Consider the following 44,385-nt stretch of genomic DNA (forward strand, 5'->3'; position numbering starts at 1 on the left):
TTCGCATTCTGTCGGCCTCAATTTGAAGTGCCAGTTCGATTTTATCGCTAGGAAGCGTTTCAAAATAATTGGTTCTGTCATACCAGGTTGTTGCATTCAGCTGCGCTCCAGTATTCTGAAGAACGTCCGTAATCGTGTTTCCGTTCTTTTTATTGAAAGTCGGCGTTCCTTTAAACATTAAATGTTCCAAAAGATGCGTCGATCCCGTATTTCCTAAAACCTCATGTTTAGACCCCACGCGATATACAATCTGTACGGTTGCAACTGGCGAAGCGTTGTCCTTCAAAAGCAGAACACTCATGCCGTTTGGCTGGTAAAGATATTCCTCTATTCCGCCTAATTCTTTTATTTTCTTAAAGTTAACCGATTTATTCTGCGCTGAAATAAGGGTGCAGAAAGCTAGTGAGCAATAGCCCAGAAGGATGTGTTTTTTCATGTTTTTATGATATTTTTTTAGTTTCCAGTCTCAGTCACTCCCGATAACTATCGGGATCAGTTTTCGCTGAGACTTGAAAACTGAGACTGAATACTAATCTATGATTTACTGAAAATTTCTTTCAATTTAGATTGAAGCTCAGCTTCTCTAAGATTTTTAGCAACGATTTTTCCGTCAGGTCCAATTAAGTAGTTTGTTGGCACCATTTTTACGCCGTATAAAACAGCAGCTTCATTCTGCCATCCTTTTAAGTCTGAAACATGAGTCCAAGTTAGACCATCTTTTTCGATTGCTTTTTCCCAAAGGTTCTTTTTATCATCTAAAGAAACTCCCAAAACATCAAAACCTTTATCATGGTACGTTTTGTAAGCCACAACCACATTCGGATTTTCTTTACGGCATGGTCCGCACCAGCTTGCCCAGAAATCCACTAAAACATATTTGCCTTTGTAATCTGATAATTTTACCACTTTTCCATTTACATCTGTTTGAGAGAATTGAGGCGCAACTACACCAACAGCAGTTTTATCATTAAGATCAATAGCCGTTTTTAATCTTTTTCCGTAGAATGATTTTTGAATTTCTGGAGATAAAATTGTGTAATATTCTTTTACTTTCTCTGGAGTTCCGTAAGAAACAATTCGGTCCTCAATTACTAATGCTCCTCCTAAATTATCTTTATTTTTTTTAATGAATTTATCTGTTAGATCATCCGCTAAAGCGCCTAGATCTTTCCATTTTTTATCCATCATCGCTTGCTGCTCAGTTGTCAATTTTACTTTTCCGCTTTGAGTTAACGAATCAGATAATTTGTAAATTGGACCCGCAACTGCTTGTATTTTTTTAAATTCATTATCATAATACGATTTATAAAAATCATTTTGAGGAGAGCCCGTTACTTTTGCTTTAAAAACAGAATCTTTTTTAGCCTCAATTTTAATATCTTCATTATCTAAAAGAAAATAAGCGCCATATTCCTGTCCTTTAATTTTAAGCGTATGAAATAAAGGTTCTGCTGTTTTTCCTGTAAAAGAAAATGCACCTTCTTTTACCTCAGCAGAATCGATGATTTTTTTATCGCCTTTTTCATCTGCATATTCCAGATAAACAGTTCCTTTATCTAAACCAGCAATAGTACCGTTGATTGTGTAACCTTCTTTTTTTGCACAAGAAGTAAATGCCGTTGCCATCGCCAATGCGAATAAACTAGATTTTAAAATTGTACTCTTCATGTTGATATTTTTTTATTATTATATTATTCGCTTTTCAGTTTACGTTTTCAGTGCTAATTTTCGACTGTGACTGAAAACCGCGACTGAAAAATTAATTACGATTTCATAAGCTCTTTTAATTTCGCTTCCAATTCTGCACCTCTTAAATTGTCGCCGATAATTACACCTTTACTATCCACTAAATACGTTGCTGGAATTGCTTTTACATTAAATGATTTACTTACTTTGTCATCATCTAAAAGATTGTGCCATTGCATATTTTCTTGACCTAAAGCTTTTTGCCAAGCTTTTTCATCTTTATCAATTGAGATACTCAAAATTTCAAAACCTTTACCTGCATATTCTGCATAAGCCGTTTTCAGATTTGGAATTTCTTTACGGCAAGGTCCGCACCAAGAAGCCCAGAAATCTACCAGAATATATTTTTTTCCTGCTACAATATCTTTTGCATTATAAGGTTTTCCGTCTTTATCTTTCAAATTGAAATTAGCAATGCTTGTTCCAATTAAAGATTTCGGGTTCAAATCTTTATCTAAAACTTGTCCGTAATAGCTTTTCTTTGCCACTTCTGAAAACTGATCGAACATTGGTTTTTGGTCCGGTGTGAAATAGCTGTAATTTGTCATCATGAAAAATGGTCCCCACCAAGTTGCTTTGTGCTTAGCAATCAGATCTTTTGTTGTTTTTTCAACTTTTGTAAAAAATGCCTTTTCCGCTGCTTCAAAAGTTTTCCATTGTTCCGTAGCGTAAAGAGAATCTAGCACTTTTTTGTTTCCTTCTTTTCTGGCTTTACCTACTTTATTGCTTAATTCGTCAATTCCCACGTGATAAGCTGTATAATCTTTGTCTAACTCCTCTTTAAAAGCAGTTTCTTTTTTATAGTAATCATGCGATTTTGAACCTGTAACCACTACATCTTTAAATACAATCCATTGTCCTTCGTCTGTTGAAACAGTTCCAGCTGCTGTAACTTTAATTTTTGCATTTTCAGCCATTACGGGTATCATTCCTTTGCTTTTCCCAAACGTTATGTAGAAGTATCTTGGTTCATTTGATTTTCCTGTAAAAGTAAATTTACCATCTTTTAAAGTTGTTTCTGCAACTGGCGACTCTGAAGAATGCGTTGCGCCAGGAATTAATTTTACAGCTGTTCCATCTTCAAGACCCGTTACATTTCCTTCAATTGTATAAGAAGATGCTGGAGGCGCTGTTGCTTTTTTCTTTTGTGCAGTACTGCTGTTTGAAATCGTAAACAAACAGATACACAACCCTATTATTTTATATTTAATTGTATTCATTTTTGATTGATATTTTAAAAAAGCTTCCCTTTCGGGGAATCCTAATTAGGAAGCTTTTGAGTTGTTATTTTGATACGTTTTGTGTAATTGTACCGTTTCCTGGATTTTGCGTTGCTCCTTGCGGGAAAGGCATTGTCCATAAATGAGAATCTGATTTTAATGTATAAGTTGTTCCGTTTGCTGTTTTAGTGAAACTTACTTTGTAGATACCTTCTGCATTTAAACGTCTTGCATCTGCAAATGGAATCAGCGTTAAAATAAGTTCGTTGTTTTTAGTTCTAAAAATAGCATTCAAAGCTGTCGTCTTATCAGTCGTTGCAATATCCTGATACGAAGCCGGCTGAATACGTGTTTTACGAACGGTATTTAAAACTGTTAATGCTTGACTAATTTGTCCTGCACGAGCAAGGCATTCTGCTTTAATCAAATATACCTCAACAGTTGTAATTCCACCATAATTGAACATACCAGATAAAGTTCTTCTGTAATAGGTATCTGCACCAACAGTTCTAAGTTTCCAACGTGATTTGAAACGGACATCTCCAACTTCAAAACTTTGCGCACGTTCTACAGGTATACTATATTCTGTAGATAAATAAGTTGTTGCACCATGACGGAAAGTATAATTCTCGACATAAGTGTATCCCATTGGAGATGGTGTATTGGTGTATGAATTTGCAACATCAATTACAGCTTTATTAGCAATGTAATAAGCATTCCAATCGTATAATTTATTATTTTCGACCAAAGCCAAATCTGCATATTTAAGAGCTTCTGTATAATTATTCATTTGCAAGTAAACACGTGCATAAAATGCATAACCAGCTCCTAAATTTGGATGCAAAGCAGTTTGCGAAACCTTTGGCAAATAAGGCAATGCATCTTTTACATCTGCTAAAATAAAATCGTACATTTCTTGAATGCTTACTTGTTTACTCGGCGCATTTATATCTGCACTTGTAATCAATGGCACAGATAATTTTGTAGTAGCAGTTGAAGCTACGTAAGTTTCTGCATAAAAATTAGCAAGATTATAATATGACATAGCACGCAAAATTTTTGCTTGAGCCCAAAGTATACGTTTTTGATCTTCAGTTGCTTCAGTTGTATTTAAGGCATTTGAAATAATCAAATTAAAAGTAGCAATACCCATATAACTTCTGTAATACGTACTTTCGTCTGCCTGATTTAACTGAATACGATCTGCAGTTTCGTCCCACATATAATTAGCTTTCGTCAAGCGCTGAGCTGCTAGAGTGGCAATATCAATAAATTTATCATTCATCAAGTTTAATGCCTGATCAACGTTTACGCTTTGATTGGTATACTCATCTCGAATAAAAGCCTCATAATCAGCTAATGTTGTTGGTATTTTAGATCCTTTTGGTGCATCATCCAAATAATCATTGCAAGATGCAAAAGTTAAACCTAATGTTAATACGCAAAGTATCTTTATATATATATTTTTCATAGTGTAGTCTTTTTTAGATTAGAAATTAATGTTAACACCAAAAACTAAACTTGGAGATTGAAAGCCATTTAAAAGATATTTAGCATCTCTGCTTTTGGCTACTGTAAATACATTTTCAGCATTCAAATTAAAACGAATATCTTGTAATTTTACTCTTTTTACAATAGCTGAAGGCATTTGATAGGCTAGCGAAACATTGCTTAATCTTATGTTTGATGCATCCAAAATATTAATATCTGCATAACGATAAATATCACGAGAATCTGATGTAAAATCTGCTTCATATTCGTATACCGCACGTGGTATATTGGTAAAAGCTTCGTCACCTGGATTTTGCCAACGATTTACAATATCTTTATTTACAGTTGTAATATTAGTAACATAACTTCCTAAAGCTCCATTATAATCATTCTGCAACATTGGTAAAAATGTATTTCTAATTTTATGCCCTAACTCGTAAATGAAAAGCGCAGAAAGAGAGAAATTTTTATAGTTTACTGAAGTATGAAATGAACCACTGTGTGTTGGTACAGTTGAGCCATAATCATGAACAGCATCTAAATCGGCTGGATTGTATATTACTTTTTCGCCTGCTGCATTATAAACCTGTGGCAATCCTTTTTCATTTAAACCTGCCCATTTGTAACCGTAAATAGTATTGTAGTTATTACCAACTCTAGGATATGCAGAAGGATAGTCTAACTGTAGATAGTATACTGGAGCTTTTACTTTTACAAAGTCAACTTTATTTTTGTTGTAAGCATATAAAACAGACGCATCCCAAGAGAATGAAGGAGTTTTTACAATAGTTCCTCTTAAAGTTGTTTCAATACCTTTGTTGGTCATTTCTCCATTATTAATTTTATAGGTAGAATATCCAAATCCTTCAGTCGGGATTCCGTTACTATTTGCTAATAAATCCTGTCCTTTTTTGTTGTAAAGATCAAAAGTTCCGCTTAATCTATTTTTAAAGAATGCAAAATCAATACCTACGTTAGTTGTTGTAGTTTTTTCCCAAGACAATTCTGGGTTTGGTCTCTGATTAACATATCCCTGATTTCCTCCGACATTTGGATTAGCATAATAACTAGCTGTTAAGTAAGGTGCAGAATCTTTGGCTACATTTCCTCCAATACCATATGATGCACGAATCTTAAGTCCATCAATCCAATCTACATTAAAAAATGATTCTTTATCAATATTCCAGCCAGCTCCTGCAGACCAAGTTGGTTTATTTTGATATTTATTATCAGTACCCCAAAGATTAGAACGGTCCCAACGCAAACTTCCGGTTACAGAGTATTTTCTATTATAAGTATACCCTCCTGTACCGTAAAAAGATACATAGCGGTTTACTAACTCACGTTCTGCAGAGAACTCATTCAGGTTCATATAACCTCCAAAAACAGAGCCATAAACTTTAAGCAAATCTGCTTGATTTACTGGTGCAAATGACAACGTTTGCTCATCCCAACCATAACGAGTGTTATCGCCATATTCTATTTTTGAATGACGAATTTCCATACCTGCAATTGCAGTTACGTCGTGTACATTATTGAAAGTCTGATCAAAATTTAATTGCTGACGGAAGTTGTAAGCATTAGAAAATTGATTGGTTTCTTTTAAGATATCACCATAAGGCAAATTATAAACCGCTTTGTTATTGCTATCAATAGTAACTAAACCATTTACCTTACTTCTCACTTCAAATGATTCTTTATCTTTTAATAAACTACCGCGATCTACACCATATTCATATTGAAACATTGCATTATAAGTAAAAGCATTACTAAACTTTACATTAAATTTTGCAAAAGTTCTGTTTAAGAAGTTTTTAGTTTTATTTATATTTCTTCCCAATTCATCTATTGGCGTAATATCCATGTTATAAAGACCATAAGTCTGCATGGATTGCAATGTGAAATTATTATATCGAGACGCCGCTGTAGAAGTAAAATTAGAACCATCGTTATTTACTAATTGATTGTACATCTGATATTTAAATTGTGGAGAAAAAGCATCATAAGTTTGAGTATCGCTCTCACCATAATTAATATAAGTCCCCAAATCTAACGACAACCAGCTTGTAATATCTGTTGAATTCTTCAAATTAATTCCCACAGATTGATTATCAGAATATCTATCTTCAAATTTATTTCCTTTATACGTTAAAGAAGCATTAAAAGCGTTAGATTCTGTTGCTTTACCTAGACTTATGTTATGCTGAATAAAATATTGATCACGTTTGGCATATTTAGCAATATCATCATAATATTTGTATCCTTGCGCTCCAAGTGCATCAAGACGGCTGTTCATTTCTGTCATTGAAGTTTTACCAGCGTAACCATTTAATATTGTCTGCATTCCTAAACTAGTAAATACAGCATTGTTTAATAAAGATTGCGCATAAGTTCCAGCATTTGCTCCTTGTAAATTAGGATTTCCAGTTGCCCAACCTCTTTCTAAACTAATAATATCACCAGCATCTGTTAGATTTCCTGTATAATTTCTGTAAGGAGTAACAGTCATATTACTTGAAAAAGAAATATTTATTTTTCCTGCTTTTGCTTTTTTTGTTGTAATTACCACTACACCATTTGCTGCACGAGCTCCATAAATAGAGGAAGCTGCTGCATCTTTAAGGACAGTAATGGTTTCAATATCTTCTAAGTTTAGGCTCGGAAGGTTTTCTTCTAAACTAAAATATTGATTAAATTTTGTATTTTCTATAGGAAAGCCATCAATTACGTATAATGGAGTAGTTAAACCATTCATAGAAGTGGTTCCACGAATTTTGCCATTTTGGTATCCAACGATACGTCCTTCTAAAATTTTATCTAAACTGCTTAAACGCTGTTCTTGAAAATCTTTAGCTTTTAAACTAGAAAAAGATCCTGTAGCTTGTTCGGAAGAAATATCCTGATAACCAGTTTTTAAAACTACTCCTTCTAATTCCTGTATATCTTCTTTTAAGACAACGTTAATAACGCTTCTGCCACCAACTTTAATCTCTTGTCTAACATATCCTAAATAAGCAAACGCTAAAGTTGTTTCACCACTAACTGTAATGATCTGATATTCACCATTAAAATCAGTTTGAACACCTCTTCCTGAACCATTATCAGAAATTGCTGCGCCTACTAGAGGATTTCCTTTTTCGTCTGTTACTCTACCTTTTACAATAAAATCTGCCTCAGGTTTTTTAACTTCAGATGTTTTATCAGCTGCAAGTTTTTTGGGCATCAAAATAATATGGTTTCCAGATACTTTAAAATCGGTACTGGTATTATTAAAAATTTTACTCAAAATTACGTCAATCGAAGTTTCACTTGCATTTACGTCGATTACTCTATTCAAATCGACAGATCTTACATTGTAAACAAATCTATAATCTGTAGTATACTCAAGTCTTTCAATAACTTTTGCAACGGTCATATTATTGACATTAAAAGAAATCTTATTTTTTTGAGAATAACTAGTTCCAGCATGCATTACACTTAATGCCGTTAGAAGAAATAATGTGGTCAATTTCATTTTCAAATCAAATTTCAAAAAAGGCTTATCAAACCTGATTCTGTTCAAGAGTTTTTTCATACTTTTAAAATGTTTTTTTTAATGTTGGTTGGTTAATTAACTGACCGCATATACTCTACCGGGAAATGTTGGCGCATTTTCCGGTTTTTTTATAACGATCCTTTTCATTTTTGGATTTTTCTTACATAGGCTTTTATTTATTTTAGATTTCTGAATTTATATTTTAGATTTAGAATATTAACGTCCAAACTAATAACTTATTTAATAGTAATTTTATCTCTGTCTATTTGATAATCAATCTTATAACTATCACTAAAATATTTCAAGACCACTTCAATCGGTTCATTATCAAAACTGGCATTAAAAATCTCTTTCCCTAAAGTTTTGTTTTTATTAATGAAGGTCACATTATATTGGCGTTCGAGTTTTTTGATGATCTGAGCAAACGAAGCATTCTTAAATACTAGACTTCCTTTTACCCAAGCGGTGTAATAATCGGTATTAACTTGTTCTGTTTTAATAGCATTTTCACCTTTTAAATTAGATCCCTTAAATCCTGGAGACAGATAGACCTGATTTGTTTTCTGCTGTTTATAAAGTGAAACTTTACCTTCAACTAAAACAACATCAGTACTTTCACTGTTATTATATGAATCAACATTGAACTTAGTTCCCAAAACCTCAACGTTAACTTCCTGTGCATTAACAGTAAACGGATGCGCTTTATCTTTACTTACTTCAAAATATGCTTCGCCAGTCAAATAAACCTGTCTGTTTTTGTTTCTCACAAACTGCACTGGATAACGTAAGGATGTTCCTGCATTCAAATGCACTACCGTTCCATCAGATAATTGAACTTCAAATTTTTTCCCGTAAGGAATTTTCAAAGTATTATAAACCAACTCCCCTTCGGCTAAAGCTTTGGTATAAATCAATCGGTTTTTTTCTTGTTTTCCAATGATATTTCCATCTTTATCTGTCACATTTTTATTTTCCGACGTATCAATTGTTTCAGAGGATCCGTTACCTAATTGTAAAACAATTTCGTCTACTCTCGGAATAATAACATTTTGTTTAACTTGAGCTGCACCAGAATTTTTATAAAAATAAAATCCTCCTAAAGCGATAATTAAAATCGCCGCATACTTATAATAAGATGAAAATCTTCTTTTTGTAAAAACATTATTTTCTTTTTGAATTCTCTCTGAAAGTTGTTTTCTGACTTCAGTAGAATCAAAAGAATTCAAAGCCGTATCTATTGCGTAATTGGTTTTTACAAAATCCTTAAACACAATTTGATTTTCGTCTTCTTTTAGCCACTCAGTCAGTTGCTCAATTTCGTCTGTTGAAGCCTGATTTGTGATAAATTTAACGATTAATCGCTCTGATTTTTTTTCTGTCATTTGGGTTATTTTTAATATTATTACGAAGCCAAAAAACAAAACCCTAACAATTTGATAAAGTTTTTTTCATTTTAATGCTTTTTCTATTTTTGACAAGTCTTTTCTCTCAATTAAACTATATTAATTCTATAGAATTTATAAATTAAATAAATTACATTTGCATTTTAATTCCCCTTTTTATTTGTAATAAATTTCGAATAGAAAATGAATAAAATGAGCATTTTTAAGAAAATCAGCTCGTTTTTGACGCATAAAATTTATAAATTAATATATTTGTTTCTATGAAGATTGATGATTACAGCGATAATACCACCTTAATTGATTCTCTTAAAAATGGAGATGAAACCGCTTACACCTATCTCATCGATACTTATCACCATAAACTTTGCGTTTACGCTAATAGTCTGGTAAAGAATGTTTACAGCGCAGAAGATATTGTTCAAAACGTTTTTATTAAAGTTTGGGAACAGCGCACGAGATTAAAAACAGATCATTCTTTAAAAAGTTTTCTTTATAAATTGGTTTACAATGAGTTCATTGATTTGTATCGAAAAAATCAATCTTTGTTTTCTCTAGAAAAATCATATTATGATGCTTTGAATGGAATTGTTCAAGAAGACGATTCTGAAGCCTTTCAACGTGTTTTAAATGCTGTCAACAAAGAAATTCAAAATCTGCCTCCAAAGTGCAAAGAGGTTTTTATTTTAAGTAAAAAAGAAGGATTGACCAATATTGAAATTGCCGAACATTTGGATGTTTCGATCAAAACCGTTGAAGCACAAATTACTAAGGCGTTTTCTATTTTACGCAGTTCTTTGGAAGAAAAAGTAAAAAGCGTTTTGTTTCTTTTATTTTCTGCAAAAAAAAAATTCAGACTAAATAATTAATCTGAATTTTCCTTTATTGTTTTAAAGCATAAATATATCCTATTCCTATTTCTCCGCTCTGTAATTGATATTCCGTCTGAATTCGAACATAACCATCACCTTCAAATTCGTCAAGATAATCCCAATTTGTTGTGAGATCTTCAGAGAAAAGTACATAACATTTTATAGTTTCGGCTTCTTCAAGATTTACAGAAACAAAACCATTATAACCTAAAGATGACCCCCAGCCGCCTTCTTGGAGTTTTCCTTTAATAATTGCTTTTTTCCATTCGCCTTTAATCGGATTCATAACCGAATGGTTAGATTCTCCTGGCGCCAAAGAACCATATATAATTAAGGCTGGTATTAATTGTAAATCTTTCATCTATTCTCAATTTCCATTTTCTCTTCAAAAAATTCAAAAACTGGTATTTTCATATCGTGATAAAAAAGTACTTTCCAATTTTCATCTTTTGCTTGTTGTTCCCATTTCTTGCGTGATTCTCTTGCACGTTTTCCGTCAAAATCAGTTTTGTAAGCAACATGCATGGACCAATATATTTTTTGTGGTAAATCATCTGCGCCATAAAAAACAATTTCATCATCGGCTTTTATCCAGAAAACTTGATGAAATTTGGTATGTCCAGCCGAAACTTCATAAAAGATTTCATTGGTTATATTTCCGTTGTCAGAATTTAATAACTCAACATTTGGAAGTTTTTTTAATTGACTTAATAACTCAAAAACGTACGACGGATTATTGATTTGTTCTAAAGCAAAATCTATTTCTCGTTCCTGAATGTAAATCTTTGCATTCGGAAAATTTTGAACAAAATTGCCGTTCTCAAAATAACCAATTCCTTCTATATGATCTTTATGCAGATGCGAAACCAAAACTTTTGTTATTTCATTAGAACTAATATTATTCTTTTGAAGCATCTCGTGAATAAACGGAATTCCATTATTTACGAATCCTAAACCAAAATCTAATAAAATGACATCATTATCGGTAATAATGAGAAAAGGCTGAATTGCCATTTTCAAACCAGAATCTGATGTCTTTTCATTTAGAAGTTTAAATTCCTTTTGAGCATTTGCCACGTAATTTCCTTCTTGTAAAGCTATGATTTTCATTTTTCTTTCGTCTGTAATTTTACAACAGTACAAAGTTCTTAAGATTTTCTATATTTGTAAAACCTTATTTTTCGATATAATCAATCGATAAAACCGATTTAGGAATGGAACTTCGACAGCTTAAATATTTTCTCAAAGCAAAAGAATTACTAAATTTTACAGAAGCTGCGGCAGCGCTTTATATTAGCCAAAGCACATTATCACAACAAATTAAACAGTTGGAAGACGAATTACAAGTTCCACTTTTTAATAGAATCGGAAAAAGAATTACACTAACCGAAGCTGGAAATTTATTTGCTCTTTATGCACAGCAATCGGTAAATAAAGCTTCTGACGGACTCCAATTTATTAAAGACCTGAATAATCTTGAAACTGGAAAAATTGCTATCGGCGTGACCTATGCATTGCGCCACGTGGTTACCAAAGCGCTGATTTTATTTAGTTCAGAATATCCAAAAATTCAATTTGAAATTGTTTTTGGAACTTCTCAGGAATTAATTCATAAATTGAATCATTTTGAACTTGATGTTATTCTGACTTTCGAAGAAATTGCCTCAGAAGCCCATTTCAAATACAGAGAATTATTTACCTCTCCAATGGCATTGGTTACTTCGTCTGAAACGTCTTTAATCCATAAAAAAAGCATTTCTCTAAAAGAAGTGAGTTCTTTGCCACTGGCACTTCCTTCGAGTGGTTTTAGTACGACGCTGTTTATCAATAAAGCTTTTGAAAAAGACAATCTCAATCCGAAAGTTACGATTGAAATCAATGATATTCCGACTTTATTAGAATTAATTAAAACCGGAAAATGGCATACAATATTAACCAAAACGACAATTGAAAATGAAAAAGATCTGCACGCGATTCCAATAAAAGGGCAAAACATGACCCGAACTGCGATGTTGATTTCCTTGAAAGAAGTGTATGAGAAAAAAGCAGTTAAAGCCTTTTTGAATATGTTAATGGAGAATTTGAAGTAATTTTTTAACGCTAAAGTTTGTCAATTTAGACGAAGGAGAAATCACACGCGCAATTCCGCAAAGAAAAAGCGCAAATCTTTGTCGATCTTCTATTGTGATTTCTCGTTCCTCGAAATGACAAAATTGGGCTAAAATATCTACAGATTTGATTTTATGTCTGTTTATCGTAGAGACGCACCGCAGTGCGTCTAATACAATGTTTGTCGATATACTAGATGTAGACGCACTGCGGTGCGTCTCTACAGAAAATCTTTGTAACTACTTCAATTCTGCCTCAAAAGGCGAAGCAGGCAAATTTTCTTTATTATACAAATTAGCAACATCAGGATTGTCTGCCCAAGCGTAACGCACTTTTACTGGATTTTGAACTTCATTATTCCAAACAATAATTTTATTGCCTTCAATAATTGCTTTCGCCCAGACAAATTTTCCATCTGAACCCGCAACTGCAAAACCGTTTAAAATATTTCCTCCTTTGCTTATTAATCCAGTTCCAATTTCATTAAAACTCAAAATAAGCTGATCTTCTTTCTTTTCCATTGATTTAAAAATTGGGCCAGAAGCGATTATTTTTTTCTCGCCATAAACCAATTTTCTTGCCTGAAGAGCCAGTCTTTTTCCAACATCATATTTGTTTAAAGGATGAATATCATTCCATTCGCCCAAATCTATTGTAACTGCCAATCCTGTATTTTCAACTTTTAATAAATTGGATTGCTGTTGTCTCAAAGCCGCCCAACTGCTTTCTACAGGCTCCGATTTTGGATCCAAATAATTAGTTAGCTGCACGATTAAAAATGGTAATTTTTCTTGATTGAATTGCCTACGCCATGTGTCAATTAGAATTTCCATTAAAGAAAAATATTCTGATGGCTTTTTCGTATTTGATTCGCCTTGATACCATAAAACTCCTTTTAACGGATAATTTTTTAAAGGTGCAATCATGGCGTTATAAAGTCCAACGGGTTTCCATCTTACAAAAGTCTGTCCTGGAAGCGGATCCATTTTTGAACCTAATTTATAATTCCAATTTCCTTTTAAATCGATTGTTTTACTGCCAATAATTAACTCATAAGGTTTATCGGTTACTAAACCGCCTCTTCCAGAATTGTTAATGACGCGAACAGTAATTTCGTTTTTTCCTTCTTTTAAAAAACTAGCATTGAAAGAATAAATTCTCGGCGGATATTGATATGAAGTTGTTCCCACAAAATTTCCGTTTACAAAAACAGAATCGGCATCTACAATTCGTCCTAAAATTAATTTTGCTTGATTTTCTTTTACTTTTTCTAAAACAAACTCTTTTTTAAACCAAACTGAACCGTTTACATTTCCAAGTTCTCCATCAGCCCAATAACCTGGAATATTCATTGTTTTCCAATCTGAAATATCGGTTGTGTTTTTCCATTTATTTTGTAAACCCAAATCGGTTTGATTTACTAATTTATACCAATCTGAACTTACTTTACGATCATTTTCATCGATTTGTTTTTCGAGTTTCCCGTCTTTAAATTTCAAATATTCCTGATAATAGTCTGGAAACTTTTTAATTCCCTCTTCGTTAATCCAAGATTCAGCTGGAGATCCACCTAAAGCGCTATTAATTAATCCGATTGGAATTTTATACTTTTCATAAATTTCTGCAGCAAAAAAATAACCAACGCCCGTAAATTGCAAAACGCTGTTTGGATTTGCTGAAACCCATTCGCCAGACGAAAAATCATTTCTTTCTTTTTCAAAATAATATTCATCTGGCACTATAAATTGCCTAATATTTGAATTTTCAGATTTCGCAATTACTTCTTTGTATTTGTCTTTCAATCTATCCATCGGAAGTTCCATGTTAGATTGTCCAGAACACAGCCAAACGTCACCGAAAAGAATATTTTTCAGCACAATTGTATTGGTTGCTTTTATAGTCATTTCATAAGGTCCGCCCGCTTTTTGTGACGGAATCTGAATCGACCATTTCCCATCTTCTGATGTTGTTGTATTGTATTTTTTTCCTTTAAAATCAAGTTCTATACTTTCGTTTGGTGACGCCCAACCCCAAATATTGACTTTGGTATCGCGCTGCAAAATCATTCCGTCGCTTATTAATCTCGGCAATTTTATTTGCGCACTGACGCTAAAGGTTATTAGAAATGCTAGTATTATTTCTTTCATTGCAATTTATTTTTTTGCCACGTTTTTTTTCGCCACGAATTTCACAAATTAACACTAATTCATATTTTGTCTATAATATTACAATCTCACGAATTTTTTAATTTATGAAATTAATGACAACTGCAAAAAAATTAGTGCCAATTCGTGAAATTCGTGGCGAAAAAACTACTCGTAACTATATAATTTTATTTTTTGGATTTCGTAATCGCCAACAGAAATTCTCAAATGTCTACCTTGGTGCGTTTGATCTCCGTTAAAATGTCTTATTGTTTTAAAAACTTCATTTTCAAATCTACCTTGATCGGTTTTTAAAATTCCAGCATTTAAATTTTCTTTTAAAGTTTTAAAAGTCACCACAATTCCAGAACCTGCAATATAAAATTCATTTTTAGCAATTTCAATAATAATCGCGCTCGACATTGGCCAAACCTCAGCTTTTGCTCCATCCGACCAATTTAAAGTATAATCATGTTTGAAAGTGAATTCGTAATCTCCCATTTTAATGATTTGAGTATTATTTTCTTTATCTAAAAGAACGCCGTCAATTTTTCCTTGTCCTTTTTGAGCTTCAATAGTTGGTGTTAATTGCTTTACTAAATCGTAAATTTTTCCGAGCGGTTCTTTTTTGGCATCGACAATCGATTCGATAGAAAATGGCGAAAAACCAATTGCTTCATAATGACCAATTGCATACAAACCTTTAAATGGCGCGGTTTCATCAAAACGATGTTCGGGAATAAATAATGGATCGCCTTGACGCGTGAACAAATCATTCCATTGTTTGAATGACGGGTTGTAAAAATCTGGTGCTAAAAAATCTATAGTATTTCCAGCGGCTTTCCAAACATCCATAAGATGCGGCAACGGACCTGCGCTAGGATATTGTCCAGGTTTTTTTTCTGGTGCATTTAATGCTGCATTTACAAACATCGGAATTGGATAAATATCTTTTCCTGCTTTTGCGACTATATTGGTGAATTTTGAAAAATACCAAGCCATGAAAATTTCGTCTGTATGAAGTCCTTTTCCGAAAATTTCTTCCCAGTTTCCTGAAGTTTTAAATCCGTTTTTCTTCCAGATTTCTAAAAATTCAGGAACCAATTTTTCTTTATTTTTTTGAACATATTGCAACAATTCTTTTGGAACTTCTTTTTTAAAAGCTTCATTTGCTAACGGATGATAATCTCGTGCAGTTGGCAGCATTCCGATTTCATTTTCAACTTGAATCATAATAACCGTTTGCTCTTTTTGATCAAATTCTTTAATATGACTCATCAATTTTTTGAAAGCATTCAAATCGGCTTGAAGGTTATTTTCGCTGAAAGGCGTTACAATTTCATGACTTTTATTTTTATCGTCTTTTACTCTCGGATATTTTTTCTGGTTTAATTTTACCCAAGCCGGTGCATGACTGGACATACTATTTTTCCAAGATCCAAACCAAAGAAAAATCAATTTTAAATTTTCTTTTCTCGCACGAAGAATCAAATCGTCTACTAATTGAAAGTCAAATTTTCCTTCTTCAGGTTCTATCAATTCCCAATAAATTGGCGTTAATACGGTATTGAGATTCATATCAACCAATTTTTGCCAAATGGCTTCCATGCTTTCCATACTTGTTGCTGATGAATTTCCTAATTCGCCGCCGCATATCAAAAATGGTTTTTGGTTTACAATTAGTTGTGTTTTATTTCCCTTTTTTTGAAGATAAGGTATGTTTTGAGAAAACCCAAAATGCATTAAAAATAAAGCTGTTAGAAGAAAACTTTTTTTGAGATTATGAAACATACTTTTTGTTTTAATAGTAAAAATAAACAAAGGAGCTTTGTCAAAATTTAGAACTTTGACAAAGCTTTTTTGCTACTCAACAGATTTTAATTTATTAAGGTTTTACTAACTCTCCCGAAAATCCTAAACTTACATCTTTTCCAGCAAGTCCGTCTGCTGTACCTTTGTATGCATGTTTACGAACATAGTTTGCGTCCCAAAGATTTGGAGATTCATTCGGAAGCCAGTATTCATGTTCTTTTGCATTATCAGAAACACCCCAAATTGTAATTCCATACTGTTGCGGAACAGGAATGTATTTTTTGTACATATCGATTACGTATTGATACATTTCTGCTTGCGAAGCTTGTTGTGCTACTGTTGGCGTTGCAGTTCCTAATCTAATATCTAACTCAGAGATTTTAATTAATTTTCCTGAGGCCGCCAGTTTTTGGAACATTTGAACAATTTTGTCTTTATCTGTTGTTAGACCAATGTGCATTTGCGTTCCAATTCCGTCAACAGTTGCTCCTTTACTCTCTATATATTTCACATATTCGATTATTCCGTCGCATTTGTCTAATCTCGACTCTAAATTGTAATCATTGATGAACAGTTTATCTGTTGCATTTCCGTATTGACGAGCTAATTTGAAAGCTGTAACTGCGTAATCTTTTCCTAAGTATTTTACCCAAGAGAAATAATCTGTAGCGGTATCGCCTTCAGTTCCGTTTCTTAAAGTTCCGTCTTCCTTCATTGGTTCATTTACAACATCCCAAGCAAAAACTCCAGTTTTGTAATGTGTCATCATTTTAGAAATCCAATCGGTCATTGCATCACCGATAATTTTGGTTTTCTCAGCATCTGTTTTTTCAATTGTAATTGGTGCTGTTGGTCCTCCGCCAGATGATGTTCCGTCGGTTACTAAAACATTGTCGATATAATATGTTCCAGCAGCTCCTCCTAAATCGAAACCAAAACCAGTTTCTCCACCTTTTGCTGTAATTTTCCATTCTACTTGTTTCCAAGTAGTCGTTGTAGTTTGATCTCCTTGATAACTTGCCACAGTTCCTGGTGTAGTTGAACATCTTACAGAACCATTAGCTTCAGAACGAATCATATACGAAATGGTATAACTTTTTCCTGCTACTAAAGCAGAAGTAAAAGTAGTCTGAATTTGAGTTCTCCATTGTTCTGTTGCAGTACTTGTAGCGTTTACCACTTTCATTGACCCGGTTCCTTCGTAAACATTTGCAGCTCCAGTTCCTGCGCTTAAAGCATCTGCAGCACCATTTGCTCTACTCCATCCTGTTATTCCTGAATTAAATGTTCCGTTAGAAACTAAATTAACTGGTCCTGTTGCAGCATCAAGATCTACAACAGCTAAGGTATTTGCATCAATTAAATAGGTTACGTTTGGAAGATATCCTAGATCTAAATTAAACTGAAACGTTGTACTTCCCGTTTTAAAATCGCCGGGAGCCAATTTAATTTTAACTTGCTGCCAAGAAGAAGTTGTTGTAAAAGCTTCAGTTCCAGTTCCAGTATTCATCCAATCTTTGTATGGATATTGACTGTTTAATGAGGCATTGAATGAAATACGTCCTTTACCTGCAACATCCGATTTGATATAGAATGAAACTTCATAATTATGTCCTGTCACAATTGGCACATTTGGCGAAGTTAACTGAAGATTGTAAGCTGCTGAAGAAGTAGCACTAGAAGCCAACTGAATTGCCGAAGAAGTACTTGTTAATCCTGAATTGGCGACAGTTGTAATTCCTTTTCCTGGGTTGTTTCTTGCCCAACCTGTAAATGTTCCGCTTTTAATAGGCGTTAAATCTAAAACATTTGTTCCACTGGAACCTGGAATTACAGTTGGTGCAATTATTCCGTTTAAATAACTTGCATTTTGATTGGAATGCCAGATTAAAGTGTGTCCGAAAACTTTTAGTCCAGCGCTTTTTGTCGCTGCGATAAAAGCGTCTACATTGGTAAAATTAATTTCTCCTTTAGCATTTACCATTGCTCCGTGTTTCATTTCGTAACCTGGTGTAACCTCATCAAAATTTTCGTTTACAATTTTTCTATAAGCAGCATCGCTCATATACAAACTGATTCCGATTCCGTTTCCTAAAGAAAAATCAGAATATACTTTTAATGGCTCATAACGGCTGATTTTTTCTACTAAAGCTAATGGAAGCTCTGCTCCTGTTATTTCTCCATGTTCTGGGTCTTTTCCCCACTCCATCAAATTATCATCGCATGATGACAAAATCATTAATGATGTAGCAATTATTGGTATGATATATTTGTATTTCATTTTGTGGCTATGTTAGTTAAAATCGTTGTAAACTGGCGTATCTAATGGTACAATTCTCCAGTTGTCTGTATACACTTTTACAGAAGTTGCTTTTGAAGGGAATTCTACTGCGCTTTCTGTTCCTAGAACGTCTTTCATTTTTACATCGGCATTTTCAAACCAAATTCCAAAATTTTGATACGTTGCTGCTTCACGATAAGCCAAAACAGTTTCGAAAGTAGCTGCTTCTTTAGACCACTGATAAAATTTATTTAACGGAATGGTTACAGTTATCCATCCTGTAGTCTGAAAAGCGACTGATTTTCCATCAACTAGCCACGGAATATAATTGTAAACTCCTCCTGCCCATGTACCTGCATTAAAATTATTGACTGTACATATTTTTAAGTAACCAGAATCTTTCCACGCATCTGGCACATAGATATCAAACTGAAACGCTACTTTATCAAGAGGTGTATTAGCTGGAATAAAAGGAGTTAATTGTGTTCTCCAGTTATCTACCCCTGTTCCAGCTGTCCAAGCTTCTGTTGCTCTTCCAGTTGCTGGGGCGATAGAAGCAAGTCGTGCAGGACGATGTGGTACATATTTACCATGTGAAGCATTTCCTGTACCAACTGCCGCTGATTCAAGATCTGCTGGTGCAATCATGCCCGGAATTGTAGCAGTACTCCAAGATCCTTGAGTTCCTCTTCCATCAAAATCTAAAATAATTCCTCTTTTGCAGTTAAAATATGCTGGAGAATAAACACCTCCGTTTGAAGTTTGAACAAATAATGAACCTCCATTATCTGAAACGCCATTTGGAACTGTAACTATAAAGAATTCGCCATCTTCATCAGAGGTAATTCCTGTTGTTACTTCAACATTTCCTGGAAAAACTACTTTACTGACTTCTGTTAAGCCACTTCCTGACACGGTAATCGTTTCGCCTGGATTTGGCATTGTATTCGAAATGTTTGAAATAGCAGGTTTTCCTGAACGAATTTCAAATTTAAATGTGGTTTCGCTATTGTCATTTACAAAGCGAATTGTATTTCTAACTGATGGATCTGCTTCTAAAATTGGAGTATCAGCTGAAACGCTTACCAACATCGAATTATTAGATACAAAAACGACATTAAAATAGGTCGAATATCCGTTGATGTATACTTTCTTTAAACCTGTAAATCCTGAGCCCTCAATACGCAATAGCTGTCCTAAACGGGCAAAAGTAACTTCTCTATCAGGTACAGTCGAATTTACATCTTCTAAAAATACCTTTGTAATCGTAATTGTTCCTCCTTCTGAATCGTTGTTATCGCAAGAAGTAAACAACATACCGAAAACCATCATGCTTAGTAATGCAATTGGTGCCCAATACTTTTTATTTAAAATATATTTCATATTTATGTCTTTTAGTTTTTTATTTATGAAACTAGAATAAGTCTTTTATTTTCTCTTCTGTAAACTGATACGGAACAGGATTTTCTCTTAATAATGGATTCTGAACTAATTCAGATTCAGGGTAAGGAAGAAGGAAAATTGTCGCATCGATAACTCCAATTGCATGCGGACTACTACTTCTTGCCGGGTCTATAGAAACAGTATTAGTAGCAGCATCATAAAGAATAGGTTGAATTACTCCTCTGTTTTGTCCCGTTACATAGTTAATTACTTCCTGCTGTTTGTAATAAGCTCTTCGTACCAAATCATACCAATATTGCCCTTCCATAGCCAATTCTACTCTTCTTTCATGTATAATATCTGCATAAGTTAAAGATGTTTTTGGAGTAAGACCTGCACGTGTACGCAATTTGTTTATGCCCTCTAAAGCTAAAGCATCTGAAGTGGAAGTATTGTTTCCTAAAGCGGCTTCTGCATAATTTAAATAAACTTCAGCCAAGCGTAGCATATTGGTATTCAAGGCAGAATTCATACGGGTAATTTTTGAATTGTCTTTTGTAGATCCTACAACTCCTTTTTTTACGTTTACAAATTCTTTACTATGATTAACCGTATACCCACCATTTGACTTATTAATTTCTGGATAAAAATCATCATCAGCCATCCATGTCGCTCTTCGGCGAAGATCTTTTGATTCGTATTCTTTTAAAACATCATACGACGCTCTTGTCCAATATCCCCAAGCTGCATCATCTCCAGTAATATCAGAACCTAATGCAAAATAAGCTTGTTGTGTATTATTTACTCCAAAATCTCCATTTGGAACCCATTGCAGTGCAAACATCGATTCTGGGTTGTTGTTATTGTCAATCATAAATAAATCTTCATAATTAGCCATCAAACTGTATGGTCCAGAAGACATTACTTTTTCTGCCGCTTTTTTTGCTAAATCAAGATATTGCTGATTTCTAGTTCCGCTGTTTGGATTGTCGCTGATTCCTGAAAATGATAAATAAACACGAGACAACATTCCGAATGCGCTGTATCTTGTTAAACGCCCAGCTTGTCCAGCAGATTCTGGAAGATATTTAGCTGCAAATTCTAAGTCACGGATAGAAAATTCGTAAACGTCTTTTAGCGGATTTTTATTCACAATCGGATTTTTAACCAATTCTCTCGGATCTGTCGAGATAATTACGTCTCCCCATAATGAAGCCAAATACCAATAGGCAGTTCCTCTCATAAAACGAGCTTCGGCAATGTATTTGTTTTTAACTGCGTCACTTAACGAACTACCAGAAATTCCGATAATAACGTTATTCGATTGCTGTACAACATTATACAATGATCCCCAAGCCGAAACTAAAGGTCCTGTTAATCCTGTTTCTGTTAAATCGGTAAAAGGATAAACGTAATCTGAGAAAGGCGCATACATATTTGCCGCTCGGCCGTCTCCCAAACCGTAATAAAATTTATCATTAAAATCGAACCAAACTTTATTGTATAATGGTCCTGTTGCAGCCTGAAAATCAGATTCTGTTTTATAAAAATTTTCTTTTGTAATGACATCATTTGGTTCAACCTCTAAAATATCGCTGCAACTCGTCCAAACAAATGGCAATGCAATAATTAGAGCCGTGTAAAATATTTTCTTTGTTTTCATTGTGCGTTTTTTAGAAATTAACAGTTAATCCAAGTGTAGTTACCATAGGCGAAGGATAACGTCCGTTATCAATACCATTTAAAAGCTGGTTTTGATTGATTGCTCCAACCTCTGGATCGTATCCTTTATATTTTGTAAAAGTCAAAACATTTTGCATATTTGAGTATACTTTAATGTTTGAGATTCCGTATTTAGAATATAAATCTTTAGGAAGATTGTATCCAATTGAAATATTTTTAAGTCTAACGAAAGATCCATCTTCTACAAATCTGTTGCTCAAACGATAGTTAGAAGCAGATGATGCTGATGAAGCTCCAATTCTTGGCATATAAGGATCTCCACCTACAATTTGAACGTTACGATAATCGTTTGGCCCGTTCGGATCGATTAATTCTAATTGCGCATATCCTAAAGCCGATTTCAATAAATTGGTGTTTTCACGAGGATTTTCTAACCAGCGTCTTTGGTAGTTTAAAACATCATTTCCGTAAGATCCAGTAAACATAATCGATACATCAAAACCTTTGAATGAAAAATTATTAGTAAACCCAAAAGTAAAATCTGGATTAGGATCTCCGATATATCCAGCATCTTTTTCGTTGATTACACCATCTTTATTTACATCTTCAAACATATAATCTCCAATCCAAACGCCGTTTTCTCCAATTACCATTCCTTCTGGCAATGCAGTTGGTTTTACGGTTCCTGTTGCATCTTTATAATAGAAATCTGTTGCTTTTTCAAAACGTCCAATTACTTTATAACCATAAAATTGTCCTAATGTCTGTCCTACAGCACTACGTGTAACAACTGTTACATCTGAACCTTGCTGTAAAGTCTGATCATAAACTCCTGAATCTGAGTTTAATTTCAAGACTTTAAATCTATTCATAGAGATATTGAAGTTTGTTTTCCAAAGAAAATCTTTTCTCTCCATGTTGATTGTATTGACAGAAAACTCAAAACCTTTATTTTCAAGAGAACCAATATTTGCATAAGGTGGAGCTGTAGATCCTTGTCCTGTTGTACCGACATAGGCAGGAAGTGATAATCTTAATAATAAATCGTCTGTTTTCTTGTAATACACATCTGTTGTAATTTCGATTCTATTATTGAAAAAACCAAAATCTAAACCGATATTGGTTTGGTTCGATTTTTCCCATCTCAAATCTGGATTTGCCGTATTGGTTGCAATCTGACCGCTTCCCCAATTCGTTGCAGACGTTCCGTAAACAGAAGTATATGCATTGTTTGGCACACTTGAATTTCCTGTAATACCCCATCCTGCACGTAATTTCAGATTATTAATAACTTGATTGTCTTTTAAAAATCCTTCGTTTGAGATTTTCCAAGCTAAAGAAGCAGATGGAAACCAATCCCATTTATTTCCATCAGCAAATTGAGAAGATCCATCTCTTCTGATTGTTCCCGTTAAAAAATATCTATCATTAAATGAATAAGTTAATCTTCCAAGATAAGAACTAAGAGAATTTGTAGAACTTGCATTTGAATTTCTAGCTGTTGTAGGATCTCCTGCATTTAAATCTGTTGCTCCATTTGTTAAATAACCTGAACGGTAGCCATAAAGGTTTTCCCAATTTCTTTCTTGAAGTTCTTGAGTAAACATTGCATTCACATTATGTTTTCCAAATACTTTATTATAAGTAAGTGTATTTGTCCAGATCCAGTTTTCGCTAGTAGATTTTGTTCTTGATCCTTCTCTAACTTCATTTGATAAAGCTCCAAAAGTATAAGATGGATTAAAAGTATATCGGTTTCCAAAACCTAAATCTAAAGAGTATTGCGTTCTAAGTTTTAAGTCTTTTGTAAAACTAATTTCTGCGTAAGCATTTCCTCTAAAACCATAATCTTTTCCATAATTATCTTTCAACATTGCAATTCCTAACGGATTGGTTTGAACGAATTCTGTTGTATCTGGTCCATCAAAAGATCCGTCTGCATTTCTTGCTGCTACGTTTGGAGTTTGCTTCAAAGCGATTAAAATTACCGAATCATCGGTAACTGTAGTAACTTGGTTGGTTTTAGACAAATTCATGTTTACTCCAACTTTAAGCCATTTCTTTATCTGAGAATCAATTACGCCTCTAAGCGTCAGACGATCAAAAGAAGATCCAATCACAGTTCCTTCCTGATCAAAATAAGACATTCCTAATGCATAAGTTGTAGTATCTGATCCTCCAGAAGCAGATAAATTGTAGTTTTGAATTAAACCAACTTGAAATAATTCGTCTTGCCAATTTGTTCCTTCTCCTAATAATTCGGGTCTAATAAAAGTATTATCACGCTGTACAATTCCTAAATCTGCACGAGTGTTTTTTAGCGTTCCATATTCTCTAAGATTTAAAACTTGCAATTGTTTTGGCATTTGCTGCCAACCTACATAACTGTCAAAATTTAAAGTTAAATCCCCTTTTTTACCTGTTTTGGTTGTCACGATAATTACCCCGTTTGCAGCTCTAGAACCATAAATTGCAGTTGCCGAAGCGTCTTTCAAAATATCGATGGAAGCAATATCATTTGGGTTAATTCCTGCAAGCGGATTTATATTTATTGAACCCGAATTACCATCTATAATTACACCATCAATTACATAAATTGGTTCGTTTGAACCTGTAATAGAACTGATACCACGAATACGCACAGAAGAACTTCCTCCAGGAGTACCAGTATTTTGCTGTATTTGAACACCCGCGGCTCTACCTTGCAAAACCTGATCTATAGTAGTAGCAACAGATTGTGTAACAGCCGAACTAGATATAGAAGAAATAGCTCCTGTTAAATCTGCTCTTTTTGCCGTTCCGTATCCGATAACAACAACCTCTTTTAAGTCATTTAGATTTTCTTCTAATAAAGCATCAATTTTAGTTTTATTATTTACTGCAATTTCATACGGCTTGTATCCGATAAAGCTAAAAACTAAAGTACTATTGGCAGGAATAGCAGTTAGCGTATAAGTTCCGTCAAAATTGGAGACTGTACTTGTTTTGGTTCCTTTAACGATAATATTTACACCTGGTATTGGTCCGCTACTATCAGATACAGTACCCGAAACAGTAATTTGCGCATTTACCGCAGCAGAAAACACCAGCATGAGAATTAAGAATCCTAAATTCTTAAAGTATTTAGATCTGCTTTTAGTAATTAAAAAGTTAGTCATAAATAATTGGTTTAATTAGTTAATAGTATGGTTTAGTTAGTTTCTTGTTTATAGAGTTATTTGTCATTTTTATTTAACACAAATTCAAACGACTAGCACCCTTATTGTCAAAACAAATATATGTAAAAAACAACAACACACAATCGGTTGCGTTAATTTTTTTTGTCAATTTCAAAAAAACATCATTCAAAAAAAACATTTTAAACATTTTAAATCAAAAAATATTGAATAATCATCATAAAGAACATTCTCTTCAGCGAAAACGTTAGAGATAATAAATTGTTTGCCTCAAATTCTTAAAAAAAACATAAAAAGTTAAAATTTCTAATTTTTTAAAAATTCACTAAAACGTTATCGTAAAATAACAAAGCAGCGACAAATGCAATTTTATCCTCATCCCTTGTAAAATAAAGAAGAAAGGCACTTATCTTCTAAAAATCAAGCAACTAAACACTAAACAATATATTTCTTACAAAGTAGGTAAAGAAACAATCGGTTGCTTTTAATTCAAAAAAAATCCCCTCAAAATTGCTTGAGGGGATTTGAAATTATTCTTAAAAAAAAGAATTCTAAAACTATAAATTCATCTTTTTAGCATCTTCAACAAATTGCTTTAAGCCAATATCAGTTAAAGGATGTTTTAGCAAACCTTTTATTGCAGAAAGAGGTCCTGTCATAACATCTGATCCAACTTTGGCACAATTTACAATATGCATGGTATGTCTTACCGAAGCCGAAAGTATCTGTGTTTGATAATTGTAATTATCATAGATTTGTCTAATCTCTTCAATAAGATGCATTCCATCAGTAGAAACATCGTCTAGACGTCCTAAAAATGGAGAAACGTAAGTCGCTCCAGCTTTCGCCGCCAGTAAAGCTTGTCCGGCAGAAAATACTAAGGTTACATTGGTACGGATCCCTTTTGAAGAAAAATATTTACAGGCTTTTATACCATCGCCAATCATTGGTAATTTAACCACGATTTGAGGATGCAGAGCCGCTAATTCTTCTCCTTCTCTGATCATTCCATCAAAATCAGTTGAGATTACTTCGGCAGAAACGTCGCCTTCCACGATATTGCAAATATTTAAGTAATGTTTCAGGATATTTTCTTTTCCTGTAATGCCTTCTTTGGCCATTAAAGACGGATTGGTGGTTACGCCGTCTAAAACTCCTAAAGATTGTGCTTCTTCAATATCCTGAAGATTGGCTGTGTCAATAAAAAATTTCATGAGTTTTTTGGTTTTTTGGTTGGTTATAATCTAGTTTCAATTGTGTTTAACGTGAAGTATAATCGTAAGTTTGTCATTTCGACGAAGGAGACTCGAGCGATAGCGAACAGGCAAAGCAAATCTCCACAAGTAGCTCCTCACTGAGAATCAATCTTTGTCGAGTTTCTTACGGAGATTTGCTTTGCCTGTTCGCTATCGCTCGAGTCTCCTTCGTCGAAATGACAAAACTGTACGTTTTTTTCTTTGTGTAGATAAATTTAGTAGAGATGTACTGCAGTGCGTCTAAGTTTTAGCGAGTGAAAAATGTGCATTTCGATTGATTCTGCTCTTCAAAAAACCTTCAATAAAAAATACTCACTATTATTTTATCAAACTGACTTTTTCTTCGTTTTAATTTTCAAAAAATAGTAACTAAACCTTCAATCTATTTTTCTTAAATCTTAATGCAAAAAATGCCATAATCCTGATGCACATTTTCGAAGTTTCTATCTAAAAAATATTTTTAAATATTTTTAACGCTTTATGGCTATCACATTTAAAAATTTAAATTTTCTTAGATTTTTGTCTCACTAAGTTTTATATGAAACCTAACATTCCCGATGCATCGGGACTGTTAGGTTTGCTAGAAATTTACCAATTAAATATATTGGTTAATGATGTTTTCAAACAATTCTTGTTTACCGCTTTGAAGATTTAATTCTCCAGTTTCGTGAGCGATAGTATAAAGATCTTTCAATCCTAATTTTCCATCAGCGAAATCTTTACCTTTTCCTGAATCAAATGAACTGTATCTTTCTGTTCTTAATTTTTCGTAAGGAGAAGAAGTGATGATTTTGTCAGCCGTCAATAAAGCTCTAGCAAAAGTATCTGCACCGCCAATGTGCGCTAAGAAAACATCTTCTAAATCTGTAGAGTTTCTTCTGATTTTAGCATCAAAGTTAACTCCACCGCCTTGTAATCCACCAGCTTTTAAGAAAACTAACATTGCTTCAGTCGTCTCTTGAATGTTATTTGGGAACTGGTCTGTATCCCATCCGTTTTGGTAATCTCCTCTGTTTGCATCGATACTTCCTAACATTCCTGCTTTTGCTGCTACTTCTAATTCGTGTTGGAAAGTATGCTGTGCCAATGTAGCGTGATTTACTTCGATATTGATTTTGAAATCTTTGTCTAAACCGTATTGTTTTAAGAATCCAATTGCTGTAGCCGAGTCAAAATCATATTGGTGTTTTGATGGCTCCATTGGTTTTGGCTCGATAAAGAAAGTTCCTTTAAAACCTTGTGCTCTTGCGTAGTCTCTAGACATTGCTAAGAATTGTGCCATGTGGTCTAATTCTCTTCCCATATCTGTGTTTAATAAAGACATATAACCTTCTCTACCGCCCCAGAATACATAGTTTTCTCCGCATAAAGCGATTGTTGCGTCAAGCGCTAATTTTACTTGTCCTCCAGCTCTTGCTACTACATTAAAATCAGGATTTGTAGCTGCTCCGTTCATGAATCTTGGATTTGAGAAACAGTTTGAAGTTCCCCAAAGCAATTTAATTCCAGAATCTGCTTTTTTCTGTTTTAAATAATCTGTAATAAAAGCCAAACGCTTTTCTGATTCTGCGAAAGTTGCTCCTTCAGCAATCAAATCGTAATCGTGGAAACAGAAATAATCAAATCCCATTTTGCTGATAAATTCAAAAGCTGCATCTGCCTTATCTTTTGCAGCTTGATACGGATCTGAAGACTGATCCCAAGCAAAATTTTGAGTTCCTGGTCCGAATGGATCACTACCTTGTCCACAGAATGTATGCCAATATGCGATAGCAAATTTAAAGTGCTCACGCATTGTTTTTCCAGCTACAACTTGGTCTGGATTGTAATATTTAAATGCCAATGGATTATCAGATTCTTTTCCTTCAAATTTAATTTGGCCAATACCTTTGTAGTATTCTTTATCTCCTAAAACTATCATTTGATTTTTTTATTTATTTGTTAATATTAATTCTAATTCTTGTTTCCATTTTTTATATGCCGCTTCGTATTCCTCTTTATTTTTTAGAGGCAAAAAGGTCATTACGTGATCGTTTGTTGTGATTCCTGAACCAAATTTTTCAAAGTCGCCATCTGTCAAGCCTACTGCTCTTGCCGCTCCTACTGCTCCGGTTGTATTGTAAATTTCTATTTCATGTCCTATTAATGTTGCAACTGTATTAGAGAAAATTTCGGAACGGAATAAATTATCATTTCCTGCTCTAATTACATTAATAGTTGCATTATCATCTTTCAGGCATTCCATTCCGTAAACAAAAGAAAATGCAATTGCTTCCAAAGATGCTCTGAATAAATGCGCTTTGGTATGAATATTAAAATTCAGGTTTAAAATATGAGATCCAATGTTTTTATTATTGAACATTCTCTCAGCGCCATTTCCAAACGGAATGACAACCAATCCTTGTGAACCTACATTTATCTGAGATGCTTTTTCATTCATTTCTTCATAAGATTCATTTCCGATATTGTTTCGCATCCATCGGTATTGAATTCCTGCTCCGTTTATATTCAGTAATTTTCCAACTCTCGGATTTGATTCAGCATAATTCACATGAACGAAATTGTTTACACGAGTGCTTTTTCCTGAATTGGTTTCTGTCACAGCATAGAAAACGCCTGACGTACCACCTGTTGCAGCCACTTCTCCCGGACGAAGCACATTTAATGACAGCGCATTATTTGGCTGATCTCCTGCTCTATACACAATCGGAATTCCTGCTGGAAGACCTGATTCTGCAGAAGCTTTTTCAGTAACAACACCTTGATTCGTGAAATTCTCTACAATTTTTGGAGTTAATGCTGTATCAATTCCATAATATTCTAAAAGCCAGTCGGCTACTTTATTTTCTTTATAATCCCAAAGCATTCCTTCAGACAAACCATTTTTAGTTGTCGTTACTTCGCCTGTCAATTTCAAAGCAATGTAATCTCCCGGAAGCATGTATTTAGCAATTTTATTGTAAACTGCTGGTTCGTTTTCTTTTACCCATTTTAGTTTCGAGGCCGTAAAATTTCCAGGTGAATTCAATAAATGTTCCATACATTTTTGTTCTCCAATTTCGGCGAAAGCGGTATTCCCAATTTCAACCGCGCGGCTGTCGCACCAGATAATCGAATTTCGTAACGGAGCATTATCTTTGTCAACAATCACCAATCCGTGCATTTGGTACGAAATACCAATTCCTTGAATTTTTGATGCATCAATATTAGCTTCTTTAATGGCCCTTTTCGTTGCCGTACAAATGTACTGCCACCAGATTTCAGGATCCTGCTCTGCCCAGTCTGGGTGAATCGAAAGGATTTCCATTTCGTTCTGCGGTTCATTCAAAACGATTACTTTTTTACCCGTTTCTGCTTCTACCAAGGCTGCCTTGACAGAAGAACTTCCAATATCATATCCGATATAATACATACTACAATGATTCTCTTATTATTAATTTTGTCGGCACATAACACTGCGTTTCTTCTTCGTGAGTAATAAATGCCGCTGCTTTGGTTCCTATTTCTTTAAAATCTGTTGACACAACCGAAATTCCTTTGTATATAAATTTCTTCATTGGTGTTTCATTATATGACAAAAAACCAACGTCTTTTCCAGGTTCAAAATCTTTCTCTTTACACTGCTCTAAAAAGTGTCCTAAAATCCTGTCGCTTACACTGATATAAGCAATTCCTTTTTCGATATTGAACTTTTTTGGATCGGTAACCACTTCATATTCAAAACCAAAATCGGCACAGAATTTCTTAAAAAACTCCACCGTTTCCCACGGATGATTGGTAAAATCTGGATACACAAACTGTATCTTTTTATACTTTTTAAACAAATCAACCGCCTCTGTCAAAGACTCATAAAATGCTTTTCCAAAATCCTGAAAAACATAATTATTTGTTTTTTTAGCTTGAATATTCCAATCGATTAAAAGCAGTTTATCTTTTGAAATCGCCGATAATGCCGGAGCAATATCTTTGTTATCAAAATTCATCACCACATATTTATAATATTTTCCAATTCCGTTGTTGATGATCGTTTTAAAAACATCAATATTATAATGATGAAACTGCACATCAATAATCACATTATCTGGCAGATTATTTACAACCGAATGATACAAAACCTCTTTATAAGCCTTAAACGTATCTAAAACTAAAAGCACTTTTCTAGTCTCACCCGCTACATAATATCCTTTATTCGGCACAGAATCAATTACTTTCTGCTCTTTTAAAATCGAATACGCCTTAAAAACCGTGTCTCTCGAAAGCTGATACGTCTTGCATATCACATTCACAGACGGAAGCAAATCTCCCTTTTGCAAAATGTTCTCTGCAATCGAATTAGTGATTCCATCAACCAACTGCTGGTACTTCGGAATATCACTTTCGTGATTTATTATAAACTCAAATTTTTCTTCGTCTTTTAGCATACCGTTCTGTTCCGTTCTGTTATGCTAAAGTAGCTAAAAAACTTTTATAAAAAATTATTTTTTAAATGAATTATGTTATTTTTTTAAAGCTCTTATATTCTCATAATTTGGGCGTGTGCTTGTCCCGATAACTATCGGGAGGCTATCCGTTGCAAGTCCTCGCGCTTCCTTCGTCAGGCTCTGGGCTTTCAACTTCTATCCCTCACGCGGACAGTTTCATAAGACACAGTTTTGTCATTTCGAGGAACGAGAAATCTTCGCAAGTAGCTCTACAAAATAACTTAACCGCAAAGTGTGCAAAGCAATGACCGCAATATTTGTCATTTCGACGTAAGGAGAAATCACACTCGAGATTCGACAAAGATTGGCGATATACTGTGTGGAGTTTCTAGTGCGATTTCTCCTTTACGTCAAAATGACAAACCTGATGAACTACATTGACACAACCGATTGTAATTTTTGCCAAATTTTTTTTATCCAAAAAAATATTAATCAATTAATCTTCTTATTCCATAAGGATCAATTGTAATAATCGAACCGTCTTCTAAGTAGTCGATTTTGGTTACTTTCATACTTCTTAAATGTGTAACACCTTTTGACAAACTGGAATCGTGGTAAAATAAATACCATTCGCCTTCTACCTCACAAATCGAATGATGCGAAGTCCAACCTAAAACAGGGTTCAAAATTCTTCCTTGATACGTAAACGGTCCATACGGATTGTCGCCAATGCCATAACAGATAAAATGGGTGTCTCCAGTTGAATAAGAGAAATAATATTTTCCATTGTATTTGTGAACCCAAGAAGCTTCAAAAAAACGTCGGTCGTTATCGCCTGCTAGAATTTCATTTCCGTTTTCATCCAAAATTTTAATCTCTTTTGGCTCTTCAGCAAATTCCAACATATCGTCTCTTAACAAAGCTACGATTGGTCCTAAAGCTTTTTCTTTTGCAGATGGCTCTTCGTTGTTATCATTATAAGTATTGTTACGATATTTTTGAAGCTGTCCGCCCCAGATTCCGCCAAAATAAATATAATGTTTACCATCTTCGTCTTCAAAAACTGCAGGATCAATGCTGTAACTTCCTTTTATAGCATCTTTTTCAGGAACAAAAGGTCCAATTGGTGAATCTGAAATAGCAACTCCAATTTGAAAAATTCCGCTAGCACGTTTGGCAGGGAAATACAAATAATACCTTCCGTTTTTATGCGCAGCGTCAGGTGCCCACATTTGCTTTTCGGCCCAAGCAACATCATCTACATGTAATGCAACACCATTATCAACTACTTCTGATGAAATATCCTCCATAGAAAAAACGTGATAATCTTCCATTCCGAAATGATCGCCGTTGTCGTTAAACGGAATTCCGGCATCAATATCGTGCGAAGGATAAATATAAATCTTCCCATTGAATACATGCGCCGAAGGATCGGCCGTATACATATGTGATACTAAAGGCTTTGAAATCGCCAAGTCATTAATTTCCTCAAAATTAATGTGTTCAATGCTATCTTCAGGCATAGTACTATTTTGTTTAAATAATTAAGCTCTTCTTTCTTTTAATTCTGTTTCGATCTGTACTTCCATTTCTTTGTTGATTTTATAGAAAAACAACAATCCAGCTCCAATTAAAAAAGGTATTGCAGGAAAAATACTCACTAATAATTTGATTCCGTTTATGGCTATTTCTGACTGCGCAGGCGCATTTGGAACGTAATGAAAATAACCGAGGAATAATGTTGTCAATGCTCCTCCGATACTTAATCCAGCTTTTAGTCCAACCATCATCGCTGAAAAGATAATAGCGGTTGCACGACGGTTGTTCAGCCACTCTGAATAATCGGCCACATCGGCAATCATTGCCCAAAGAATTGGAATTGTGATTCCGTAGAAAAAGCCGTGCAGGATTTGAGAAAAAAACATCAGACTGATTGAGGTTGGGGAATAAAAATAGAATGCAATAATGAATAAAGTTGAGATGAATAAAAACAAACCGAATACATTTCGTTTTCCATATTTATCCGCCAAGTTTTTAGACAATGTAATTCCAACAATCATGAAGATAATTCCGCCTGCATTGAACAAACCGAAACCTGCAGAAACGGGATCATTTCCAAAATGATTCAATCCCATATTTGATAAAGTATCTAAAATAGGCTGAATAAAAATCACTAATTGCTCTTTATCTACATAGTTTTCAAAATAATACACATACGAACCGCCTTTCATAGCCAAAGTCACAAAAACCAAAGTTGTCAGCGAAAGCATAATTACCCAAGGTCTGTTTTTGATTAAATCGCTTAAATCTTCTTTTACGCTTGACTTTTGTTCTGGTTTTGGAATAATTCTTTCTTTTGTTGTCAAGAAAGTGATTAAAAGCATAATCGTTCCGATAATAGCCAAAGCGGTCATTACTTTTTCTATTCCGACTGCTTTATCTCCATTTCCAGCACTTTTGATAATGCCTAACATAAAAACTTGTACAAAAAACTGGGCAAACATCACCGCAACAAAACGATAGGAAGACATACTGTTTCGTTCTTTCATATCTCCTGTAATAACACCACTTAAAGCGGAATAAGGCAGATTGTTTGCTGCATAAAATAGAAGTAGCAAAGTATACGTTACAACGGCATAAATTACTTTTCCTTTATAAGAGAAATCTGGTGTTGAAAATGCTAACAATGCCACAACTCCGAGCGGAATCGCAGTTATTAAAATCCAAGGTCTGAATTTTCCCCATTTTGTACTGGTTCTGTCTGCCAAAACCCCAATGATCGGATTAAAAATAAAAGCCGCGATTAATCCGACTATCAGCATGATGATGGAAGAATCGGTAGGTGATAATCCGTAAATATCGGTGTAGAAATAGGCCAAATACGTCATCAAAGTCTGAAAAACAAGATTAGCAGCCAGATCTCCTAAGCTGTATCCAATTTTTTCTTTGATGGATAATTTTTGTGAAATGCTAGTCATTGGTGGTTTTGTGGTTAGTTAGTTTTTGTCATTTCGACGAAGTAGAATTCACAAGCGGGATTCGACAAAGATTAGCGAAATTCTGTTGTGGAGTTTCTAGTGTGATTCTCGTTCCTCGAAATGACAAGATTGTGCAAATAACAATTAAAACAATCGGTTGTGTAAAATTAGACAAAAAAACATATTATGCAAATTTAGTTTACTTTATTTAAGTATTTTTTCATTTCACAACCGATTGTTGATTATTTTCTCAAAACATACTGTTATTTAATGCTTATTCTTTAGTTTCTTTCAACCTTAAAATACTATCGTATGCTTTTTTATGTCTTAAAGCTGTATCAAATGGCAACGGATAATTGGTTCTTCCTTTTATCGGCCAATCGTTTAACCATGATTGTCCGTCATGAACACCCCAAAAAGTGACACGACTGATTTTGTCTTTATGCTTTAAAAATAGTTTAAAAATAGATTCATAACGCTCTGCAAGTTTGTTTTGGATCGAATCGGGCAATTTTTCAGGATACGGATTCATTTTGGCACTGCCTTCAAACTTCTGATTTACATCTGCTCCTTTTAAATCCCACGGATTTGGTAAAACGGTAATATCCAATTCTGTAAAAGCAACTTTAATTCCTAGCGCTGAATATTCTAAAATACTTGTCTCAATTTCTTCAATTGACGGACTTTGCAATCTCCAATGCCCTTGAATACCAACTCCGTCAACTTTCCCGCCTTCCGCTTTTATTTTTTTGATTAATGCAATCGCTCCAGCTCTTTTTGCAGGTTCTTCAATATTATAATCGTTGTAATATAAGGCTGCTTTTGGGTCTGCTTTTTCTGCGAGTTTAAAAGCATCCGTTAAATATTTATCTCCAAGCGTTTTCAAAAAAACAGATTGTCTCAAAGTTCCATCCTCATTTAAAGCTTCGTTTACCACATCCCAAGAATTGATTCTCCCTTTATATTTGGAAACAATTGTCGTAATATGATCTTTCATAAAGGCTTTCATTTCTGTACTGTCGGCAATCTTTTCCATCCATGGCGCTAATTGGCTATGCCATATCAAAGTATGTCCGTGAATAAACATTTTATTCTTTTCTCCATAAGCCACAAATTTGTCTGACAAAGCAAAATCATATTTATCTTTTTGAGGATGCGTGAACATCGATTTCATAATGTTTTCTGGCGTGATTGCATTAAATTCTTTTCGAATCAAAGAATCTTCTTTCTTGTCTTTTACTTCGATTTGGTCAGCACTTAAAGCGGTTCCAATGTAAAAATCGTTTTTATAAGCATCTTTTAATGAAGCGGTTTCTTTCTGCGAAGTACAGCTTACAGTCAGCAAAGTTGTGACTGCGAGCAAATAAGGTTTAATACATATCATATATTTTTGGTTTAATAGTTAATCGTTTTTTTATTCGTTTAGTTTTTTCATTCCGAGGAACGAGGAATCACACTAGAAACTCCGCACAGAATTTCGCCAATCTTTATAGAATCCCGAGTGTGATTCCTCGTTCCTCGGAATGACAAACAGTACGCGTTACTTTACGGTATCATTCCTTCCTAAAACTCTCCGGCGGTCCCAAATAAGACTCCAGAACTTTACCTTCTTTAGTTTCAATTACAATTTTCTGAAGCACCAAAGCAGGATCAATGGCATAAATCTTTAAAACATGATTTCCTGTATTTTCTATTTGATGTATCGAGGTTAATATCTTAATGTTATTTGCAACCGATTCTGCCCAAGCCTTTTCGGAAGAATCTATATTGAGATTCATTATTTGCGGTTTCTCATTATCAAAGCCAATTCCGTATTTTAAGCCATCGCCTATTTTAAAATTGATTGTTGGAGAAAAATAAGCTTTTACTTTTATCTTTCCCTTATTGAACAAATGAACGTCATATTCTAATCTAGGAGATTGTTCTGAAATTTGAATCGGCTGAATATTTGAAGGTTTTATTGTTATTCCAGAATCTGTTTTACCAAGATTTGGAATTAGGATCCATTTTACTTCATCCGAGTTTATTGCTTTAGAATAACTTTTACTTTCTATTGAAATGTAGCCGTTGTTCTCAACAAAACCTTGAACATGACCTAAATCTTTATTTTTTTTAATCGATGTTTCAGCCCTTTCCAAATCGACATCAACAATATTTGCCGTCTCTTTTTTAGTAAGCTCGATTGTTTTCATTTTCGGAATCACATTCTTATCTGGCTGTTGCCAATTATCGTAACCAATATGTGTTTGCGACATCATATGCTTCCATTTGCCGTCTGCTAAATTTGTGTGATAATAATTTGTGAGCTCAGCATCTTTTTCAAATAACTCTTTTACTTTTTCAGCATAATCATTCGCAGAAGTACTTCCCTGTTTTGCATACAACTGATTTTTAGCCGCTGCAACATATAATTCATTTAAATTGGAACTCGCCAAAACTGGAAATAAAACTAATTGATAAAAAGCATCTTTATATTCTGGTTTTAATTTTTCGTTTATCGAATTGGCTTTCTCGACTAATTTTTGGTAATCTGCCACAACCCTATCTGCCTCATTATAATTGGTAATACTATATGTTTTAGCATCCAGCAATTCTGGTTTTCTTCGTGAATTGTATTTCGTATATAATTTTAAAATCTCTGCAATTTCTCCTGCAAACTGATTGTCGAAATTCTCTTTTGCCCAATTGACATAATATTGTTCTAAATTTCCAGCATTAAACTTTTCAGGATTCCACGCCATATCTAAGAAAAACTCAATCGGAAATTCCATTGGTTTAATGTCACCCACATTTACAATCCAAATTTTATAAACTCCGTATTGATACGCTAAATCCATTTGTTCCCAAACCCGTTCGATTTGGTTGGTATTAATCCATTTATAATTTCTTGGCCCGCCTACGTAATCGTAATGATAATAAATTCCGTAACCTCCTTTTCTGGGTTTTGCGTTCAACTCTGGTAGTTTTCGGATATTTCCCCAATTGTCATCGCAAAGCAAAAGCGTAACATCATCAGGAACAGTCATTCCTTTGTCATAATAATCTTGAACCTCTTTGTAAAGCGCCCACATTTGTGGAGTTTGTTCTGCTGGTTTTTTGGTTACTTCTGCAATAATATTTCTTTGCGTTTTTACGATATTTTCTAATAAATCAATTGCAGTTCCTTCGGTCATTGGTTCGTCGCCGTCACCTCGCATTCCAATTGTAACTATGGTTTCTTTATTTTCCATTCGTTTAATTCCATCTTTCCAGAACTTAATCAAAGCTTCAGAATTACTGTTAAAATCCCATTTTCCGTTTGCTTTTCCCCATTCGGCATGCGCTCTCGTTAATGGTTCATGATGCGAAGTTCCCATTACAATTCCGTATTCATCAGCCAAAACAGCATTCTGCGGATCTTCAACATAAAACATTCTTCCCCACATGGCTGGCCATAAATAATTGCCTTTCATTCGCAGAATCACTTCAAAAACTTTATCGTAGAATTTCGAATTGAATCCGCCAAATTTCTCAAATGCCCAGCCTGACAAAGCCGGAGCTTCATCATTTATAAAAATTCCTCTGTATTTTACTTTTGGTTCTCCCTGCGAATGAGCTCCAGGTAAAACATGCAATTCTAATTGTTTTTTAATCGGAACATCTGCCCAATAATACCAAGGTGAAACGCCGATTTGATTGGATAAATCATAGATTCCGTAAATTGTTCCTCTTTTATCTGAACCCGCAATTATCAATGCTTTTTTGATTCCTTTAAAAGGATTTTCGACAATTTGTGTGGTAAATTTTTCCCATTTTCCTTGAAGTTCTTTAGCGTCAATTTTCCCCTTCTTAACTAATTGATTGATAATTTCGCTTTTTCCTAATGTTCCAATTATAACAACGAAATCTTCTGCTTCTGAAATTTTTTTAATCCTTTTCGGATGTAAATCGGAAACTTGAAAAATATCATTTTCAAAATGTCCTGTTACTTTTAATACTCCCGCATAATCTTTATCGTCAACCAGAATCGAAGCTATTTTTCCTTTTGAAACCAAAGGAAAATTTTCATTAGAAGTCTGATTGACTACATATTTCTCTGGATTTATGGCATACGAATTTGTGCTTAATCCGATTAGGTAAAGCAATAAAATCAAATGCAATATCTTCATTTTTAAACACATATTACCATAGATTTTTTGTCTGAAAAATGCATTTCATTTGTTTAAATAAGCATCGTTTCTGCTGTATTAAATCCGACAGGTTTAAATTCATTACAATTAGCACCAATTTTGTCATTTCGACGTAAGGAGAAATATTAGCTATTAGCTTCGCAACGTAAACCCAATCTTTGTAGAGTTTCTTGCGAAGATTTCTCCTTACGTCGAAATGACAAAAAGTACATTTATAATCTTAAACATAACAGGTTTTAAAAACCTGTTATGATATTTAACTTTATTTATAAACCTAGTTTATAACCAATTCCCATTTCCAATCCTCTTAATTCAGCCAAACCTTTTAATCTTCCTGTCAAAGAATAACCTGGATATGTTTCTGTCGCCTCATCAACTCTATGTAGGAAACCATGATCGGGACGCATTGGGAGACTTGTTTTGGTTTTGTTCATTAACAACAATAATTTCTCAACAATAACTTCCATTTTAACATCCCCGTTTAAATGTTCTGATTCTCTAAAAATAGTTTCGCTTTCGCGGATAGTATTTCGGAGATGCAAAAAATGAATTCGGTCTCCAAAATCATCTATTATTTTTTCAAGATTATTTTTAGGATCAGCACTTAAAGAACCTGTGCAATAACATAATCCGTTTGCTGTTGATGGAACGGAGTTGAAAATGGCTTTTAAATCAGCTTCTGTTGAAACAATTCTTGGCAGACCCAGAACCGAAAAAGGTGGATCGTCTGGATGAATCGCTAGTTTTTGTCCGTTTTTCTCAGCAATCGGAGTTACTTCTGATAAAAAATAAATCAGGTTTTCTCTTAGTTTTTCATTGTCGATTTCGGCGTAATTTTCTAGAAGAGACGAAATCTGCTCTGCTGTAAAATTGATTTTACTACCCGGCAATCCCAATAAAACATTTTTAAACAATAATGCTTTTTCCGATTCCGAAAGTTTATTCCCGAAATGTAGAGCGTTTTGTCTTTGAATTTCAGAATAATCACTTTCTAAATTTGGTCTTTTTAAAAGAAAAACATCAAAATAAGTAAAAGCATCCTGATTGTATAGCAAAGCTCTGCTTCCGTCTTCGTTTATAAAATCATGATTCGTTCGAACCCAATCCAGAATAGGCATGAAATTGTAGGTGATGATTTTAATACCGCATTCTGCCAGATTTTGTAAACTGATTTTATAATTTCCAATGTATTGCAGATAATTTCCAGAAGCTCTTTTTATTTCCTCATGAACAGGAAGACTTTCAACTACAGTCCATTCCAAGCCGTAATTTCGAATTATTTCTTGTCTTTCTTTTATAGCTTCAATGGTCCATATATCACCAACAGGAATTTGGTGCAAAGAGGTTACAATTCCTGTTGCTCCAGCTTGTTTAATATCGATCAGACTTACGTTGTCGTTTGGTCCGAACCATCGCATGGTTTGCTGCATTTTTATCATACTAACAACTATTAGATTTTTTAAACACATAGAAACATAGATTTATATTTAACTTTAAAAGATTAAAAAAAGAAACTAGTTTCTCACACATAGCTATGTGTGTTAATGCAAATGAAATGCCTTTGTAGACAAAGAAAAACTATGTTTCTATGTGTTAAAAAACTTTTTTTTATTAAAACCCAATACTGTTTCCGCCATCAACTGGTAAAACAGTTCCCGTTGTATATTTTGATTCGCTTAATGCGAAATAATAAACCGCATCTGCAATGTCTGATGGTTCTCCTAAATACCCCATTGGAGTTCTTCCTAGCACTTTATTTTTTCTTTCAGGATCGTTATCAAGTGCTGTCGAAGACATTTTGGTTTTAATAAATCCTGGGGCAATACAATTCGCACGAATACCAAACTGAGCCAGCTCAACTGCCATCGCTCGAGTCATGGCTTCAATTGCGCCTTTGCTTGATGAATAGGCAATTACTTTTGGAATTCCATATTGTGATGCCATGGAACTGATATTAACGATACTTCCTCCTCCATTTTCTTTCATGTTTTTTACGACTTCTCGGCTTACAGCAAAAACACTTAAAAGATTGGTATGAATGATTGACAAAAAGTCTTCATCAGTTACATCTGTAAATTCTTTTTTCATATTGATTCCAGCATTGTTAACTAAAATATTGATTGGGCTATTTTTTGTAATGCTTTCAATCATCGCAGGAATTCCTTTCAAATCATTTAAGTCGAATATTACTGGAATAGCATTTTCTCCAATTTCTCTACACGCATCTTCTGTTTTGTCTTTTGTCCTTCCAATGATGTAGGTTGTGATTCCGTTGTCACATAATTTCTTTGCTGTTGCAAATCCTAAACCCGAATTTCCTCCGGTTACAATTGCCGTTTTTTTACTCATAATTTTACTATATACTATCCATTTCCTGGAGCAAATGGAAATTTTAATGATTTAAAATATTCTAAAGTTTGTGTTGGTTTTTCAACTCCTTCAGGAAGTTCTTTTCCTGAAAATTGCTGAAAATATAATAAGCAGGCATCACGCCACCATTTTGCTTCTTTCTGCTGAATTTCGAGTAACATTTTTATTTCGTTAAAACGTTCGCTGTCCACATATTTTTCTGCTTGATTCCAAACGTTTTGCATTTCTTTGACTTGATTTACGCCTTGTTGATATTTTAATGCTAAACCATTCCACAGTGTCAGACCATTTTTCAATTTATAATCCCACGAAACATGATGAAACCATAAAAGATCTTTCTCAGGACAGCTTTCTAAATTATCAAAAAAAATTGCGACTTCTGGTGCATATTGCGAAACGGCATTAGTTCCCGACTTTGATCTGTCAAAACCGATTCCGTTTTTGTCTGCTTTATGATAATAAGTCGGATTCCATTCTGGTCTTGATAAATTGGAAACCCAAGGTCCTGGCCCGTAATGATGTCCTGTATCCATAATATGATGCAAACCAAGCGGTGTCATGTAATTGACAACGGCTTCTCGCGATCCGATCATGATATTTTTTACAGGTTTAATGAAATTTTCATCGTTTGAAAAAGTACATCTTAACCATTCATCGGCAATCGTTTCCGAATCTAAATACGGATTCCAAGCCAATCTGCCGAAACCATACCAATTGGCTTGCGCAAAAGGATGACCTGTCCAGTTTAGATCGTTTCCAATATTGGCAACGCCTGCAATTCCAGTTAGTTTATTTTGATATAAAGAGCCGTCAATAACTTTGGCAACGGTTGAACCTTTTCCTTTTTGATAGGTATCAGATTCTAAAACTTCCTGAAACAATTTAGGCAGAAAGACTAAATGTGTACTAAAACCCAAATATTCCTGCGTAATTTGAAACTCCATCATTAAAGGTGTTTTTGGCATAGCTCCAAATAATGGATGAAACGGTTCTCTCGGCTGAAAATCTATTGCTCCATTTTTTACCTGAACAATAACATTTTCTTTGAATTTTCCATCATAGGGCTGAAATTCGGCATAAGCTTGTTTTGCTCGATCGTTTACATCATGTTCAGAATATACAAATGCTCTCCACATAATTACTCCACCAAAAGGCGCAACAGCATCAGCAAGCATATTCGCTCCGTCAACATGATCCCTTCCATAATTTTGGGGACCAGGCTGACCTTCTGAATTGGCTTTCACCAAAAATCCACCAAAATCCGGAATTCGTTTGTAAATTTCAGCCATTTTATCTTCCCACCAATTGATCACTTCTTGATTTTTTGGGTCGGCAGTTTTTAAATTCCCTATTTCAATTGGTGCTGAAAATCTTGCAGTTAAATATACTTTTATTCCATAAGGTCTGAAAACATTGGCTAAGGCTTCGACTTTTTCTAAATATTGAGGTGTTAGAATTAAGGCGTTTGCATTTACATTTGTCAAAACCGTTCCGTTAATGCCAACTGAAGCATTTGCTCTGGCGTAATCAATATAGCGCTGATCAATAAAGTCAGGAAGTTTCTGCCAATTCCATAGCGAGAAACCCGCGTAACCACGTTCTACAGTTCGGTCGAGATTATCCCAATGGTTTAGAATTCTGATATTGGTTTTCGGAGAATCAGTAATGCTTAAATTTTTAATTGATTTATTGGTTTGCAATATTCTCAGAAAATAAAAAACTCCATATAAAACGGCAACATCATTTTTTCCAGTAATTACAATTTGCTTTTTATTTTTAAATAAAATGGATTTGATGATAAAACCTTCATTACTTATTTTATTCAAATCTGATTGCAATTCGTTTTTGATATCTGCATGTAAATTCGACTGTGAACCAATTATAAGATTATTTTCTCCTTTTAGATCTTGTTTTACTTCAGGAATATTTCCAAGCATATCCAAAAATCCTGTTTTTAGTTCTCTTTCGGAAATTTTTATGGTTTCTGAATTTCCTAAGACAACAATTCCTTTAAGATTGTTTTTGTATTCTGAAGCTATTGCAGAATTAACAATTGTATTATACTGAAGCCACAACTTATAATCCTTTTGAGCCGAAGCTAAAAAAGAAATCAAAAGAAATAGGAAAACAAATCGTATTGGAGCCATAGTTTAATTTAATCTTTATTTTTCTTATTTGAAAGAATCAATATTTTATTTCAATTTAGAAGTATTTAATAATTTTTTAATTTAAAAAATATATAATTCAAAATAAAACAACAATTGCAATCGGTTGCGTAAAAATATAAGAATGTTATTAAAGAAAAAAATTTTGGTTGAATTTTTTCAAAAAAAATATTTCTTAAACAAATAAAAGCAGGATAATTATAAAAACTATCCTGCTCTTTAGTGTGATTCTACAGTATTGTACATTTAAAGTTAAAAGCTACTTTTCGGTTGATTCTCTTGCAAGTACTTCCGTATTTAAAAAGGTGATTTCTTTAGCATCATCATTTTTAGCTGACATTAGGTTTTTGATGATAATTTCAGCAGCTGCTTTTCCCATTTTTTCAGCTGGATGTGTAATGGTAGATAAATTAGGATCTATAATCTGCGAAATAGGATCATTGTTAAAGCCAATCACCTTAAATTCTTCCGGTACTTTAATCCCGCGCTTTTTAGCAGTCTGAACAGCACTTACAGCCAAAATATCTCCAGGCGCAAACAATCCGTCAGGTATTGGCTTTAAATCAAATAAAGCGTTACTGGCTTTTACGCCATCTTCGTAAGTAACAGAATTTAGGTTGATGATCAGTTCCTCTTCAACTTCAATATTATGATCTTTTAAGGCTTCTATATAACCTCTCTTTCTTTCGTTGTATAAATTTCCTAATTCTGAACCAGCTGTTAAATGTGCAATACGAATACAGCCTTGCTCAATAAGATGTTTGGTTGCTTTATAACCTGCCGTATAGTTATCGATAACTACTCTGAAAGTATTATAATCCTTTGGAACCCTATCGACAAAAACGAGCGGGATATTATTGTTTGAAAATTGATGAAAGTGTGCTGTATCTCTGGTTTCCATAGCTAAAGAACAAATCACACCACTTACACGATTGCTGTACAATGATTTTGCCATGTTTACTTCTTCTTCATACGAGTCATGCGACTGCATAATGATTACGGTATAATCAGATTTTTGAGCCGTGATTTCAATTCCGCTAATTAAAGATGATAAAAAAGGCTGTGTAACTGTGGGAATCAAAACACCAATAGTTCTGGTTTTGTTTCCGCGTAATCCTGCCGCTAAAGTATTAGGAACAAAACCCATTTCTTCTGCAGTTTTTTTCACTTTCTTTATCGTTTTATCACTAATGGTATGATGATCTTTTAAAGCGCGTGAAATAGTTGATGTTGCCAAATTTAGACGTTCAGCAATATCGTAAATCGTGACATGTTTATTTTCTTCCATGAAATAAAAAATAGAAATGTAAATATAAACTATTTTCTCTCAAGATGTCCTTTCGTAAAAATTGCCATTAAATAAAATTCTGTGTCGTACATTATTATTTTTTGACATCATTCTTTTTGTCTTTTAGAATTTTACCGTCTTTTGTAAATTCCAAATCGATTTTATTAGTCAAATCTACATCCAAATCCTTATGTCCATAGTCGATGTGCGTTATTTTTTCGTTCGGATGATTTTTGGATACATAAGTTTTTATATTATCTGGAATAAAAGCGGTCGGAATTGGATTGTCTCCACCGTCAACCTCTCGATACGAACCATCTTTCCAAAACTCTACTTCTGTTCCATCCTTTAATTTAACTTCGTATCCCTTTTCTCCATGTTCTGGATCTTTTTGAGCTTTTACTACTGAAGTATGGCTAAAATGTTTCGTTAAAAATTCCTGAGCCGGTTTCGGAAGTTCCTTTACTTCAATTTTCTTTTGTGCGCTGGCCGCAATTGTTAGACTTAACAATGTAATGGCTAAAAATATTTTAATTTTCATAATTCATTTATTTAAGTATAGTATTACTAATTTACCACAACAAAAATTTTATTCAAATTGATTTAAGAAAATTTTAATTTTTAAAAAGGAAATAACAAGCTGAGTACCAACTGCTTTAAGACAAGAAGATTAATATCACAAAAGATTTAAATTCAATAAAGAGTAGAAAATTTGATCATTTCTGATTTTCAGTTATAGACTTCAGCTCCAATAGTCCAACTGAATCTTCAAAATCACTATAAAACAAAAAATCCCTCCCGACAAATCGGGAAGGATTCTAAAAAGAAAGGCGACGACATACTCTCCCACATAACTGCAGTACCATCTGCGCAGGCGGGCTTAACT

29 protein-coding genes are annotated in these 44,385 nt (G+C 34.0%); 2 read left to right on the top strand and 27 right to left on the bottom strand.

Translation table 11 applies throughout. The annotated features are described in order from the left end of the window. The 6 genes from LL966_RS22435 to LL966_RS22460 all read right to left on the bottom strand — a co-directional run. Positions 1-436, bottom strand: a 436-nt coding sequence (locus LL966_RS22435) for a M16 family metallopeptidase (protein ID WP_229356416.1), incomplete at its 3' end; no start/stop codon positions are given. Between the two features lie 98 nt (positions 437-534). After that, the gene (locus tag LL966_RS22440) at positions 535-1,668 is read right to left on the bottom strand and encodes a TlpA disulfide reductase family protein (RefSeq protein WP_229356417.1); all 1,134 of its coding nucleotides are present in this window, start codon (positions 1,666-1,668) and stop codon (positions 535-537) included. A gap of 95 nt (positions 1,669-1,763) precedes the next feature. Then, positions 1,764-2,966, bottom strand: a complete 1,203-nt coding sequence (locus LL966_RS22445) for a TlpA disulfide reductase family protein (protein ID WP_229356418.1) — start codon at positions 2,964-2,966, stop codon at positions 1,764-1,766. Positions 2,967-3,030: 64 nt separating this feature from the next. Next, positions 3,031-4,437 carry a RagB/SusD family nutrient uptake outer membrane protein gene (locus tag LL966_RS22450; RefSeq protein ID WP_229356419.1) on the bottom strand — a complete coding sequence of 469 codons (1,407 nt, stop codon included), beginning with the start codon at positions 4,435-4,437 and terminating at the stop codon, positions 3,031-3,033. 18 nt (positions 4,438-4,455) lie between these two features. Then, positions 4,456-8,031: a SusC/RagA family TonB-linked outer membrane protein gene (locus LL966_RS22455; protein WP_229356421.1), complete on the bottom strand. Its 3,576-nt coding sequence runs from the start codon at positions 8,029-8,031 to the stop codon at positions 4,456-4,458. A 197-nt stretch (positions 8,032-8,228) separates the two neighbouring features. After that, positions 8,229-9,374, bottom strand: coding sequence for a FecR family protein (locus LL966_RS22460; RefSeq protein WP_229356423.1), 1,146 nt, complete (start codon positions 9,372-9,374; stop codon positions 8,229-8,231). Between the two features lie 281 nt (positions 9,375-9,655). Between LL966_RS22460 and LL966_RS22465 the strand changes: the two genes are divergently transcribed. Then, on the top strand, positions 9,656-10,261 hold the full coding sequence (locus tag LL966_RS22465) for an RNA polymerase sigma factor (protein ID WP_229356425.1): 606 nt from the start codon (positions 9,656-9,658) through the stop codon (positions 10,259-10,261). A gap of 13 nt (positions 10,262-10,274) precedes the next feature. Here the strand turns inward: LL966_RS22465 and LL966_RS22470 are convergent, their stop codons facing one another. Then, entirely contained in the window at positions 10,275-10,625 is a 351-nt protein-coding gene (locus LL966_RS22470) for a gamma-glutamylcyclotransferase family protein (protein WP_229356427.1), read from the bottom strand. Then, positions 10,622-11,374 (bottom strand): MBL fold metallo-hydrolase, encoded by a 753-nt coding sequence (locus tag LL966_RS22475; protein WP_229356428.1) that lies wholly within the window; start codon positions 11,372-11,374, stop codon positions 10,622-10,624. The genes LL966_RS22470 and LL966_RS22475 overlap by 4 nt, the downstream gene beginning before the upstream one ends. Positions 11,375-11,478: 104 nt before the next feature. Between LL966_RS22475 and LL966_RS22480 the strand changes: the two genes are divergently transcribed. Continuing rightward, complete coding sequence (locus tag LL966_RS22480) at positions 11,479-12,354, top strand: LysR substrate-binding domain-containing protein (protein WP_229356429.1); 876 nt, start codon at positions 11,479-11,481, stop codon at positions 12,352-12,354. 258 nt (positions 12,355-12,612) lie between these two features. On the opposite strand, the gene LL966_RS22485 is transcribed toward LL966_RS22480, so the two are convergent. The 19 genes from LL966_RS22485 to LL966_RS22575 all read right to left on the bottom strand — a co-directional run bounded on the left by LL966_RS22485 (position 12,613) and on the right by LL966_RS22575 (position 44,040). Beyond that, positions 12,613-14,520: a sialate O-acetylesterase gene (locus LL966_RS22485; RefSeq protein WP_229356430.1), complete on the bottom strand. Its 1,908-nt coding sequence runs from the start codon at positions 14,518-14,520 to the stop codon at positions 12,613-12,615. Positions 14,521-14,685: 165 nt separating this feature from the next. Next, positions 14,686-16,308 carry a GH35 family beta-galactosidase gene (locus LL966_RS22490; RefSeq protein ID WP_229356431.1) on the bottom strand — a complete coding sequence of 541 codons (1,623 nt, stop codon included), beginning with the start codon at positions 16,306-16,308 and terminating at the stop codon, positions 14,686-14,688. Between the two features lie 94 nt (positions 16,309-16,402). Further along, positions 16,403-18,610 carry an endo-1,4-beta-xylanase gene (locus tag LL966_RS22495; protein ID WP_229356432.1) on the bottom strand — a complete coding sequence of 736 codons (2,208 nt, stop codon included), beginning with the start codon at positions 18,608-18,610 and terminating at the stop codon, positions 16,403-16,405. A 12-nt stretch (positions 18,611-18,622) separates the two neighbouring features. Beyond that, positions 18,623-19,993 carry a glycan-binding surface protein gene (locus LL966_RS22500; protein WP_229356433.1) on the bottom strand — a complete coding sequence of 457 codons (1,371 nt, stop codon included), beginning with the start codon at positions 19,991-19,993 and terminating at the stop codon, positions 18,623-18,625. 31 nt (positions 19,994-20,024) lie between these two features. Then, positions 20,025-21,656, bottom strand: a complete 1,632-nt coding sequence (locus tag LL966_RS22505; protein ID WP_229356435.1) for a RagB/SusD family nutrient uptake outer membrane protein — start codon at positions 21,654-21,656, stop codon at positions 20,025-20,027. A gap of 10 nt (positions 21,657-21,666) precedes the next feature. Beyond that, entirely contained in the window at positions 21,667-24,834 is a 3,168-nt protein-coding gene (locus tag LL966_RS22510; protein ID WP_229356437.1) for a SusC/RagA family TonB-linked outer membrane protein, read from the bottom strand. A gap of 575 nt (positions 24,835-25,409) precedes the next feature. Then, a complete protein-coding gene (gene fsa, locus LL966_RS22515; RefSeq protein WP_229356439.1) occupies positions 25,410-26,066 on the bottom strand; it encodes a fructose-6-phosphate aldolase in 657 nt (218 codons plus the stop codon). Between the two features lie 637 nt (positions 26,067-26,703). After that, complete coding sequence (gene xylA / locus LL966_RS22520; RefSeq protein WP_229356441.1) at positions 26,704-28,029, bottom strand: xylose isomerase; 1,326 nt, start codon at positions 28,027-28,029, stop codon at positions 26,704-26,706. Positions 28,030-28,038: 9 nt separating this feature from the next. Beyond that, the gene (locus LL966_RS22525; protein WP_229356442.1) at positions 28,039-29,520 is read right to left on the bottom strand and encodes a xylulokinase; all 1,482 of its coding nucleotides are present in this window, start codon (positions 29,518-29,520) and stop codon (positions 28,039-28,041) included. 1 nt (position 29,521) lies between these two features. Next, on the bottom strand, positions 29,522-30,529 hold the full coding sequence (locus tag LL966_RS22530; RefSeq protein WP_229356443.1) for a GntR family transcriptional regulator: 1,008 nt from the start codon (positions 30,527-30,529) through the stop codon (positions 29,522-29,524). Positions 30,530-31,017: 488 nt separating this feature from the next. After that, on the bottom strand, positions 31,018-32,052 hold the full coding sequence (locus LL966_RS22535; protein WP_229356445.1) for a glycoside hydrolase family 43 protein: 1,035 nt from the start codon (positions 32,050-32,052) through the stop codon (positions 31,018-31,020). Between the two features lie 21 nt (positions 32,053-32,073). Next, positions 32,074-33,507 carry an MFS transporter gene (locus LL966_RS22540; protein WP_229356447.1) on the bottom strand — a complete coding sequence of 478 codons (1,434 nt, stop codon included), beginning with the start codon at positions 33,505-33,507 and terminating at the stop codon, positions 32,074-32,076. A 274-nt stretch (positions 33,508-33,781) separates the two neighbouring features. Beyond that, positions 33,782-34,891 (bottom strand): endo-1,4-beta-xylanase, encoded by a 1,110-nt coding sequence (locus LL966_RS22545; protein WP_229356449.1) that lies wholly within the window; start codon positions 34,889-34,891, stop codon positions 33,782-33,784. A 169-nt stretch (positions 34,892-35,060) separates the two neighbouring features. After that, entirely contained in the window at positions 35,061-37,655 is a 2,595-nt protein-coding gene (locus LL966_RS22550) for a glycosyl hydrolase 115 family protein (RefSeq protein ID WP_229356451.1), read from the bottom strand. A 287-nt stretch (positions 37,656-37,942) separates the two neighbouring features. Beyond that, positions 37,943-39,106, bottom strand: a complete 1,164-nt coding sequence (gene uxuA, locus LL966_RS22555; RefSeq protein WP_229356459.1) for a mannonate dehydratase — start codon at positions 39,104-39,106, stop codon at positions 37,943-37,945. A 181-nt stretch (positions 39,107-39,287) separates the two neighbouring features. Then, positions 39,288-40,025, bottom strand: coding sequence for an SDR family NAD(P)-dependent oxidoreductase (locus LL966_RS22560; protein ID WP_229356453.1), 738 nt, complete (start codon positions 40,023-40,025; stop codon positions 39,288-39,290). 14 nt (positions 40,026-40,039) lie between these two features. Further along, a complete protein-coding gene (locus LL966_RS22565) occupies positions 40,040-42,193 on the bottom strand; it encodes an alpha-glucuronidase family glycosyl hydrolase (RefSeq protein ID WP_229356454.1) in 2,154 nt (717 codons plus the stop codon). 277 nt (positions 42,194-42,470) lie between these two features. Beyond that, on the bottom strand, positions 42,471-43,499 hold the full coding sequence (locus tag LL966_RS22570; protein WP_229356456.1) for a LacI family DNA-binding transcriptional regulator: 1,029 nt from the start codon (positions 43,497-43,499) through the stop codon (positions 42,471-42,473). 94 nt (positions 43,500-43,593) lie between these two features. Next, positions 43,594-44,040: a PepSY-like domain-containing protein gene (locus tag LL966_RS22575; RefSeq protein WP_229356457.1), complete on the bottom strand. Its 447-nt coding sequence runs from the start codon at positions 44,038-44,040 to the stop codon at positions 43,594-43,596. Between the last annotated feature and the right edge of the window lie 345 nt (positions 44,041-44,385).

Source organism: Flavobacterium chungbukense (assembly GCF_020805785.1).
In the GTDB taxonomy this organism is placed as follows: domain Bacteria; phylum Bacteroidota; class Bacteroidia; order Flavobacteriales; family Flavobacteriaceae; genus Flavobacterium; species Flavobacterium chungbukense.

What these genes read in the sequence shown, in the direction of transcription:
- LL966_RS22570 (WP_229356456.1), bottom strand. Translation starts at nt 43,499, where the DNA reads ATGGAAGAAAATAAACATGTCACGATTTACGATATTGCTGAACGTCTA.
- LL966_RS22455 (WP_229356421.1), bottom strand. Translation starts at nt 8,031, where the DNA reads ATGAAAAAACTCTTGAACAGAATCAGGTTTGATAAGCCTTTTTTGAAA.
- LL966_RS22460 (WP_229356423.1), bottom strand. Translation starts at nt 9,374, where the DNA reads ATGACAGAAAAAAAATCAGAGCGATTAATCGTTAAATTTATCACAAAT.
- LL966_RS22450 (WP_229356419.1), bottom strand. Translation starts at nt 4,437, where the DNA reads ATGAAAAATATATATATAAAGATACTTTGCGTATTAACATTAGGTTTA.
- LL966_RS22475 (WP_229356428.1), bottom strand. Translation starts at nt 11,374, where the DNA reads ATGAAAATCATAGCTTTACAAGAAGGAAATTACGTGGCAAATGCTCAA.
- LL966_RS22560 (WP_229356453.1), bottom strand. Translation starts at nt 40,025, where the DNA reads ATGAGTAAAAAAACGGCAATTGTAACCGGAGGAAATTCGGGTTTAGGA.
- LL966_RS22490 (WP_229356431.1), bottom strand. Translation starts at nt 16,308, where the DNA reads ATGTTTCATAATCTCAAAAAAAGTTTTCTTCTAACAGCTTTATTTTTA.
- LL966_RS22540 (WP_229356447.1), bottom strand. Translation starts at nt 33,507, where the DNA reads ATGACTAGCATTTCACAAAAATTATCCATCAAAGAAAAAATTGGATAC.
- LL966_RS22530 (WP_229356443.1), bottom strand. Translation starts at nt 30,529, where the DNA reads ATGCTAAAAGACGAAGAAAAATTTGAGTTTATAATAAATCACGAAAGT.
- LL966_RS22495 (WP_229356432.1), bottom strand. Translation starts at nt 18,610, where the DNA reads ATGAAATACAAATATATCATACCAATAATTGCTACATCATTAATGATT.
- LL966_RS22485 (WP_229356430.1), bottom strand. Translation starts at nt 14,520, where the DNA reads ATGAAAGAAATAATACTAGCATTTCTAATAACCTTTAGCGTCAGTGCG.
- LL966_RS22440 (WP_229356417.1), bottom strand. Translation starts at nt 1,668, where the DNA reads ATGAAGAGTACAATTTTAAAATCTAGTTTATTCGCATTGGCGATGGCA.
- LL966_RS22445 (WP_229356418.1), bottom strand. Translation starts at nt 2,966, where the DNA reads ATGAATACAATTAAATATAAAATAATAGGGTTGTGTATCTGTTTGTTT.
- fsa (WP_229356439.1), bottom strand. Translation starts at nt 26,066, where the DNA reads ATGAAATTTTTTATTGACACAGCCAATCTTCAGGATATTGAAGAAGCA.
- LL966_RS22465 (WP_229356425.1), top strand. Translation starts at nt 9,656, where the DNA reads ATGAAGATTGATGATTACAGCGATAATACCACCTTAATTGATTCTCTT.
- LL966_RS22470 (WP_229356427.1), bottom strand. Translation starts at nt 10,625, where the DNA reads ATGAAAGATTTACAATTAATACCAGCCTTAATTATATATGGTTCTTTG.
- LL966_RS22500 (WP_229356433.1), bottom strand. Translation starts at nt 19,993, where the DNA reads ATGAAATATATTTTAAATAAAAAGTATTGGGCACCAATTGCATTACTA.
- LL966_RS22510 (WP_229356437.1), bottom strand. Translation starts at nt 24,834, where the DNA reads ATGACTAACTTTTTAATTACTAAAAGCAGATCTAAATACTTTAAGAAT.
- LL966_RS22550 (WP_229356451.1), bottom strand. Translation starts at nt 37,655, where the DNA reads ATGAAGATATTGCATTTGATTTTATTGCTTTACCTAATCGGATTAAGC.
- LL966_RS22535 (WP_229356445.1), bottom strand. Translation starts at nt 32,052, where the DNA reads ATGCCTGAAGATAGCATTGAACACATTAATTTTGAGGAAATTAATGAC.
- LL966_RS22505 (WP_229356435.1), bottom strand. Translation starts at nt 21,656, where the DNA reads ATGAAAACAAAGAAAATATTTTACACGGCTCTAATTATTGCATTGCCA.
- uxuA (WP_229356459.1), bottom strand. Translation starts at nt 39,106, where the DNA reads ATGCAGCAAACCATGCGATGGTTCGGACCAAACGACAACGTAAGTCTG.
- xylA (WP_229356441.1), bottom strand. Translation starts at nt 28,029, where the DNA reads ATGATAGTTTTAGGAGATAAAGAATACTACAAAGGTATTGGCCAAATT.
- LL966_RS22545 (WP_229356449.1), bottom strand. Translation starts at nt 34,891, where the DNA reads ATGATATGTATTAAACCTTATTTGCTCGCAGTCACAACTTTGCTGACT.
- LL966_RS22575 (WP_229356457.1), bottom strand. Translation starts at nt 44,040, where the DNA reads ATGAAAATTAAAATATTTTTAGCCATTACATTGTTAAGTCTAACAATT.
- LL966_RS22565 (WP_229356454.1), bottom strand. Translation starts at nt 42,193, where the DNA reads ATGGCTCCAATACGATTTGTTTTCCTATTTCTTTTGATTTCTTTTTTA.
- LL966_RS22525 (WP_229356442.1), bottom strand. Translation starts at nt 29,520, where the DNA reads ATGTATTATATCGGATATGATATTGGAAGTTCTTCTGTCAAGGCAGCC.
- LL966_RS22480 (WP_229356429.1), top strand. Translation starts at nt 11,479, where the DNA reads ATGGAACTTCGACAGCTTAAATATTTTCTCAAAGCAAAAGAATTACTA.